We start from the raw sequence: 57671 nt of genomic DNA, 5'->3' as shown, positions 1-57671 counted from the left end.
CCATGTACTCCGGAACAATCGCATCGAACACCGTTTCACTGTCAGGCTCATACAAAATCAGATCCTTTGCTTTACCATCTTCTTGTATATCTTCAGATCTAAGATCTGAAAGAGGAAGAAGTGATGAAGCGGTAGGTACCTGAGAGAGCATGGACACGAAGTTCGTGTAACACAGGAAAACGTGTCCGAATCCGTCGCCGCCATATGATCCGCAGATCAGCTTAGCTATCTGGAAACAGTCTGAAATATTAACCTTTGCAACTTCGGCAAACTCCTCTGTGAGAATAGGCACATTTCTATGCTTAAAGAACTCAACAGATTTTTTACCGATAGGAAGAACTGTAACATTCTCCTTGCCCTTAATCTCTGCCTCTACAAACTTAAACAGGTTTGAGTTGTATCCGCCTGCAAGACCTCTGTCTCCGGCAATTACAACGTAGAGCCATTTGCCATTCTCAGTGCTTTTAGTATATATTGACTGGAAATCATTATTTCCATTGGCAATATCTGTAAGTGTAGCAAGAATCGTCTCAAGGTAAGGTTTTGAATTATCAGCTTTTTCCTTGGCCTTACGAAGCTTGGAAGCTGCGACCAGCTGCATGGCTTTCGTAATCTGCATTGTACTCTGGACGCTTTTTATTCGGAGTTTAACAGCTTTCATTGATCCAGCCATTTTGTTGTCCTCCTAATTATTTTTTCTTTAAGAAATTATCTGTATAAGCGTTCAGTGCCTCTTTAAGCTTTTCTTCTGTTTCAGCTTCGAGCTTACCGCTCTCGCGGATTTCACGCATTGCTGCAATTCCGGTAGGATCGCTGTCAAGGAACTCATAAAGTCCTGCTTCATACTCTGCAACATCAGATGCAGCAACCTTAATAAGGATATTGTTGATAACTGCATAAAGGATAGCTACCTGCTTTTCTACAGGAACAGGCTGATTTTTATCCTGCTTAAGAACTTCAACGATACGTTCACCTTGTGCAAGACGAGCCTTTGTATCCTCATCAAGATCCGAACCAAACTGAGCAAAGCTCTGAAGTTCACGATACTGTGAATAAACAAGTTTCAGTGTACCGGCAACCTTCTTCATAGCCTTGATCTGAGCATTACCACCAACTCGGGATACTGAAATACCGGGGTTAACCGCCGGCATAATTCCTGAGTGGAAAAGCTCTGTCTCAAGGAATATCTGACCATCAGTGATGGAGATAACGTTTGTAGGAATGTATGCTGATACGTCACCTGCCTGTGTCTCGATGATAGGAAGGGCTGTAAGTGAACCGCCTCCGTTTTCATCTGAGAGCTTGGCAGCTCTTTCAAGAAGTCTTGAATGGAGATAGAAAACGTCTCCGGGATATGCTTCACGTCCCGGTGGTCTTCTGATCAGCAGGGAAAGTGCACGGTAAGCTACGGCGTGCTTGGACAAATCGTCGTAGATACAAAGCACATGTTTTCCTTTATACATGAAGTACTCACCCATAGCACAGCCTGTGTATGGTGAAATATACTGAAGTGGGCTGGGCTCAGAAGCTGTAGCTGCTACAACGATTGTGTAGTCCATAGCTCCACCCTTTTTCAAATCTTCAACAAGAGCTGTTACTGTTGAACGTTTCTGTCCAATAGCAACATAGATACAGATAACATCTTTCCCCTTCTGGTTAAGAATTGTATCTATTGCAATTGTTGTCTTACCGGTCTGTCTGTCACCGATAATAAGCTCACGCTGACCTCTTCCGATAGGGATCATGGAGTCTATAGCCTTAATTCCGGTCTGGAGAGGCTCCTTAACCGGCTGTCTGGCAATGATACCGGGAGCCGGTGACTCTACCGGTCTGTACTCTGTTGTTTCGATCGGGCCTGCACCATCGATTGGCTGACCAATGGCGTTAACAACACGTCCAATCATCTTTTCGCCTACAGGAACAGATACAACTCTTCCTGTACGCTTAACGGTCTGTCCTTCGCTGATTCCTACATCCTCGCCGAACAAAACCGCGGATACTACTGTTTCTTCGAGGTTTTGAGCCATTCCGAATGTACCATTCTCAAACTCCAAAAGCTCACCGGACATACAGTTCAAAAGTCCGCTTACACGTGCGATACCATCGCCGACTGTAAGAACTGTTCCTGTCTCGTTCTGGATAATTGCATTCTGATAATTCTTTATCTGGCTTCGAATGACCTCGGATATTTTTTCTGGTTTTAGTTCCATATTTTCCTCCGACCATTTTTATTTTTTGATAACACCCCGAATTGCTCCGTTGCATGCAACTTTCGCAATTCTTCATACATTCGGAATCCGTGCTATTGCACTACTTCCTCATGTATTTGCATGTCGCAAGTACTCAATGCTCATTGTGCAAGCACACTCGCATTTATTACTGCGACATTTGTGTTATCAAATTACCGTTTCGTCGACTCGTTTACGAAGCTCGGATAACCTGCCCTTTACTGTTCCGTCAAAGAGCTGTCCCTCAAGATCCACTCTCACGCCACCAAGAACGCCGCTGTCAACCTTCTGTTTCAGCTGCACTTTCTTGCCGCTTATTGTCTCAAGTTTTGACTTAAGAAGTGAAAGCTGAGAATCATCTAAGGCTACTGCCGTAGTAACAAGGGCATCTGCGATACCGTGTTCTAAGTTGTAGCATCTTCTGTATCTCTTGCGACATGCAGAAAACTCCCTTAGTATTCCCTTCTCAATGAGAATCTTGATGAAGTTTAAAAGGTACTCCTGGCAACCATCACCAAGTGCCTGGTCAACCAACTGAAGTCTTTCTTTCTTTGGGACTGAGGGTTCCGAGAGGAGTGTTACATAGTCAGGATTCTCTTTAAAGATTCCGTCTATTACCTCCATTTCGCCCAATATTTCATCCGATAGGTTTGATTCCGCTGCCAGATCATATAGGCTCTGCCCATAAAGATCTCCAGCTTTACTCATAGTTTCTCCTTATTACGCCCTAAATAGCAAGTGCTTCCGGGGTGTTTATTTATTCTTTCTTTATGCACCAACTTTATTGATGAAATCATCAATAAGTTTCTTGTGATCGGCTTCGTTTATTTCTTTCTCAACAACCTTGCCTGCAATATCCATTGCAAGTGAACCAATCTCATCTTTGGCCTCGTTGACCGCCTTTTTCTTTTCCTGCTCAATATCAGCAGCTGCTCTGGCTTTAATGCCTGCAGCCTCTTCCTGTGCTTCTTTTACAAGAGCATCAGCTTTATTCTGCGCTTCTTTCTGAGCATCAGATACAATCTGTGCAGCCTCAGCATGTGCGCTGGTCAGGCTATCTTCGTATTGATCTTTAAGAGAATCGGCTTCTTCCTTGGCCTCTCTAGCTTCCCTGATTGTTTTATCAGCAAGATTTTTTCTCTTTTCAAGAATTTCGTTAATTGGCTTGAAAAGAAATCTCTTAATCAGATACATCTGTATAAACAGGTTTATGATCTGTGCGATAAATGTCCAGGGTACCAATGTAACCAGCTCCTGCGTATTTGTCTCCGCAGTAAGCATCATTAGAGCCTGTAATTGCATATATATTCTCCTTTTTATAATCTATGCAATAATACGGATTGCTCCGTTTCGTTATCGCATTCCTTATTAGTTAAGGTATCCCATGAACATTCCGGGTGCTACGAAGATAAGAAGAAGACCTGTAACGAAACCGTAAATACCTGTTGTCTCTGCAACGGCACAACCAAGAAGCATAGTACTTGTTACATCACCCTTACATTCAGGCTGACGACCAATAGCTTCAAGAGCCTTAGAAACTGCAGTTCCTTCACCAATACCAGGTCCGATACCGGCGATCAGTGCACATCCTGCACCAATTCCGCATCCTGCAAGTGCAATACCTTTTGCTAAAATCTGAAAATCACCCATGTTTTTTGCCTCCTAAAATATGGTTTATTATTTTTTCTCTTATTAAGTTTTTAATTATCTTATCCTTCCTCTGCAGCATTGGCGATGTACATGACTGTCAGCATACAGAAAATAAATGCCTGCATACATCCTGAGAACCAGTCAAAATATACGCCTGTAACAGCAGGAATACCAACGCCAAGAATCGGTATATTGGAAAGGAATTTTCCAACCGCTCCCGGGATAAGTCCCAAAAGCGCCGCTGACGCAAGTCCCAATGCCCAGTAGATAAGTCCGTCGATTACTACGCCTGAAAGGATATTTCCAAAGTGACGGCATGCCATACTAACCGGCGTCGCAAGCTCTGACAGAATATTGAATGGTGTCATAACTGCAATTGGTGTGGTGAATCCTTTTAAGTATCCGCCAACTCCATTTGTCTTTATCTTGGTAGCTGTTATCATGATGAATACAACTACTGCCCATGCGGCTTCTGTCGACAAGTCTGCTGTAGGACTACGCAGTCCCACAAGGCTGATAAGATTTGATAATACGCTTGTGGCAAAAAGAGCTGACACAAAAGGTATCAATTTATCAAACTTATTGCCTCCAGTATTGTTACGGACAAAATTATTGCCCATTTCAACAAGCATTTCTGCAAACGCCTGCCGTTTTGAAATATTCTCAATGCGTAGGTCTCTTGTGAGGAAGATACACAATCCTGTGAGAATAATCATTACGATCCAGCTGACAACCAGTGTCTCTGTAATGTTAATATCTCCAAGAACCGGAATTCCTGTATGGATCGTATAATATATCTTCGGTCCAACGACTGAGAAATCATTACTCATATCTTCGCCTTCAACCTCCTTTCCCCGCAGACAAGATCCCGCGTAGTTTAATTATTATGCTCGGTATGAAGAGCGGTACAATTCCCGAAACAAGATTAAATATCGGCAAAACAATTGCCAGTATAACCCACAGGAACTGGAGCATGGTCCTATATCTGTAGCTTACGCCCATGGTTCTCCTTGCTCTCTCCTCATCCGATATAGATGCTACTTTTTGCACAGATACAGCCATCCAGAAGAAGTTCCCGACAGCTACAATAAAGCCGCCTATTCCTCCCAGAATAACTTTTATATCAAATGGTGCCCAATTTGGAACTACCATGTGCAAAACAAAAAATACCGCATATACTACAAGAACCCCGATTGCTGTTCCTGCTGCAATGATCCCCGTTTCCTTCTTTACAGCATCCTGTAATTTCATACTCTTCTAGTCTCCTGTTTTAATGATCAGATGTGTCTGTTAAAAGAAACTTCTGATTTAGCTTTTTCTTTTTTCTTTTTCTCTTCCCTGTGAATTACTGCCAAATAGACTTTATAAGCAGTTGTCATAGATCCCCCCAGGCCCATAACGAACCCCGGTATATACACCCATGCACCTACCGATAATCTGGTGCACAGAAGATAGCAGACGAATAAACACATTAAAAGCGGCATAAGGAGTGACAAACCAAGTTGTCCAACCATGGCAAACTGACTAAATATTTCTGACATTCGTTTTGCCTGCATTTTGGATATTGCTCCTTTCGTCGTTGTCGTAAAACCGTATATTGTACATAAAATGAACAATACAACAAGTTAATAATACACTTTTTGCCCACTTTTCTCAACCTTGTTCGACAAATTGCATGTGTTTTGGACTATTATCCAAAAAAAGCCGAAGTCCGCTTGAATTCTATGAATTCCGGGACTTCGGCTATAATATTTATAAATATTTTATCAAAATTTCGGTTATTGTTCCTTAAATCTTAAATTTACTGATAAGTTCTTCTATCGCATCAGAAGAATTAGAAACAGCTGCTGCACTGTTGTCTACACCCTTGGAATTAATTGCTACCTGTTCTGCACTTGTTGCCAGAGTTGTTGCTGTAGCACTAACTTCCTGTGTACTTGCCGACTGTTCTTCTGAAATAGCTGCCATAGATGTTGCTATTTCATCTACGCTTCCTACCTTGGCAATCATCTCACCAACAATGTCACTTGCCTCATCAAGACTCCTGAATATTTCCTCAAATGTCGATCCTGCTGTTGTAACAGCCTCCATGTTGGAGCTGATCTCTTCCATATTTGTCTTGGACTTATCTGACAGATCCTGAATCTGAGATGTAATATCCTTAATGATTTCTGCAATCTGTGTTGTTGATTCTGCACTGTTATTGGCAAGCTGTCCAATCTCTGTAGCAACAACAGCAAATCCTTTTCCTGCCTCTCCTGCTCTTGCTGCCTCAATGGAAGCATTAAGTGAGAGAAGGTTTGTCTGCTCAGCAATAGAACTAATCATTTCGATAATTGAATTAATCTTGTTAGCAGATTCTCCTACATCTCCTACAACTCTATTCATATCCTCCATAGAAGAAGATATGCTCGTCATTCCGGTCTGAACAGCCTCCATGTCACGCTGTCCTTCTTTTGCCTTTGTAACAAGACTATCCATTGTATCCTGTGTCTGGTGACTCTTATCAGTAAGATTACTTACCTCCTGAGCAAGGGTTGTAGCCTGATTAGCAAGCTCTGTTACGGCATCAGCCATATCGTCCATGGCTCCCTGAATCTGCTGCATAGCTTTACTCTGTTCATCCGCCTGCTCATTAAGATCGCTGGATGCATTCTTACTGTTTCCGGCTTCATCTGCAAGTTTATTTGTAACATTCTTAAGTTCAGCAAGGGTTTCTCTCATCTGATTGACATAATCAAACATGTTGTTGTTCATTACGCCAATTTCATTTTCATTCTCTCCACCCTTCTTAATATCAACTGTAAAGTCGCCCTTTGCAATTCTTGTAATATTATCTGTAAGACTGCTTACAGGCTTTGTAACCATACGTCCGATAATAACAGCCATGATTACCGCCATTACAACTATCATTATCAGCGCTATAATAACACTTATGACAATAAATTTATACAATGATGCTAAAACGTCAGATACTTTTGTAAAGGAAACAAGATACCAGTTTGTTCCTTCAACATTATTGAAGGCTACATAATAATCTGCGCCATCTGTTCCATGGATTGTTTTAACTTCGCTTGTTCCGCCTGCTGATACAATCTTTGCCACTTCCTGTATAAATCCATCATTAGGATACTCCGATACATCTTTTCCTATCTGATCTTCTGAAGGAGAAGCAACCATAGTTGTTCCGGAGAGCATCATGGAAGAACCGGTTCCAAGAGGTTTATAGGCACTTGCTGTAGCCGATATATCGTTAAGGAACACATCAGCTGACATAACACCTGTTCTGCCGTCTTTCAATGTTATCTTTCTTGATATAGCAGCAACCATCTCTCCTGTACTCATGTCTACAGATGGAGGATTCATATTCATGGTACTCTGGCTGCTACCATTTATATACCAAGGTCTTGAGGTAGGATCATATCCCGCATCGGGAACCCAACCTGAAATATCAATATAGTCTTTATTGGATAAGCCGATATAAAAACCTGTTCCCGTCTCTGCAAACTGCGACATTGTAAACTGATAGTCGCTTATAATCTCCTGGTCGCTTGTGTAGTTCGTATTTTCTATGGCATTACAGATACCATCAAAATAAACCTTTATGCTCTCAATTTTTCCGCCAATTTCAGCTGCATTTGCCCTTGCTTCCTGTGCAAGTCCGTTTGTAGCCTGCTGCTCAATAACCCCTCTTGCCTGGATAGCTATGAAAATTGTTACAATAGCAATTGCAGCAATAACCATTGGAACCAGAACGATCAAGAGCTGAGCACTGATTCTTTTACCCTGCTTTGTACCCTTTTTACCATTGTCCGACATAATACCCTCCTTAAGAAAGAAAACGTTACGATAATAGTATACAAAGAAAAAGTTAACGAAATATAAATTAAATGTATATTTAATATTAAATGTTGTCAAAAAGAAAAAAGCGCCAAGCCATGCGGCTTTGACGCTTGTATTATTATTCATAGATATATACTTTATAGGGACCAAAATCATGCTCCGTAAATCCCAATTCAAGAAGCGTTTTTTTCTCGCTTTCCTCTGGTAAATACATGATGTAATTGCAAGAACTGTCATAGGGTTCCGGTGCCCAGAAACTGTATTTTTTTCCATCTCCGTTATTGCCATATTTGTTGTGATCATACTCATAGGGAGAGATTTCTTTTGCCCAAAGATAGTAAATATAGGCCTCATTGGCTCCTCCTACATATGTAAGCCTTGATTTTACATTTTCCGGTTGACTGTCGAGGTAATTATACACATCTGTCGGGTCTTCTGCAAAAAGTCTCTGGGGGTAAACAGTGTCTGCATATTTATTAAAATAAAAATCAAGAAACATTACTCCATTTACAAAGTATGCAAAAATCAGTATTACTCCGACTGCACAGTAAACTTTACCATAATGATTCCTTGTAAAAAAGAATTCAATGGCCGCCACAATAAAATAAGCAAGTCCAAAGAATGCACTGTTTATCCTGTATGTCGTAACTCCCTGAATAAAGAGCCCAAAAAGAAGCACTGAAAAAGCGTAGAGCAGTATCACGCTTTCAAAATTTATCTTTTTCTCTTTTATGCTCTTGCATAGTTTTATAAATACCAGTACTCCTCCGAATATAATTACCGGAAGTGAAAACATATACAGCGCGCCAAACTGAGGAAAAGAATCAAAGTCTGTATTGTCAGCTCTAAAAAGACTGTCAAAGGTCCAACGCAGGTTTGGTTTTATCTGGTCAAATACTATATCGTCAAGTCTGTAATTGAGCACTACAGGAATAGTCATAGGCCCTATGTGGATTGCAGGAAGTCCATATATGTTCACAACCTGAAGAAGTATCTGCGGAATAGCAAATATCAAAACCGGAACAGCAAAAGAAATAATTGACCCTATTGCAACCTTTTTTCTACAGGTCAAAAGATAAATCACCAGAAAAAGATAAAAAAGCGGAAGTACCACATCGCTTAACGCATAGGAATAAAATGTTATTCCGGTGACTGTGCCAAGCATTACAAAGCAAAGTCTTTTCCCATAATTGTCATCTCTAAGGCAGTATTCCAAAATATTAAGCATCAAAACGCTGAGCCCCAGCATAAGATTGCAGTCAAGGGCAATTCGTCCTGCCTGGGTAAAGTAGGGAATTATCAGATAGACAAACAAGAAGACAATACCGGCTCTTTTACCTGCAACTATACGAACGAGACGCCATCCAAAGACTCCTGCTATCATGGAAAAAATTACAGACGGCAGCCTTAGCATCAGTGGCGTAAAACCTCCCAGCAATATAAAAGGAACCGTAAGATAGCAATATAATGCGCTCTGCCCTCCACCGTAGTTACTAAGGTACATTGGAAAGCTGTTTAAATATCTGTCCACTCCAAAATGGGCTATGCTCCACGAATCATATCCCATGCCTATCTCATCTACATGAAGCCCCCTTGGAATGTCACTTAACCTGTATAAACGAAGCGCCAATGCTGCAAAAAGCATCAGCGCTACGACTACATCATATATGTAATTAGATTTTAGTTTATTACGTAGATTATTCATCTTCTGTCTTGGTAACTGCGATGTGAAGTTCCTCAAGCTGCTTATCTGTTACATATCCCGGAGCTCCCATCATAATATCCTGTGCATTCTTGTTCATAGGGAAAGGAATAATCTCGCGGATAGAATCCTCACCTGCAAGAAGCATTACCATACGGTCTACACCGGGAGCAATACCTGCATGTGGCGGTGCACCATAGCAGAATGCGTTGTACATAGCCGGGAACTTGGCTTTAACATCATCCTCACCAAGTCTTACCATCTCGAATGCCTTGATCATAATCTCAGGATCATGGTTACGAACAGCGCCTGATGAAAGCTCTACACCGTTACATACAAGGTCATACTGATCTGCAGTAATTGACAGAGGATCGATTTCGCCTCTCTCTGCCTTAAGAAGTGTCTCAAGTCCGCCTGATGGCATTGAGAATGGATTGTGACAGAACTCAAGCTCGCCTGACTCCTCACCAATCTCATACATAGGGAAGTCTACAATCCAGCAGAATGCATACTGTTCTTTGTCCATATGTCCCGGAACTGCAGCACCGAATGTCTTAACGATAACACCGGCTGTCTTCTGAGCTGCGCCAAGCTTACCGCTTGAAAGAACAACAAGATCACCTGCTTTAAGTGAAAGTGCTGAAACTACAGACTCCTTAATAGGAGCAACAAACTTGGAGATTCCTCCGACAAGCTCTCCGTTTTCATCCATTCTGAACCAATATGCTTTGTTTCCTGACTGAACCTCTACATCTGAGATTGTCTTGTCTATGAACTTTCTGCTTTCCTTGAAATCAGAAATAACAACTGCCTTGATTCTTACGTTTGTATCAGATCCATCCTCAGCCTTTGTTGCAAATGGTCCGAAGCCGCAATCAGCAAGTACATTTGTTACATCATCTACTGTAAGGTCAATACGAAGATCCGGCTTGTCTGAACCATATTTATCCATAGCCTCAAGATAAGGTATTCTCATGAATGGAGCACCGGATGCTCTGTTGTATGTTCCATATTTTGCAAAAATAGGAGGAAGAACATCCTCAAGTACAGCAAATACGTCTTCCTGTGTGGCAAATGCCATCTCCATATCAAGCTGGTAGAACTCTCCCGGGCTTCTGTCTCCTCTTGCATCCTCATCTCTAAAGCAAGGAGCAATCTGGAAATAGCGGTCAAATCCTGCTGTCATAAGAAGCTGCTTGAACTGCTGGGGTGCCTGAGGAAGAGCATAGAACTTACCGGGGTGCTTTCTGGCCGGTACAAGGTAGTCTCTTGCGCCTTCAGGAGATGATGCTGTAAGGATAGGAGTTGTTATCTCCAAAAATCCGTGTTCTGTCATTGCCTGACGAAGAGCAGCTACAACATTGCATCTTAAAATAATATTCTTTTTAACCTCAGGATTTCTAAGGTCGAGATATCTGTATTTAAGTCTTGCTGTTTCATCAGCTTCTCTTGAATGATTGATCTCAAAAGGAAGCTCATTGTAACGGCAGCGTCCAAGAACTGTAATACTCTCAGGAACAACCTCGATATCACCTGTTTCCTGCTTAGGGTTTTTAGAACTTCTCTCTCTTACTACACCCTTAACTGAAATTGTTGATTCTTTGTTGATGGCTTTAGCAGTTTTAACCATCTCCTCTGTCTCAAGGACTATCTGTGTTGTGCCGTAGAAGTCTCTTAATACTACAAATCCAAGTCCGCTTCCAACTTCTCGCATGTTCTCAAGCCAGCCTACAAGAGTAACACTCTCGCCTACATTTTCCATGCGCAGCTCACCACAGTTATGTGTACGTGATTGCATCATACTTAAATACTCCGTTTCTATTAAAAATCACCACAAAAATGTGCGTAGCTTTGTTAAAACCCAATACTACGCACAACATTTTAGACTATCATCGTTAATGTTTCAAGAACTTTTATTTTACCTTGTTACCGCCCCACTCAACTACCGTAAAACCACTTCTGTCGGCACCCTCAATATACTGAGGATTGATTTTCACAAATTTATCTGTAGGATACCACGCCATAAATACTCTTATAACCGAATCAGGTTCAGGCGATACTGAAAGTCTTGCTCCATTTGTATAAGAATCTGTCTGGAAACTTATCATGTTATATGGGTTATCCTGCATCATTGGAAGCCAGAATTCCATGAATTCCTCTGTCTCTGTGTCATTTAGCCCAAGAGCGTGAAGCTTCTCATCAAGGAAGGCTTCCGTATCCTGACCGGCAACGCAGAAACCCGAGAAGAAATCATATGAGAAATCCGGATCTCCTTCCCAGAACAGGTAGTCATATTCCTGACCTTCAAAGGTTATCCTGCCATCAGTATTTGCTGTCACATTCCAAGTGTTTTCTGCATTAAATTCAGGAATAAGCTCCACAAGATTTCCATCATAATCAAGAGATACTGATATTTCTGTATTATCCTCTGTCGGATAAAGATAAATTACCGGTTTGAGGTCACGACCGGTAGCATCATGATCAACATGATCACATTCCTCATAGTTAAAAGCATAATCATCGGTCGCATTGCCTGCAAAAGCACCCAATCCTACAAACAACGATAAAGTTCCGACAAGTACTACACCCACAATACCCTTCTTACCCATAAAACAGTACCTCCTATACATATTTATATTATATGCCATTTTCACAAAAATTCAAATGCTAAAACGCAGATTTTTAGCAAATTTTTATAATGTTTCATCATTATTTCCCATAAAAAAATCAAAACACAATATATTCACCTGAAACTTATTCATCCCACAAAATATAGCAGAAAATTAATATCGTTATTTCGCTTATTTTTTGAATATTTATTGCCGATACAATTATTGAATGCACGGACGCATCATATTGCATGGAAGCTAACCACAAATGCTAAATTAAGGAGAGACTTTTACATGGTAATCCAGCACAATATGACTGCGTTGAATTCCAACAGGCAGCTTGGAATAATGCACAACAACAAAGCCAGGTCTTCAGAAAAACTGACTTCCGGATACAAAATAAATCGTGCGGCAGATGATGCAGCAGGTCTTGCTATCAGTGAAAAAATGAGGCGGCAGATACGCGGTCTTACACAGGCTTCTGAAAATGTGCAGGACGGGATTTCCTACGTACAAGTAGCTGATAGTGCGCTTGCTGAAATAGATCTCATGCTTGCCCGTATGACGCAGCTATGTGTTCAGGCTGCAACGGATACTCTCACTGTTGATGACAGAAACGCAATTGATAAAGAAATCCAACAGATAAAAATGGAATGTAACCGAATTTTCCATGTTACAAGTTTTAACGATAGACCAATTTGGGACGAAAATAATATGAGTCCTATAGTAATAGGCACAGAAAGACGTCCTATTTTTACATCAAGCGTAAATGGTGTGGGCCAAATAACTGAAAAAAACAGGGCAGCCTGGCCCAATGATAATAATTTCCATTTCGAAACAACTAGCGATGGCGTGAAAATAAAGTGGAAAGGCTTTGACGGAACTGAATATGAAAGCAAGGAAATCAAATGGCCTTCTGAGAATGAATTACGTCAAGGTTTTACCGTAAAAGTAGATGAAACCAGTATGGACTATTCTGTGTATCCGGATGCCAGCAACATAAATCCCAGTTACACTTTTAAGCTTGACAGAGATGCCACTCTGGACATGCTAATCAACAACCTGAATGAAAAATCAGCATATGTTTCATCAAGCTACTCTGTAAGAGGTACTGTTAAAGGCGATACCGGATCATCATCCGTCAGCGGAACATGGCAATACTTATCCGGATTACTGTATCGCAATAATGCTCTAGGTGCTGAAGATAACATGGTCCCCGAAAACGGAGGTAATAACCGACAACAAACCAATGTCGCTGATAAATTATCTTTTTCTTTTACCTTCGGAAAAAATGACAATACCAGGCCAAATCCTCCCGACAGCTTTTCTGCCGAAGTAAAATCTACCGGTTCAGTATCTGCAAACAGTTATTCCAAAGATGAGCGCATACGAGGAATCTGGTGGAATTATAATACCAATAGCTCTCTCACTCATTTGATCAGTCAATCTTCAACAGATAGTAACAATCTTGAAAACGCAGTAAGAACAGCATTTGGCCCACATGAGAATCCATATACACATGAAAAATATGATTTAACTGCTTTTGGAGGAAATATCTCTATTACACTGGAAACATCCTCTCTTGAAACACTGACTTACGGTACAAATGGCTCACAAATCCCGAATGGAAATAATGGTATTGGAACCTTGACACTATCCATGAGTGTTAAGGTTGGAGAAACTGCAGATGATATCATAAAAAGAATAAAGGGAATCACAGGAATCGATCTGACACAAACTACCAATAATGGCTTAAGCCGCGGAAACGTTCCTGTTACTTATTTTGATGGAAACATCTATGGTGGCACAATGATGCTTAAAATACAGGCAGGTTCTGAAAGCACCCCGGATGATGTCATTCCTCTTATTTATGACGTGCTAAGTACCTATTCTCTCGGAATTGATAACCTCAACACCTTAAATACTTCTGGTGCCAAGAATGGTATAGAGCAGATAAAAAGAGCCGGGCAGATTGTTGATGAACAACGCTCTGTCTTTGGTGCATATCAGAACCAAATGGAACATGCCTATAAAAATCTTAAAAATACGGTTGAAAATACTACAAGTTCAGAATCCCTAATACGCGATACTGACATGTCTGCTGAACTAGTAAAGTTTTCCAATAGTATGATTCTTGCCCATGCAGGAGACGCAATACTTGCTCAGGCAAATCAAACAAATCAGGGGGTTCTAAGTCTATTACAGTAATTAGTCGATGATGCTTTTCACATCATCTTCTTGATCTCATCATGAACAAACTGTACCTTTGGTCCTACAATTACCTGAACAGTTGACTTTGATGGACGAACAACTCCGGCAACACCGGCTTTCTTGATAATCTTTTCATCAACCTGAGTATAATCGTTAACTTCCACACGAACTCTCGTTGCACAATAATCAAGTTCCTTGATATTCTCTTTTCCGCCAAGTCCTTCTAATACAAACTTGGCCATTGTTGTAAAGTCATCACCGGCAAGTTCAATGTTATTCTCATCTTCTTCATCATCTTCGCGCCCCGGTGTCTTTAGATCAAACTTAATGATAACAAAGCGGAATACAAAGTAGTAAATAACTGCAAATACAAGTCCTACAGGAATAAGGAGCCATGGATTAACTGCCATAGGCGCTTTAAAACTCAGGAACCAGTCTACAAAACCCGCTGAGAAATTGAAGCCCAGTCTAAGCGGAAGAAGCGCACATACGATTGCAGAAATACCTGTAAGAGCTGCATGTACAAGATAAAGTCCCGGAGCCATGAACATGAATGCAAACTCAAGTGGTTCAGTAATTCCTGTAAAGAATGATGCCAGAGCACCTGCAAGAAGGAGAGAAGCTGCTGCTTTCTTCTTGCTGTCTTTTGCTGTGTGATACATAGCAAGAGCTCCGGCAGGAAGACCAAACATCATAACCGGGAAGAATCCTGTCATGTACTGGCCTGTAACGCCTTTAACCGCTCCGTCTGCTCCTGACCAGAAAAGACCAAGGTCATTGATTCCTGCTGTATCAAACCAGAACACCGCATTAAGAGCATGGTGGAGACCAAGAGGAATAAGTGCACGGTTAAGCATGGCATAGATGCCTGCTCCTATAGGGCCAAGTCCCAAAATAGCTGTTCCAAAAGCTACAAGAGCAGCATAAATAAGTGGCCATATGAAATACAGGATAACAGAGCAAACTATTGATGCACCTGCTGTAACAATAGCAACGCATCTCTTTCCACTAAAGAAAGCAAGCCAATCAGGAAGTTTGGTGTCTTTGTATCTGTTGTAGCAGCTTGATCCGATAATACCTGCAAGAATACCGATGAATGCGTTACTGATCTTACCAAAAGCTGCAGGAACTTCAGATGGATCAACACCTTTGTACATTGCAACAGCTCCCGTGCTTAAAAGAGTAGTGATCATCAGAAACGAAACCAGACCGGAAAGAGCACTTGTTCCATCGTGATCTTTTGCCATTCCAACAGATACACCAATGGCAAACAAAATAGGAATCTGGTCGATGATCGCAGATGCTGCTTTGATAAAATAAGCTGCAACCAGACTGTTTGCTCCCCAACCGGAAGGATCAATCCAATAGCCAATACCGTACAAAATACCTGCTGCCGGCAAAACGGCCACCGGAAGCATCAGGGATTTCCCGATCTTCTGTAAATACTTCATCATACTTTTTTCCTCCTTATTAAATTGTAATTTACATTACAATGATTAACGAGTTAAAAGAACTACTGTATCACCAGCGCTAACACTTCCGCTTTTCTTTTCAAATTTGGAAAATTTTCCGGAATTAGAAATAATGACCGGCGTAATCACCTCAAAACCGGCTTTTTTTACGCCTTCAAGATCTACTTCGACGATCAGATCGCCTTTTTTCACATCATCGCCCTGTTTGGCCTTGACAGTATAGTACTGTCCATTAAGTTTGACAGTATCAATGCCGATATGAACCAGAACTTCTGCTCCATCAACAGTTGTCATGGCATAGGCGTGACCTGTCGGAAAAAGAGCTACCAGTTTGCCGTCTGCAGGGGCATAGAACTTGCCGTCTACAGGCTCTATAGCAACACCTTTACCTATCATCTCCTGGGCAAAAGTCGGATCGCTAACATTTTCTATTGGTACAAGTTCACCATTGACAGGTGACGAAATATCGATTTTATTCCCCTTGAATAACTTGTCAAAAATCCCCATTTTTGCACCTCCAACTATAATATTACTATAACGCTAAACTGATCATTTTTCCATTTAAATTGTTTATTTATTTTTGAGAGAAATTGTGTTACATTAAACACGGTACAAAATCTCGTATGAAAGGTGGTGGTTTTAATGAAGTCAGATTCACATATATGCAGTAGTGATCCTGCTCCTGGTCGAAGTACCAATTTAACCACCAACAACAAATTCATAGGAGATTATTATCATGGAATTACAAGAAGAAAAGACAGTCGCTGAAATCTTACAAGAGCTTCTTGAATCCAGACAGTACACCAAGCTTCGCCAGACCATCTCTGAGATGAACACAGTAGATATCGCTACTGCTATGGGTGAGATGGAAAACGAGGATTCTCTTAAAATGTTCAGAATCCTTCCCAAGGACATGGCTGCTGATGTTTTCGCTGATCTGGAATTGGATGCACAGCAATATATCATCCGTTCTCTATCTGATCGGGAAGCTTCCAACATTATTGACAATCTGATGGCCGATGATGCAACTGACCTCTTGGAGGAAATGCCTGCAAGCGTTGTTAAGCGCATTCTGGCCAATGCAAGCCCTGAAACAAGAGCTGATATAAATCACCTTCTCCAGTATCCTGAGGATTCTGCCGGAAGCATTATGACTGTGGAGTATGTTGACCTCAGGGAAGACATGACAGTTTCGGATGCAATTGACAGGATCAGGAAAAAGGGTGTAGATTCCGAGACCATTAACATCTGTTACGTTGTAACAAGACAAAAAGTGCTGGTTGGAACTGTTGCTCTAAGGTATCTTCTCATTATGAAACCGGATGAGATTATCGGCGACATAATGAATACCAATGTCATCAGTATCAATACCATGACTGACCAGGAGGAAGCTGCCAGAGCCTTCCAAAAATACGGATTTACAGCAATGCCTGTAGTAGATAACGAAAGCCGTATGGTCGGTATCATCACAATTGATGACGTAGTAGACATTCTCGAAGAAGAGGCAACAGAGGATATCGAAAAGATGGCAGCTATCGTGCCATCAGATAAGCCTTATCCGAAGGTAGGCATTTTTGAGACATATAAGAGCAGAATACCATGGCTATTATTCCTGATGATTAGCGCTACTTTTACAGGTGCCATCATCACAGGCTTCGAGGATGCTCTTTCAGCATATGTAATCCTCACTGCATATATCCCAATGCTTATGGATACCGGTGGTAATGCAGGTTCTCAGGCCAGTGTATCAATTATCCGTGGACTTTCTCTTAAAGAGATTGAATTTGAAGATATCTTCAAAATAATCTGGAAAGAGATCAGAGTCGCTGTTTTATGTGGTCTGACTCTTGCTGCTGCTAACTTTTTAAAACTGATATTCTTTGACAGACTTTCAATTACAGTTGCAGCTGTTATTTGCCTTACACTGCTTATTGTGGTTCTCATAGCCAAGCTTGTCGGTTGTTGCCTTCCTATGCTGGCATCACGCCTTGGCTTTGACCCGGCGGTAATGGCAAGTCCATTTATTACAACTATTGTGGATGCTCTTTCACTGCTGGTTTATTTCAACATTGCAACAAGAGCTCTTCATCTGGTCATATAAATGAGATATGAATGTAAATAAATATGCCTGCTAAAAACGGCATCCCGCAATAATTATGCAGGATGCCGTCTTTTTATCTGTTTATATTAAATTCATATGCGGTATTATATGTAGCAACATAGAGGGTATCACCCACAACTTCAAACTGCTCGGCAGCTGAATTAACAGGAATGGTCTCTACTCTTTCCCCTGTATTTTTATCAAGAAGATAAATATAATCCGGTTCTTCGGTAAATCCATAGCCACATACTATTGTGTCGTCTATGATGCAGAAATTTGCGGCATTTGCTGTAAGAGGTTCTGTCTTAAACAGTAACTTGTCCGTATCGATATCTATAGCAGCAATGTAGGCTGATTTTTGCTCCTCTTTAGCATATCCCTGATGGCTGATTTCAACATAAAGAATATTGTCAATCAACTTTGCAAATCTGATGTACTGAGTCACATTTGAATACTTATGTTCCTCATCATCTTCTCCATTACACAAAAGAGACAGATCATAATTGCAAAAAGATCTGGTTATATTTTTATCGTATACCTCAATCGCATTATACATGTAGTCATATTCTACAGGATTAAATGGAAGATAATAGTAGTCGTCATCACTATACTCAGGGCTGGCATAATCAAATCCATGTTCATCAGCCCAGTTCTCCGTATTTAACCAATCTGTCTTTTCTTCTTTTGACATGGTCAAAGAGATGTGATGATCTGAAGGCTGCCCTGCTTCATCAGAAACATATCTGTCCCATGTCGGATTATCAAGAATAACTCCGTTATCTTCGGTACTGCCAAATCCTTCCTCAATAGCCTCAACTTCAAAGCTTTCCCCATCTTTTGTTTCAACTATTTTTTCCATATCCTGAGGCTGACTTAAAATGTATTCGCTTTTAATCAGGTCAGGATACTTATCAGGAGAAAGAGTTATCTCCATGTAGCCAGCTGCATAACTTGCTATATCATATGGTGAGAAAAAGATATAGAGCCCGTCTCCATTAACAGAGAAATTATACGTTCCATCGATATACTTCTGCTTGAAAACATCGCTGTCATCGCCTTCACCCTGATAGTAGTAGCTGTCAAATTCTTCAGCCTGATCCGGATACTCTTTTGTAAGCTCATCTCTTATTATTGATGCAATGTTTTCATCATTATCAAGTACCTGACTCAAGCTAAGTTCAGCACCTGTTGACGGATCGATATTGAAAGAAGTTGTTCCGTGATTGGGATGAGCTCCGCCGGATTCATCATAGAAACTTATAAGAATCGTAAAGAGCTTGTCGTCTGCCCTGTCTATACTTATGGTAATATCACTTTCAAATACCGCATCAGGCAAATAATCCTGTGCATCAACAGCAAATCTCGCATACTCTGAAACATTCTGCTTGATTGATTTCTCCCAGCCCTCGTTTATCTCGCCAATACACGTAGCAAGTTCCGGGTATCTGGTCTTATAATCATCGGAAAGAACTATTCCCGGGTACTCGCCTATTGCTCTCTCTTTTCCATCAACGCTGCAGGTAACTTTATGCTTTACTACAGTAATATCCTTTTGCTCACTTACTGAATCACTATCTGCATCTTCCTTATCAGTGCTTACAGCTTCACCGGAAATATCCTCTGTCTGTACGCTTTCCTCCGCAGCATCTTCATTCCCACAAGCACAAACAAGCATTGCGGCTGCCACGACAGCTGTAAATGCCCTCACACTTTTCCTTTTCATAACTCACATCACTCCTAAAACCTTTTTTAGCTTCCCTAACTATAGCACATTTTAACGCCTGCAAAAACATCCCGGCAGGTGCAGCCCATGCCGGGATGTTCTTATAGGTTGGTGTAGCCCATCAGGTACTCGTCAACTTCTTTGGCGCAGGCTCTGCCTTCGGCGATGGCCCATACTACCAGGGATTGGCCACGGTGCATATCTCCTGCCGAAAAGATTTTGGTGTTTGGGATGTGGTAACTGTCCTGTTCAGTTACTATGGTGCCACGGGGACTTCTCTTTAGAGAGAAGACATCTGCCGAATAATCTTCACAGCCGATAAAACCTGCTGCTATCAGCAAGATATCGCACTTTAGTGTCTTCTCTGAGCCGGGGACTTCTGTTAGTTTTCCGTCTTTGAAAGAAACTTTTACAGTTTCAAGCTGCTTGATATTGCCTTTTTTATCGGTAACTACATTCTTTACAGTAGTTTCAAAAACTCTTGGATCGCTGCCATATACATAGATTGCTTCTTCATGTCCGTAGTCAGTCTTTAGAGTTTTGGGCCATTCAGGCCATGGGTTATTCGCTGCCCTTTCAACCGGAGGCTTGGGCATCATTTCCAGTGCTGTTACGGATTTTGCTCCCATTCTTACAACTGTTCCTATGCAGTCATTGCCTGTATCACCTCCGCCGACTATGACCACATTCTTTCCGTGAGCATCAATATAACCGCCTTGCTTTGTGAGGGATTCTACAGTTCTGTCTTCACTCTTCAAAAGAGCTTTTGTTGTCCTTGTTAGGAAATCCACTGCATAATATACGCCCTTTATACTGTCGGGGTCAGCAACAGCAAGCGGCCTTGGCTTTTTTGCACCACAGCACATGACAACCGCATCAAAGCTATCCAAAATATCTTTTGATAATAATTCATTATCCACATTTTCACCCGGTTTAGTCGAATTATCCACAGCACCAGACCCGATATTTACCCCTGTGTGGAAAATTACGCCTTCCTCTTCCATAAGCTTTCTTCTGCGCTTTATTACGCTTTTATCCAGCTTCATGTTAGGTATTCCGTACATGAGAAGACCTCCCACTTCATCTTCTCTCTCAAATACTTCTACCACATGCCCTCTGTGATTAAGCTCATCTGCTACTGCAAGACCTGACGGTCCGGCTCCTACAACTGCCACCCTTTTACCGCTTCTGATTGCAGGAACAACCGGTTTTATATACCCTTTTGAATAAGCTGTTTCAATAAGGTATAGCTCGTTATCATGAACTGTAACTGAATCACCGTTTTGTCCGCACATGCAGGCTTTTTCACAAAGAGCCGGGCAAACACGTCCTGTAAATTCCGGAAAATTGCTTGTCTTATAGAGCCTGTCAAATGCATGTTTTTCATGTCCCTTATATATTTCATCATTCCATTCAGGAATCAGGTTATGAAGGGGACACCCCGTAACCATTCCTCCAAGGTTCATTGCTGACTGACAGAAAGGCACTCCGCAATTCATACATCTGGCAGCCTGTTCCCTTCTTGACTGTGTATCAAGAGGAGTATGAAATTCTTCAAAATTCTTTATTCTTTCTTCCGGCGGTACATCACCGTTATTAGTTCTTTTATATTCAAGAAATCCCGTATCTTTTCCCATATTCCTTATTCACCTCTGAAAACAATATTTTATCTGCGCTCCTGTTAAAACTATTCCTTAGTCACGCAAGTTCCTTAAATGCTTCAAGAACAGCATGTTCATGGTCTATTCCCTGTTCCTCAAATCTACCGATTGCTGTTATCATTTTCTGATAGTCATTTGGAACGATTTTTTTGAAGTCAGGAATATAGTTTTCAAAGTTATTCAATATTTCTCCGGCAAATTCGGAATCGGTCTCTTTTACGTAGTCTTCTAAAATTGCCTTGAGCTCAGCAATATCATATTTTTCTGTCACTTCGTAAAGAGATGCCATATCCTTGTTCATTCGAAGATAAAGAGTATGCTCTCTGTCAAGGACATAAGCTATTCCGCCGCTCATTCCCGCTGCAAAATTTTTACCTGTCATACCAAGAATCACGGCTCTGCCGCCTGTCATATATTCAAGTCCATGATCGCCGCAGCCCTCTGCTACAGCTACTGCGCCGGAGTTCCTTACGCAGAATCTTTCGCCTGCAACACCGCATACATATGCTTTACCTGCAGTAGCTCCGTAAAGAGCAACATTTCCTATGATGATATTTTCGTGAGCCTTGTACGTCGCTTTTTCGGAAGGTCTTACAATAACTTTACCTCCTGATAAACCTTTGCCAAATCCGTCATTGGCATCGCCATAAAGCTTTAATGTGACTCCCTTTGGAACAAAGGCACCAAAAGACTGTCCGCCTCCGCCTATAGCTTCAACGTATACCGAATCATCATCAAGTGTCATTCCAAAATCTCTTGTTACCCTGCTGCCGAGAAGCGTTCCAAAGCTTCTGTCTGTACTTGATATTTCCACCTTCATTTTTATTTGTGATGTAGCTTTAGACTTTTCAAGGTTCTTCTTGCTCTTTTCATACTCAGGAATAAGTACCCTTGAGTCCAGAGTTTTCTCAAGTTCAAAGTTATAGATATCCCTTGGGTTAAAGTGGTTGTCACTTCTCCCCACATAAGCTTTATCAAGTATCCTGCCAAGATCCGCTGCCTCTTTTTTCCTCTTGATTGCAGGATCTTTACCTTCGTAGCTCCTGACCTTAAGGCAATCTGTCCTTCCAACCATCTCTTCTATGGTTCTAAATCCAAGAGTGCTCATGATCTCTCGCAGCTGCCTTGCCACAAAGAGCATAAAGTTCATGACATGTTCGGGCTTACCTTTAAATCTTTTTCTCAATTCTTCATTTTGTGTTGCTATTCCCACAGGGCATGTATCTTTTGAGCATACTCTCATCATCATGCATCCCATGCATACAAGCGGAGCTGTGGCAAAACCAAATTCCTCTGCACCAAGAAGTGCTGCGATTGCAACATCTCTTCCTGTCATGAGCTTTCCGTCGGTCTCAAGCACTACTCTACTTCTTAAGCCATTGGCCAAAAGAGACTGATGTGCTTCGCTTACTCCAAGCTCCCACGGAAGTCCTGCGTGATGGACAGAAGATGAAGGAGCTGCGCCTGTTCCCCCGTCATAGCCGGATACCAGAATTACCTGTGCTCCTGCCTTGGCAACGCCGGAAGCAATAGTTCCAACGCCTGCTTCTGATACAAGCTTTACAGAAATCCTTGCTTTGTCATTGGCATTTTTAAGGTCATAGATAAGTTGTGCCAAGTCTTCGATAGAGTAAATATCATGATGTGGCGGCGGAGAAATAAGTGCTACACCCGGTGTTGAAAATCTTGTGGCTGCAACCCATGGGTAGACCTTTTTTCCGGGAAGATGTCCACCTTCTCCCGGCTTTGCCCCCTGTGCCATTTTTATCTGGATTTCTTTTGCGCTTAAAAGATACTGACTTGTAACGCCGAATCTTCCCGAAGCCACCTGCTTAACAGCACTGTTTTTCTCTGTTCCAAATCGCCTTTCATCCTCTCCGCCTTCTCCGGTATTGGACTTTCCACCAAGCCTGTTCATGGCTGTTGCCAAGGTTTCATGGGCTTCCTTTGAAAGTGAGCCGTATGACATAGCACCTGTCTGGAACCTTTTTACTATCTGCTCTTCGCTCTCAACTTCATCAAGTGGCACAGGCTCTTTTGCCGGAACAAATGAAAGAAGAGCCCTTAAAGTATGAGGTCTGTCCTCGTCGTCGACCATCTGAGTGTATTCCTTAAAGCGCTCGTAATCTCCCTCTCTTACTGCTCTCTGGAGTGTTACGATGGTCTTTGGGCTATACATGTGGTCTTCTTTGTCTTCACCACTTCTAAGGGAGTGGAAGCCTATAGAATCAAGTGTCGTATCGCTCGGAAGTCCCAGCGGATCGAAGGCTTTATTGTGCCTTGATTCTACATCCTCGCCAATTTCTGCGATTCCAATGCCGCCAACACGGCTTGTTGTTCCGGTAAAATACTTATCAACAAACTCCTTCGACAGTCCTATAGCCTCAAATATTCTTGCAGACTGATATGACTGGAGTGTTGAGATTCCCATCTTTGCAGCGATCTTCACAACGCCACCAAGGAGGGCTTTATTATAATCTGCAATAGCAGTGTGATAGTCTTTATCAAGTATTCCAATATCAATGAGCTCAGCTATGCACTCCTGGGCAAGGTAAGGATGGATAGCTCTCGCACCAAAGCCAAGGAGAGTCGCAATCTGATGAACATCTCTTGGTTCTCCGCTCTCAAGTATGAGAGAAACCGCTGTGCGCTGCTTGGTCCTTACAAGGTGCTGCTCCACTGATGAAACAGCAAGAAGTGATGGAATTGGCATATGGTTTTCATCTACGCCTCTGTCTGAGAGAATGATGATGTTAACGCCATCTGCCACAGCTCTGTCCACTGAGACATCAAGCTGCTCAAGAGCTCTTTCCATTGGTGTGTTCTTATAGTACAAAAGAGATATCTTTTTTACCTTAAATCCTGGCTGATCAAGGGCCTCGATCTTCATGAGGTCAACACCTGTCAGGATCGGATTATTGACTTCAAGGACTCTGCAGTTATCACTTTTTTCTTTTAACAGATTTCCATCAGAACCAATATAAACCGTAGTATCTGTTACCACTTTTTCCCTAAGTGAATCGATAGGCGGATTGGTTACCTGGGCAAAGAGCTGCTTAAAATAGCAAAAAAGCGGCTGGTGGTGCTGGGAAAGCATAGCCAGCGGGATATCTGTTCCCATTGAAACTGTTGGCTCTATGCCATTCATGGCCATTGGCATGATCTGATTTTTTACATCTTCATAGGAATAACCGAACACCTTATAAAGCTTATCTCTCATCACCTGGGAGTGGGTCGGGATCTTTCTGTTGGGAATCGATAGTTTACCCAGATGAAGCAGGTGGCGGTCAAGCCACTCGCCGTAGGGTTTTGCCTTTGAGTATTTATCTTTGCACTCTTCATCAGAGATGATGCGCCCGGCCTTGGTATCGACGAGAAGCATATGCCCGGGGGACAGGCGTGATTTTTTCACAATGCTCTCTTCAGGGATGTCGAGCACTCCCACTTCTGATGAGAGGATAAGCCTATTGTCATTTGTCACATAGTATCTTGATGGACGAAGTCCGTTTCTGTCGAGGGTTGCACCGAACACCTCTCCATCGGTGAAAAGAACTGCTGCAGGGCCATCCCATGGTTCCATCATTGTTGCATAGTAATGGTAAAAGTCTTTTCTGTCCTGAGCCATAAAGTCGTTGTGCTTCCAGGGTTCAGGGATTGTGAGCATCATCGCAAGGGGAAGGTCCATACCGTTCATGTACAAAAATTCAAGGGTATTATCGAGCATGGCAGAATCTGATCCTGAGGAAGCGATAACAGGATATACTTTTCCAAGCTCTTCGCCAAACATATCGGAAGACATGGTCTCCTCACGGGCCAGCATTCTGTCGCTGTTACCTCTGATAGTATTGATCTCACCATTATGTGCGATCATCCTGTATGGATGGGCACGCTGCCAGGAAGGAGTTGTATTAGTAGAGAAGCGGCTGTGAACCATAGCAATTGCTGTAACGTATTCAGATGATAAAAGGTCTTCGTAGAAATTGCGCAACTGCCCTACCAAAAACATTCCTTTATACACAATGGTTCTGGACGAAAAAGAACAAATATAGGTATCCTCAGACGATTTCTCATACTCTCTTCTAAGGCAATAGAGCTTTCTATCGAAGGGAATTCCGGCTTCTACATCCGAGGGTCTTTCAATAAAGCACTGCTCAATATGTGGCATGCAGTTTATTGCAACTTCTCCCAGGATTTCAGGGTGGACAGGTACTTCTCTCCATCCGATAACCCTAAGATTTTCCTTCTGGGCAATAACTTCAAGCATGCGCTTTGCAAACATACGCTTCATTGAATCCTGTGGAAGAAAGAACATTCCTATTCCATAATCTCCGGCATTTTTAAGTGTTATTCCCTGCTTCTTTGCTTCTTTTGAAAAGAACTTGTGGGAAATCTGAAGAAGTATTCCAACGCCATCGCCTACTTTACCTGTGGCGTCTTTTCCCGCTCTGTGCTCAAGTTTTTCAACGATGCTAAGTGCATCGTCCAAAACTTTATTATCAGGTTTTCCATCTATATTTATTACGGCGCCTATACCACAGGCGTCTCTTTCATTCATCCATGGTTCCATGTGGGCTTCCTTCCTTTTTTGATATAAGGACGGCATTTTAAATTACACAATCATTTCAGGGACGCTCCCGCTTCGTCAAAAACGTAGCAGTACTAATGTCCGAAAATACCGGACATAAGTACTGGCGTTTCTAAAGACCCTGAAATTGCTTGTGCAACATAAAATGCCTGTCTTTGTATAGCGAAAAATAAATGAAAATACATCTTATTTTTCAGGTACTATTTTGTGAGTTACTTCATCTTAATGAGAAAAGCATCTGTCCGTATGTTGGATAGCTGAGGTATTTGTCAGGGATAAGAGCCTCGGCCTGGTCTGCGTATTTTCTGAGCTCATCCATATCCGCAAGAACTGTACTCTGATAAAATGCTGCAGTATCAAGGGCATCTGTCTTTTCCTCAGCAATTGTTGTGTCTTCTGCCAGTTTCTCAAGTGCCTTGCTCATTTCAAAGCTTGCATCATCAAGCTTCTTTAAAAGAGAAATTTCAAGAGTTGCAGCCTTGTCTCCAAGAAGACTCTTTTTCTGCATTGCCTCTTTTCCAAGATCCTTTTCGTAAGCAACGATGCCTTCTGTAAGGTCTTTTCTTACCATCTCCTGCATGGTGAGAGACTCGATGTGAACTGACTTTGAATAATTCTCAAGAAGGATCTCGTATCTTGAATGGATCTCTTCTTTTGTGAAGATGCCGTGCTTTGTGAAAAGCTCAATTGACTCATCTGAAATCCAGTATGGCATTGCATCAGGAAGGGACTTAAGGTTTGGAAGTCCTCTTTTTGCTGCTTCCTCTACCCACTCATCTGTATATCCGTTTCCGTTGAAAAGAACTCTCTTGTGAGCTACAAGTGTCTCTTTGAGAACTTCTGCTATCTTTGCTTTAAGTTCTTCGCCCTTGAAAGGAGCAAGCTTTTCATAAAGCTTTGCAACTTCTTCTGCAACTGCTGTGTTGAGGACGATGTTGGCATTTGCTACAGAAACTGATGAACCGGGCATACGGAACTCAAACTTGTTTCCTGTGAAAGCAAATGGTGATGTTCTGTTTCTGTCTGTGTTATCTTTTGTAAAGTGTGGAAGGACTGTTGCCCCCATTGCCATCTGAACTTTGCCTGCACTCTGGTATGCACTTCCTTCTTCTACTGCCTTAAGTACTTCTGCCAGCTCATCACCAACGAAGATTGAGATGATTGCTGGTGGTGCCTCATTTCCGCCAAGTCTGTGATCGTTTCCTGCAGATGCAACTGACAGACGAAGAATTGGTGCATACTCATCAACTGCTGCAATTACAGCCATAAGGAATACAAGGAAAGGAGTGTTCTCTCCCGGATTTTTGCCCGGATCAAGAAGGTTCATTCCGGTATCTGTGCATACAGACCAGTTATTGTGCTTACCTGATCCATTGATTCCTTCAAATGGCTTCTCATGCAAAAGACAAGCGTAATTGTGCTTGTCAGCAACTTTTTTCATAACTTCCATTGTGAGCTGGTTGTGATCAACAGCGATGTTTGCTGTTTCAAATACAGGAGCAAGCTCATGCTGTGATGGAGCAACCTCATTGTGCTTGGTCTTGGCAGGGATTCCTAGTTTCCAAAGCTCTTCATCAAGGTCATGCATGTATGCTGATACCTTGGGCTTTATAACGCCAAAGTAATGGTCCTCCATTTCCTGTCCCTTAGTAGCAGGGGCTCCGATAAGTGTTCTTCCTGTGAAAAGAAGGTCTTTTCTCTTTTTGTAATATTCTTTATCAATAAGGAAATACTCCTGTTCTGAACCGATTGTTGTATTTACTCTGTTCACATCCTCATATCCGAGAAGATGAAGGAGTTTTACTGCTTCATTTGAAAGAGCCTCCATTGACCTTAAAAGAGGTGTCTTTTTATCAAGAGCTTCACCGCCATATGAACAGAATGCTGTTGGAATATAGAGTGATCCATCCTTGATAAATGCCGGTGATGAAGGATCCCATGCTGTATAACCCCTTGCCTCAAATGTTGCACGAAGTCCTCCTGATGGGAAGCTTGATGCATCAGGTTCGCCCTTTACAAGCTCTTTTCCTGAAAATTCCATAATGACTCTTCCGTCATCTGTAGGTGAAATAAAGCTGTCATGCTTCTCTGCTGTGAGACCTGTCATAGGCTGGAACCAATGTGTAAAATGAGTTGCTCCGTTCTCAACAGCCCATTCCTTCATGGTTGCAGCTACGCAGTTGGCAACCTCGAGCTCTAAGTGTGTTCCTTTCTCAATCGTCTTATGAACTGCCTTATAAATGTCTTTTGGAAGACGCTCTCTCATTACTTTGTCATTAAATACAAGGCTTCCGAATTCTTCTGTTAATTTGCTTGCTTCTATCATCTTTTTCTCCTCCGTATGTTTATTTACCTGAAGCTCCATAGTTGGAAAGGACTCTTGCTGATGGATCGTTGACATTACAGCCTTCCCAGTTCTTATTTGGCATCCAGAAATCTATGATCGTATCCGACTGTCCCGGATAGTATTTTTCAAATATCTCTCTATAAAGAAGTGATTCCTTTGTGAAGGGCTTTGCGTGAGTATATTTTTTCCTTAGGCCCTCATATTCCGCGTAGGTGTACTTCTCATCTGCATATTCCATGAGGTCGTCCCTAAGGGAATGACCCACAGCATCCGAGAAAGCTGCTTTTTCTCTCATTAGGATTGAATGGGGTATCACTTCGTCCTTTTCAAAGGCCTTTCGCAAAAGAAATTTTCCAATGCCATAAGTATTGAGTTTTTTCTGTGGATCAATGCTCATGACATAATCCACAAAATCCATATCTCCGAAAGGAACTCTTGCTTCGAGTGAATTTACGCTTATGCATCTGTCTGCTCGCAGGACGTCATACATGTGGATTTCTCTGATTCTTTTGGCTGCTTCTTCCTGAAAAGCTTCCGCACTTGGCGCAAAGTCTGTGTACTTGTAGCCAAAGAGTTCATCCGATATCTCGCCGGTAAGGACCACCTTGATATCAGTGTTTTCATGAATCCACTTGCACAGAAGATACATTCCTATTGAAGCTCTTATGGTAGTGATGTCGTAAGTTCCAAGAGCATGTATAACAGGTTCTATGGCCTTAATGACATCTTCTTTTGTAATGATTACTTCATGGTGATTGCTGTGGATGTAATCTGCTACTTCTCTGGCATATTTCAGGTCAATGGCATCTATATCCATGCCGATTGCAAATGTCTCAAGTGGCTTATCTGAAAGGCTTGCTGCCACACCGCATACAAGTGATGAATCAAGACCTCCGGACAAAAGAAATCCCACAGGAGCATCAGCATCCAGTCGCTTTTTAATTCCATTAAGGAGTTTGTCGTGGATCTTCTCGGTTACGACTTCGAGACTGTCTGTTGATATTTCTTTTACCTTAGTCAGATCCCTATAGCAGACAAACTCTCCGTCTTCATAGTAATGCCCCGGTGGGAAAGGCATTATCTTATCTGTAACTCCCACCAGGTTCTTAGGTTCTGATGCAAAAATGATGTATCCTTCGCTGTCATAGCCGTAGTAAAGCGGTCTGATCCCGATTGGATCTCTGGCTGCTATGAATTTCTTTTTCTCCCCGTCATAGATAACGCATGCAAATTCGGCATCAAGAAGACCAAACATTTTTGTGCCAAGTTTTTCATACAAAGGAAGCAGTATCTCGCAATCGCTTTCGCTTTTAAAGCTGTATCCAAGAGATGTAAGATACTTTTTTAAATCTTTGAAGCCGTAGAGCTCTCCATTGCAGATAACGGTATTTTTTCCATGATTAAACGGCTGCATGCCTTCCTCTGAAAGGCCCATGATTGAAAGGCGATTAAAGCCCATCCATCCGCCTTTTACCTTTTGTTTTCTGGTCATGTCAGGTCCACGAGATGCCGTTTTTTCCAGCATTTCTTCAAAGAATTCTTCGCTTACCGATTCTCTTGCGTATGTAAGAATTGCGCACATACTGTTTCCTCCTGGGTGGTTAGTTATATATATTTGAGTGATATACGCATGACTCCGTTTCGCTCTCGTCATGCTACATACATTCGGAAATCGCACTTCGTGCTTTTTTCCTCCTGCTTAATCACTCTGGGATTCTCACTAAGCTCGACAGAACCTCGCTAAGTGTTCACCCATGGTTCGCACTAGGCTCGACAATACCTCGCCAAGTGCTCTACTCAACGTCAGCTAAAGCCGCAGCACCTTCTTCTCCAGTGCGGATCTTGACTACATTGTCGAGGCTGTAAACAAAGATCTTGCCGTCTCCAATGTGGCCTGTATAAAGAGTTTTCTTTGCTGCCTCTATAACGTCTTCAACCGGAATCTTGCTCACAACAACTTCCAGTTTAATTTTAGGAAGGAGTGTGGCATCCATTTCGACGCCACGATACATGTCGCCGGAACCCTTCTGGACGCCACAACCCATGACTTGAGTAACAGTCATTCCGGTTACGCCAAGGTCGTTCATAGCGCGTCTAAGCTTGTCGTAACGGGATAACTTTGCGATAATAACAACTTTATGTATTCCAGACTCTGTATGTACAGGCGCTGTAACCACCGGTACTGAAGCTTTTTTCTGGAACTCTGAAGCCTCTTCGTAATCACTTACTCCAAGGTCGGTATTTTCATTAACTGCCATATTCAAAGTATTTGATACATCCATGATTGCAAATCCTGAATATGCTGATGCAAGTCCATGCTCTGTAGAATCAAGTCCAAGGATCTCCTCTTCTTCTGAAACACGAAGTCCAAGAACTGCCTTGATGGCAAGGAATGTGATGCTGATTGTAACTGCAGTCCATGCTGCTGTAGAAAACATTCCAAGAAGCTGAATTCCAAGAAGCTTAAATCCGCCACCGTAGAAAAGGCCGACCATTTCGTTTCCTGCGGCATCAGCTATTGAATAGCCGGGAGCTGAATTAGTTGCAAAAAGACCTACTGCAATTGTTCCCCAAATACCATTGAGGCAGTGTACTGCAACTGCACCAACAGGATCATCAACGTGAAGCTTGTAATCAAGCAGCCATACACCGAAGCAAACAAGAAGTCCTGCTACGATACCAATCACGATTGCACCAAAAGCATCTGTTACATCACATGGAGCTGTAATAGCTACAAGTCCTGCAAGTGAAGCATTGAGACACATTGAAACATCAGGCTTTCCATATTTGAGCCAAGTGAAGATCATGCATGTAACTGTTGCAAGTGCAGGAGCAATTGTTGTTGTAACAAATACGCTGCCGAGCTGATCAACTGATGTACAAGCTGCTCCGTTAAATCCGTACCAGCCAAGCCAAAGGATGAATACACCAAGGGCTGCTGCTACAAGATTGTGACCAGGGAAAGCATTTACCTTTGTAACTTTTCCTGATTTATCTCTTTCGAACTTACCAATACGAGGTCCAAGGAATGCTGCTCCGATAAGAGCTGAAATACCACCAACCATATGGATGCAGTTAGATCCTGCAAAATCGTGGAAACCAATCTGTGACAGCCATCCACCGCCCCATGTCCAGTGAGCCTCAATAGGATAAATGATTGCTGAGATAACTGCCGAGTACACACAATATGAAATGAATTTTGTTCTCTCAGCCATTGATCCTGAAACGATTGTTGCTGTAGTAGCACAGAAAACAAGGTTAAATACGAAGTTTGACCAGTCAAAACCAGCATAATTTGTAAAAATATCAAATCCCGGTTTTCCGATTATTCCGGCTAAATCCTCCCCAAGAAATAATCCGAAACCGATAAGAATAAATACTACTGTTCCAATACAGAAATCCATAAGGTTTTTCATTATGATATTTCCTGTATTTTTGGCTCTTGTAAAGCCAGCCTCACACATTGCAAATCCAGCTTGCATCCAGAAAACCAATGCTGCACCTATAAGAAACCAAACACCAAAAACACTGCTGTCTATTGCGCTTAAGATTTCCTCGCTCATACTTTTTCTCCTCTCTCCCGGGAAAATCATAAAATTCAAACCCTCACAGATCTCCCGGTAAAAAAAGCGATGCAACGGCACACTACGTTTTTGTAGTATGATGCCCCATTGCATCGCTTAGTCTTAATCTTTATGCTGTATTATTTTTAGTTTTTATGGAATACATGTATACACATTAGTGTATAGTCCGCGGATCATGCACCCATATATGCAAAAAGCGCCTTAGAGAGTACTCTCTAAGACGCCTTTGTCTTTATGAATATGAAGTTTACTCCTGTATAAAAAACATGTCAAGAGATTTTGTATACAATTTTTTATCTCTTTTTATACACAACGAGTTCTGGATTGGCCCCTTTTTGTCAGTTTACCTGCATTTATTCTATTATTTTCCAATTTACCATATCATCTCAGTCCCCATCAATAGTACATCTCATACCATCTTTATCACTGCTGTTTCCGCATATGTAATCGGGTCAGAATGCATAAAGAACAGCGTACCTCTTCTTGGCGCGTACAATGTTTCCATTACTGAACCATCATAGGGATTTATGATCTCAGCAAGAGGAGTCCCCTCATCCACACTGTCTCCCACTTTTACAAGCGGTTCAAATATGCCTGATTTGGCAGTTCTGACACTAATCAGCTCCTTATCACTTATAACTATTGACGGGTGATCACCATTTTCCTGGTATTTTACAAATCCAACGCTTTTGCAGAATCTAAGAATAGACAGCACTGCCTGACCGGCACTCTTTTTATCAATCCTGCTTGTTGTAGATGTATAGAGGCTGTATGCTTTTGTGTTCCACACCTGCCAGTTATAGTTCAGCGTTGCCGTATCATACGGTCTGACAGTTCTTTTTACAACGTAAGGCATTCCAAACTTCATTGCCGTTATAACATCAGAATATCCTTCATCCATTAGTCTCACATGTGGTATAAACTCACCCGGCATGTAAAATGATGTAAACTGAATCCCATACTCGTAATCTTTTATCTGAGAAAAAATGCCGTCGGCAATTCTCTGGGTAGTCTCCCCTAGGTCATACCCTGGGAACATTCTGTTTATGTCAGTATTATCAATAGTCCAGAATCGCTTCTGCGTATTAATCGAATATGGGTTACAGCAGGGTATAATCAGAATTTTGACATCCGGACGGATTCGTCTTTCTTCCTCAAGCTGCCTGAATTTTTTTACAAGCTGGGAACAACAGTATAACTGCTGAACTTCATTTCCCCGCATGCTTCCGACAATGCATAGAGACTTTTTGCCCTTTCCAAATTCAAAACCTGTTATTCTGAAACTGTCTCTGTACAGCCCTTTGATCTCATAAATAATCTTCTTTTTCATACAGCCATGACTTCCTTTTTAAGCAGTCTGCCAATGAGCGATCCTTCATCAACAATCGGATATTCTCTTATGGTAAAAAGAATTCCGTCTACAGGACTTTCAACATTTTGTAAAACCTGCCCGGAAAGCGGATCAATAATCCTCCCAATCCTGTCGCCCTTGCAAAGCTTCTCCCAGTGCTTCACATCAGGGATAAAAAGCCCACCTGATGCCGCATTGAGAAAACAGACATCTTCAGCATTCTCAGAAACAATAGGCTTTCTTGGTGTTTTCGTTTCTCCGGTCCACATTCCCATATAATGCATTAGCCCCAGTATCCCATCCACAAGCTGGTCACCGTACTCTTTTGTTATACGCATCCCAACGCCCATCTCAACAACAAGGCATGGTGTTCCCGCATGGTTTAGGCTGTATGCAAACGTAGACTCAAGAACAGTACTTGCTTCATGTATCCAGACAAAATCAACATTGCAGTGCTTTGCAAGTGGGACAAGTTCTTCTTTATGGAGTCTGTTGATTCTTATCTGCGGAATCTCAGTAAGATAAATATTACTTGCATGTATATCCAGCACCACAGCGGATCCTGATACATCCTTTAAAATATTTGCAGCAAGTAATTCTGTCATATTGCCTTCTGTATTTCCCGGAAATATCCTGTTCATATCAAGGTCAAAAGCTGGTATCCCTCGGGTCACCGAGTCTATCCCAAGTGGATTCATGGCAGGGTAGATGTCAACTATTCCCTTAAGGCACTTTTTGTTTTCCTCTATCTGCCTTGCAAGCTCAAAGCATACATACTGCCCTTCAAGCTCATCTCCGTGTATTCCTGTAACAATGCTTATTCGCTTCGGAACACTTTCAGAGCCATCCGGCAATATGCGTCTTTTTTTTATTCTTAAAACTTCATCAACTGGTAGTGCTACCTCTGCTACAGTTTTTATCATCAGAACAATGCTCCTCTGCTTATGATGCTCTGTCCGGGGCTTATCTCAGATACATTCACATATATATCCTGTGTCTGCTCTCCTCCCCCATGCATAATCCCCCTATTAATCTGGCACTCAGTTGCATCCCTGCCACAGCCTATTTTTATGTGTGAGTCTTGCACCAGAATATTATTTGTCGGGTCAAGGCCATACCATTTTCCATCATCTACAACTTCCACCCATGCATGAGATTCACCCTCTCCTATGATGAGTCCGGTTACGTATCTGGCTGAACATCCTGACATATTAAGGAGTGAGATCATGATATGGGAATAATCCTGGCATACTCCCCTTCCAATAGAAAAAGCTTCCTCAGCCCCTGTGCCTATGCCGGTGCAGCCTTTTTCATAAACAAGGTAACCATGCAGTCTTTCCATTATCTGCTTTGCCTTATCAAGTGATCTCAAATCATCAAAAGAAGGCATAGAAGCCCTTATGGATTCCATATACTCCCTAAGCCTTTCTCCAGGATCAGTAATTCCATGACTATGCCTGTATATCATCTCTTCAGTTTCAGTCGCAACAGATTCATGCGTCGCACATCCGCATTCTGCATCACCCTTAATGTGATATTTAAAATATGAATGCGGTATCTCATTGCTGCCATATATGTATCTGTTTCCGTGGGAATCGGTAGCCCATTCTGCTTTTGTTTCTGGTATCATATCGATCTTTATATTCGATATTTTCTGTCTGTCACTATCCTTTGGGATACACTTTATAGTGTAGCAGCACCATGAAACATCAGCAGAATAGCGGATTTCCATGCAATAATCAAAATGAAGTTTTTTCATGACATCACATCCTTAAACCTTAGGTGATCAATGTTTCTACCATTCTTATCACACCGTAATAATCTACTTCCTGTTCTTCCACAGCCTTGCGGATTTCCTCGAGTCTGTCTTTTTTTATGTCCATACCGCTCTTTTCAATCCTTGGAATCATTCTGTTTGCCTCTCTTACCAGCACCTCTCTTCCAAGGCCAAGTCTTGCATAAAGATCAAATCGTTCAATCCTTTTTCCTGACTTGATTATGTTCCTTACGTGATCATCATCCAGCTTGTCATCTATCATTCCCCAAAACGCGAGAATATCATCTATCACAAACTGCAGCTCAATAAGAGGTGCATCGCTGAGCTTTGCCTTGTTCATCTCATAAATTGCAAGCTGTATGTATGAAAGAGACTCTGAGCCAATGCTTTCTCTCAGCACGATTGCATTATCATAAGCCTTAATGAGATTACTGATTATTGAATCAGGATTGTTCTCATCAAAGGGATAAGATTTCATAAAGTCCTGCTTGTCCTTGTAAATGTCCGGTATATCAATCATCTGGCAAAAATCATGATAGCTTTCACGGATTTCATCAATCATGGTGTCATAGCTTTTGAAATAACATCTAACCAACGTGTACACCCGCTCTGCATATCTTCCCAGCCAGTATAATCTGTTTGTCTGTTCTACTGAGATAATACCCATGTATCCTTAAACCCTCCTCCCTGTGAAGAATTTACAATGAATGAGTCAGGATTCCTTGAAAAACGCGTAAGACCACTTTTCCATACAAGTGGCTCATCTGCCATCAGTACAAATGCCCTGAGGTCTGCTTTTCTTGGAACCATATCATCGCCTTCAAGAATATCCAGATCCTGGAAGTCGATGACTTCCTGTGCGATAAACCTTCTTGGCTCTGCCTTGAGAAGTTTTATAAAGCTCTCCTTCTGTTCCATTGTCATTGAACTGCCAAACACCACTCCATAGCCACCCGCTTCTGCCACATCCTTGAGTACCAAACTGTCAAACTTATCAAGCACATATTTCATATCTTCTTCATAGAAGGGCAGATATGTCGGTGCATTCTGGAGTATTGGCTCTTCGCCCAGATAATAGCTGATCATTTTGGGGACGAAATAGTAAATGCCTTTATCATCAGCAATACCATTGCCCGGTGCGTTTATCAGGGCAACGTTGCCTTTCCTGAAAACATCATAGATATGCGGAATTCCTATGACAGACTCGGGGTTGAAATTCATAGGATCAAGGTATTCATCAGAGATTCTTCTGTAAACAGCCCCGACTCTCTCATGCTTTCCATCAGCAGTTATAAAGTATAGCTTGTCATTTTCCACGATCAGCTCAGAACCGTTGGCAAGATGTGCTCCCGTCTGCTCAGCAAGATAAGAATGTTCAAAATATGCAGCATTATATCTTCCGGGTGTTAGGATAACTGTGTGTCCCCCGACATTAACATTATCCATAGTCCGCCTTAGGAGCTTTGCATAATTTCGGTTGTCTTCAAGCCTGACATCATTGAATGTTCCGGGTGAACTCCTTCTACAGAGCTCCCTGGCTATCATGGGATACGAAGCTCCTGAAGGAACACGCAGGTTGTCCTCCAATATATACCACTGCCCGTCTTTACCTTTTACAAGGTCGATTCCTGATATGTGGGAATAAATTCCTTTTACCGGGCAAACTCCCTCGCACTCGACCATATAGCCGCTTGACGCAAAGATAAAATCCTCCGGCACAACGCCGTCCCTGACTATCTTCTTATCACTGTATATGTCCTTAAGAAAAAGATTTAATGCAGTAACTCGCTGTTTTAGCCCTTTTTCAAGGTATACAAATTCATCATGTTCTATGATCCTTGGTATGGCATCAAAAGGAAAAAGCTGTTCCTTAAACTCGTTATTCTTATAGATTCCGAATTTCACTCCATACCTTGCCAGCAGAGCATTGACATCATCTGTGTGCTTTAGCAGATTTACATTGTTCATAAGCCGATTCCCTTCTTCTGAAATAAAACAGATGGTGTAATTCTTCCTAAATTAATAAATGACGTTCCGGTATCGATCCGAAACGCCATTGTCTCATTGCACTTATATAGGATTAGTTATAATGAAAAAGAATAAAAGAAAAGGCGCTCTGAAACACTGTGTGAATCAAAACGCCTTTGTTTATCTACTAGTATACAGATTGCAACCGGTTTGGCAAGATATTTTTTTAAAAAATTTTTTCATCCAAAAGCAGCAGCGTACGGTACAAGGCTCTGACACCTTTTTCAGCGTCTTCCCATTTTGTATACTCCTCCTTACAATGACTTAATCCGTTAACACTTGGTACAAATATCATTCCTATTGGCATTTTACTGCCAAAGGCATTACCGTCATGCCCTGCGCCGCTTTGGATTGCTGTATAGGTTAAATCCTCTATATCACAGGCTTCTCTTATGGCATCTCCAAAATCTGTATCACAATAAACTGACGGCTTCTCTATTATTATCCGAATATCTATATCAAATCCTTCAAGCTGATCACAAAAGCCCTTTACCTTCTCCATAAACGCATCTATTGAAGCCTTTTCCATATCCCTTACTTCAAGCAGCATCTGTACTTCACCGGGAATAACCGCTATCGCAGAAGGCAATATTTCCATACGTGCTACAGTTGCGACAAGATTATCTTTTCTTCCCTTTGCCTGATCATCTATAAATGTAAGAACCTTGGCTGCACAGATAAGGGCATCTTTTCGCATCCTCATAGGCGTTGTGCCTGCATGGTTACATTCCCCTTTTATTGTTATCATATACCTTGAAATTCCGACTATTCCTGTTACTATTCCTATGGAAATGTTGCCGGTTTCAAGTATTTTTCCCTGCTCTATATGTAGCTCCATATACCCTTTAATATCACCGGTATCTATTTTGGCTTTTTCTATATCATCTTTTGTGATGCCATAGCTTCTGAGAACTTTCTCATATTCTTCATCAATAGAAATAAGTCCCATCATGGAACGACTGCCAAAAGTACCACCAAGCGGGCTTCCTTCTTCCGCCTGCAATCCGCTTATCAAAAGGTCATGCTTCAATTTTATATTGTTTTCCTTTAAAAGCTTTATACACATAATGGCTGAAGCAACCCCCAGCGCTCCGTCATATAGGCCGCCCTCCTTGACGGAATCAAGGTGCGAACCTATCATGATCTTTCCTCTTTCGGGATTCGTTCCTTTTAAGGTACCTATAACATTCCCTACAGTATCTATGTGTACATCAAGATCTTCTTTTTCCAATATATCTGCGGTAATCTGGACTGATAAAAAATATTCCTCAGAAAAAGGTAACCTTGAATAGGATCCATCTTCATTAAGTCCGGGGTTGGCAATAGTACAGGTAAGTTCCTTAAGTTCGTTTTCAATATTCATATATGCCTCTTTTCTGATAAAACCAATTTGAATTGACAGTACCGGCATGGCGTGTTTTAATGATTGTATTCACGCGCGACGGCAAATGAATGATTTTATCATAATTTTTACATCGGGGTTCTTAATATGAGAAAAAATAAAAAAACATCTCCTATCAGTTACGAAGAAATGATGGACAGGGTATCATCCCTTGCATTATCTTCCTCTACTTACAAAAAGTTCGGTTTATACATAGAAAAACACTATATGGATCTTGGATTTATGTCAGCAGAAGAAGTTGCAGACGCTGTTGGAATAAGTCAGGGAAGCGTTTCAAGATTTTGTAAGGATTTAGGTTTCCTTGGATACTCCGATTTTATAAAAAATCTTCACAGCACATTTTGTGATAATATAACTGCCCCCGACAGAATCCAAAGAAACGCTGATAAAAAAGGAAACATTCATAAAGAAATCATTGATGAAGAATGCGCTAATCTGCAAAAGCTTTTATCTGTCACAGAATCTGATGAATACAGTAAACTCGTCAAATTCATTTCAGAATCTCAGAGCATACATCTCGTATCTTCCAGATATACTTCGACCATTCTTCCTTATGCAACATACATGCTAAGTAAGATGCGAGATAATGTTTATATGGAAACTCCCGGTTCCATTGAATTTCAAAACCTCATTTTTAAAAATAAAAAAGAAACCGGAATTCTGGTATTTTCATTCCCACGTTATGCAAATGATCTGATTGATATGATAAAACAGGTTAAAGCATCAGGCATTAAATACCATCTGATAACTGACAGCCGTATGTGTCCGATGTATGCAGATGCTGAAAACACTGTTATTTTGCCGATAACAACATCATCTGTATTTAATAATTATGGGGTTCCGATTACATTTACCAATCTTTTAATGAATGATGTTGCAAAAGCACTTCCTAATGTCAAAAAGCGCATCTCAAAAATTGAAGCCTTTGAAAAGGAAAACCAAATATATTACGATAAGTAACTAATTTACCAGATTTTCAGGTGTTTCATTTTTAATAAGCTTTGTGACAAGCTGCTCAAGTGCTATTTTTCTGCATTCCTGCATGGATTCTTCGGATAAAAAAGCGGTGTGTGGAGTTATGATCACATTGCTTAGCGAAAAGAGCTTTGAATTATGACTTTTTTCGTCTTCCAAAACATCCAGGCCTGCCATACTGATCTTTCCGGTAAGAAGTGCCTCGTATAAAGCATCCTCATCTATAAGAGCACCTCTTGCCGTATTTATCAAAATGGCATTTTCTTTGCAGGCGTTTAAAAGTTCCTTATCAATCATATGATAGGTCTTGCTGTTTAAAGGCGAATGAAGAGATATGATATCGCTTTTGGAAACAAGTTCTTTTGGATCATCTACCTTTTCTACTCCATGATCCTTCATAAAATCACCACTTTTTGAAGGATCATATGCTATTACTCTCACACCGAAAGCTTTAAGCATATTTGCAAAGGTCATGGCAATCCTTCCAAATGAAAAAAGACCTGCCGTCATACCCTTCAAGTTATGCATAGTGTTTCCTTCAAAGGGATCCCACTTTCCTTCATGCGTTGCTTTGTCATAAAAAGCTATTTTCCTTACAAGACTAAGAAGTAGCGCCATAGCATGTGTAGCAACTTCATCCGTACAGTATCCGGGCGAGTTTGTAACGTCTATATTGCACCTTCTTGCACCGGCTATATCTATTTCATCAAACCCCACACTCTGCAAAGCTATTATTTTAAGCTCCGGAAGTTGTCTTAGTGTATTTTCATCCAAAATAGTATATTCAGTTACAAGTCCGTCATAGCCCTGAAGATTATTTACAATATCATCTCCTTTGACTGTTTTCGGAATGAGTTCCTTTATATTCCATTCATCAAGCAGATGCTTTTCGTAACTGATGTCCCCGGGCATGTTATAATATGCTACTTTTGCCATAGTCTTATCCTGCTCGCAATTATTTATAATTTTTGTAGATAAGGATTTTTTTCGACCTCTTCTTCGTATGCCCCTGATAACCTAATAATATCAAGTTCTGCCGTGTTTTTTATTTCAAGTATCCTGGGATTTTTCTTATCTATATCTCTGCAACAATGAAGTGCCATCCTGACAGCTTCATCTCTGTCCCGTGCAATTACAGGTATTCTGGCATCCTCAGGACATTTAACAGCAAGCGCATTAACATATACTGTTTCTTTATCCATGCTATCGACAACATTTTTTGTCACAAAATCAAACTGCCCTATTCCAATCGCATTTCCGTGGGATTTTTTCGTGACATCGAGAAGAATCATTCGCTTAAATTTGGGAACATGTAGCCTCCTGGCCTTTAACATGCTGCTTCGTCCAAGTATATTGGGATCGTATCCCGCTCCGGATATCTCCTTTCCAATCTCATCAACAATTAGAACATCCGCTTCTTCTATCCTTATAAAGGGCATAAGGCTTGCACAATCCTTTACCAGATTCTTTTCCCGTTCTATGATTTTTTCTCCCGGTATAGCTTCTATGAGACAGGTATGATCATAAGCATTTTCCATCACAGCTATCCCAAATCCCACAGGCATTTTGGAAAGGATCAATCCGGCTGCATCCTCAAGACCGGTTGCGAATTCTTCAGGTTCTGTCTCGTGCATAATGGAACAGCCCTTTTGATTTCCAAGTCCTATGACAAGCATTTTGCAAAGCCCGCTCTGAAGCGGTCCATCAAAATCCGTATGCAGTTTTATTCTGTTTATTGGAATAATCAAATCTGCTTCTGATGCAGCCCTGTCAAAATAAACGGGAGTGCCATTTTCTCTGTGACCACACAATATTGTGTCCACTGTAGTTATAACCGGTACCGACAGATTCTCCTCACTCACCCCGTATTCGGCAAGTACCTGTCTTTGTCCTTCTTCAGTCCCGCCGCCATGACTTCCCATGGCAGAAACGATATAGGGCTTACAGCCGTTTTCAATCAAAAAATCCACACAGGTTTTGACTATAGTAAAAATATTTGCGATTCCCCTGCTTCCGACTGCAACAGCAACCTTCATTCCGGGACGTAACTTTTCCGATATTTCTTTTTTTCCAAGCTCCTGTAGCACGCTTCCTTCAATATCCTGCAATGCTTCATCTTTAAATATCTGCCTCACCGGAAACATCTCCGGTAATTCATATTCATATTCTTCTTTTAAAAGTACTGCCATATTTTCGCCTGCCTGCGTTTACGACGCTGTCTGGATAAGTTTCATGCTTTCCTGCCTTATAAGCTCCGAGCATCGTTCTCTGTATTTCAGGAATTCTTCTGTATTTCTTATTTTCCAGTTTCTTGGTCTTTCAAGATTTACATCAATAATCTCCTTGATATTGCCGGGTCTTGATGTCATTACAACCACTCTGTCCGCAAGAAGAATTGCCTCGTCTATATCGTGAGTCACCATAACAATGGTCTTGGGAGATCTCTGCCATACATTAAGTAAAAGTTCCTGCATGACTTCCCTCGTCTGCATATCAAGTGCCCCAAAGGGTTCATCAAGTAAAAGTACGGACGGATCGGTTGCAAGTGCTCTGGCAATGGCAACCCTTTGTTTCATACCGCCTGACAGATTCTTGGGATATTTCTTTTCAAAGCCCTTAAGGCCCACCAGTTCTGTATACTCATGTACAATATCATTGATCTCACTTGGTGTATGCTTCTTAAGCTGTCGTAACCCAAATGCAATATTATCGTGAACATTAAGCCAGGGAAACAATGTATAGGACTGGAATACCATGCCAATATATGCACTGGGCCTGTGGATTTCCTTTTTATGAAACATCACGCTTCCTGTTGTGGGCTGATCAAATCCTCCTATCATACGAAGAAGAGTGGATTTACCGCACCCGGAAGTACCGAGAATAGCTACAAATTCCTTATCACGAATATGCAGGCTTACAGGATTGAGAGCCTGTACCATTCCGTCCTTTGTTTCAAACTGTTTTGTCACGTTAATAATGTCCACGCCGTTATGTAATTTGTAGTAATTACCTTTATCGTCTACATAATAGTCAACTTCTTTGGGTGAATCTATATGATCATATCCTGCCATATCATTGTCCTCTTTTAATCTTCATTCCATGGAAACAGTATTTTCTTAAAAAACATACACATCATATCAAGAGCAAGTCCGATGATACCGATAGTGATAATTCCGACAAATATCTTTGAAATCATGAACTGACGTCCTGCCTGGGTTATCATGAATCCAACACCTTCTGAAGCTCCGACCATCTCTGCGACGATGATATATGTCCACGCCCATCCAAGAACCATTCTGAGTGTATCAACGATATCCGGCATACATTTCGGAAGAAGAACTTTCCAAAATACGGATCCTCTTGTTACTCCCAAAGTATAGGAAACCTCCACAAGTGAGATACTTACATTTCTTACATTAGTTGCAACCATAAGGATTATCTGTGCAAGACTCCCTACAATAATAATTGCAACCTTTGAAGATTCGCCGATTCCAATCCATAAAATAAACAGCTGAATAAATGCAGACGCCGGAAGATACCTGAAAAAGGAAAACAGCGGTTCAAGAAAGGCAGCAACCGGTGCGTAAGTTCCGATAAGCAGTCCAAGCGGAATACCAACAACCGCGGAAATAGCAAAGCCAAGCAGTACTCTTTGAACAGACATCCAAATATCAAAAAGAAAGTTTTCTTTCAAAAACATATGCTTTGCAGATTCGAAGGTACTCGCAACAGATGGAAGAAACATGGAGTTTACACCACCCAGATTACATTCATACCACCATACCAAAAAGATAAGCAAAAATGATACAACGGATATAGTAATGTAAGACCTGCTTTTAATAGTTCCTTTTGGTGTAAATGCATCCGACAGGTATTTCCTTTTTTGGCTTTCCTGAATGACGTTTACTTCTTCATTTACTCTTTTTTTGTTTGCCACAATCGCCATACTCTCCATAAAATACCTCTTTTTCTTGCCGGAACCTCTTAGCAGGGTCCCGGCAACAATTATTCTTTATTCAAGACCATCAATAAAACTGCCATTTATCATTGAATCCATATCCGGAGCACTCTCGATAAGTCCTGTTTCAACCCAGAGGTCTGCAGCCATGCCTGCTATTTTCTGGATATCTCCTCCGAAATATGCTTTATTACCATCTCTGTCATAGAATGTAACTCCTTCAAGTTCACCCTCAAGAGCTTCTACTGTCTCATCGCCTGTAAAGTTCATCATGATAGGATAAGCCTCATCGGGATTTGTCTTAATAAGATCAACAGCATCATACCAGGCTTCGATGATTCCCTTTACAGTATCGGGATACTGTTCTGCAAACTTGGTATCCATTGCAAGTGCATCAACGATGATACCCGGTGTTGCAGATGAATCAACAAGTACTGCTCCTCCTTCTGCTTCCTTTGCCCTTGAAAGCCATGGCTCCCAGGTTACTGCTGCATCTACTTCTCCTGCAACGAAAGCAGCTCCTGCATCACCGGAACTCATATTCACAGCTTCAACATCATCCAAAGTCATATCATTTTCCTTGAGAAGATACTGGAACCAGAAATAGGAAGCACCGCCTGAAGTATCAAGTGCTACGGTATGTCCTTTAAGTGATGGAATATCAGTAAACTCACTCTTTGCTGAAAGTCCGTCACCACCGTCCGATGTGTCTTCAGCAAGAACTATCTGAATATCAAGTCCCTGAGCTGCACTCATAACCTGAGTATCAACCGTTGTTGACATACCCTGTATTCTGCCTGCAGCAAGAGCAGCTCTTGAATCTGATTTAGATTCAAATGACTGGATGTCTACATCTACTCCATGCTTTTCAAATAATCCCAACTCATCTGCTACATTAAGCGGTGCATATCCGATCCAGGAAGAATGACCAAGTATTACTTTTCCATCGTATAAACCACCTTCTGCATCATCCGTCTTCTCTTCTGAAGCAGTATCTTCAGATGCAGGTTCAACGGAATCCTCTTCTGAGCTTGTGCTTTCAGCTGTATCAGCTGTAGTTTTAACAGATGCATCTGATGCTCCGCACCCTGTAATTGTCATTAGTGTCATAGCCATCGTTGTTGCAGTAACTAAAAACTTCTTTCTCATAATTTCCTCCTCCGGGCTCCTCACCCTTGTTATATTTGAAACATTCATATTTCAAAAAGAGTGCTCTTTTTAAAATATAAAACGAGCAGCAATGGAACCTTTTAGCACCATTGCCACTCGTTAATGTTTTCATCAATATTTTATTTATGATGATTTATATCATCAATTCGATGTCATGTCAACTCTTTTTATCAAATTATTTCAATATATCCTTCGTCCGCGTTGACAATAATCTCATCCCCGCTCTTTATATCCTCATAAAATGCGGGATCAACCTTATCAACCATCGGTATATCCATAATAATTGCACTCGATACCAGCACCGTTTCCGGATACTGTATGATCATTGCCTTTGGCATATTACCGTTTTTATTTAGCTGAAACAGCCCGTCTGCCTGAACCACACTTGAACCTTTTCCGCTTGGAAATATCAATATTTTTTGAGCCATACTTTTTCCGTACAGATCGTGCGAAGGCTCAATAACCACACCGGTTTCAGGCTTTATAAGATAAAACATAATATCATCTAAAGACACAAGGGCTTCACCGTCTGCCTTACCCTCAGATATCTTATGACATGAGTAGCGCTTGCCCATTTAGATCACCTCCCCTTTTATTGCTGCTTCAATACAAGTATCAAGATCTCTTATCACAAATTCGATTCCCCTTCTTTTTGGATAATAAGCGCATTTTGGTGATTCCGTTACTCCCACCTTCCCATTAAGCCAGTTCCAGCAGGGCTGGTCTGGACATGTATCCGGGATAATATTTCCTCCCGCATCCTCGATAATCTGTGTAATGCCCATGCGATCCGCAAGCTCCTTTACGTGATAAGAAGTCAATATCCACAACGGCACGCTGAGTTTTTTCCCCTCAACTTTTGATGCTATATGCTTTGCCTGATTCAATGTAAAATGAGGACATCCGAACATGGCAAAGTCAATCTTTCTGTTACCTGAATAAGATATCTGTTCCAGAATGTCCTCCAGGTCTTTGTTTGTAATATTTACTACGCGCTCCGGCTTTTTACCGCCAAAAGCTTCCTCCATCGTTCTTGCTTCCGGGGTAAACCCAACAATATGGTACATTCCGTAAGCTCCCGAGGTATTAAGCTGAGCTCCGAGATTAGTAAGTGATTCGGGGCTTATATGTGAAGGAAGTCCTGTGAAAACAGGGATCCCCGGGCCTATTTTTTTGCCGCAATATCCCAGAAGATGGTACTCAAAATCCGATTTCATATCAGCTTCTATGTTGACAAGAATATTACCTTTCCTATTCTCATCGAGTAAAAGTCCATACTCCGGAACGAATCCGGTAATAGCTGCACATAAAGCACTGTTGGCACCCTCACGGTTTGATCTTGCACCCCAAACGGAATTTACGTAAGGTGTTGCACTCGACTCGGAAAAAGCACATATCTCGCCGTAATTCGGGATATTCGTTGCTACATAAGGCGTACAGTTATATGTAAGTGTAGCCCCAAGTCCCTTATATGCATTATGAGTGCGCATCATCATTTCGGCATCTTCATCTTTTACAAGTCCTCTTTCTTTAAAAAATGATACGCAAAATCCCGGATTAACCGTAGGTGATACCCTGCAATGCGCACCCTTTTCAAGCATTTTTTCCGCAAACCAGAGATCCGCATCCTGGTTACTGAGTGCCACATGTGCCCGTGTAATCGGAACCATTCTTTCTGCATCAAAAGATTCTCCGATTGCAACTTCTATTTTCATGGCATATGCAGCCCCTTCGCCATATTCTCCCTCCAGCATGGCTTTTTGTTCATCAGTCAGTTTCATACATAGCTCCTCCCTTGAAACGCACTATCAGAATTTTAGAACCCATTTAGTTCTACAATTACAAATACGCTTTCCTCCTGCGCTTTTATTGAGTATTTATCAGATTCAATAAAAGCAGCATTACCTTTATCAATATTTATTCCATCTTTTATGTCACTGAGCTCCACTTCCCCTTTATGTACAAAAATCACATCTCCGCATTTTGCGGCTACTTTTTCAATAACTTCTTTTGCATTAACTTTAAAACCTGTAACAGACCCCTTATAGCCGTTTCTCAGCATCAGATTGAAGTCCCGCCCCTGCCCCAGGCATCTTATGTTATCGCTTCCTTCAAACTCGTTTTTTTCAAGCGGGCTAAGATCAGCCAGCAGTTTATCATCGGTATAAAGTGCCATTTTTCCATCAAGAACCATTAATGTTCTATGAACGCCATCCAGCTTAGTAAAATCACTTTTTGCGACATCAACTGTGGCTGAACTTATTCTTACATCAAATGTCCTTTCCTTATAGGATGAGTCCTGGGGAAGAATCATTATTTCCGTAGTTGTTCCCCCCGACCACCCAACTGTTTTCATTTCCTCTTTACGAATTGTTTTGATCATATTTATTCCATCTCCCGGCCCTCACCGGCAACAATATCGCCATTCTTTATTACGGTATCTACTGTGTTTGCAGCAGTGTTATAGATCAGGAATCTATAGTCCTCATATTTCAAAATATTAAGATCTGCCTTCTTGCCTATTTCTATTGAACCAATTCTGTCAGCCCTATTAATCGCTGCTGCGCCGTTCAGAGTAAGCGCACACAAAACTTCCTGTGGTGTCATCTTCATCTGGATTGCTCCTAATGCGGCAAAAAGCGGAATTGACTGAGTAAAACAGCTTCCGGGATTAAAGTCACTTGCAAGTGCCACCGCACAACCGGCGTCGATCATTTTTCTTGCATTTGCATAAGGTTTTCCCAGGCAGAATGCAGTACATGGAAGTAAAGTAGCAACCGTATCTGATTTAGAGAGCATTTCAATTCCGGTATCAGAAGCTGCAAGGAGATGATCCGCAGATGTGCATCCAAGGTTAGCCGCAAGTTCTGCTCCGCCTATAGGTACAATTTCATCTGCATGCATCTTGAGATGAAATCCCATCTTTCCTGCTGCTTCTAAAAGTCTTTTTGTCTGATCCAAATCGAAGCCCCCATCCTCACAGAAGGCATCAACGAATTCTATTGCTTTATTGTCTTTAAGCACCGGAAGCACTTCAGCTATCATAAAGTCAATGTATGAGTCCGCATCTCCTTTATACTCTTCAGCAACCGCATGGGCTCCGAGATATGTAATACTGATGTCTATCTTAGTGTCTCTGTTTAGATCTTCCATAACCTCAAGCATTCTGTTTTCTGTATCAAAATCCAGACCGTAACCACTTTTTCCCTCGATTGTGGTTATTCCCTGGCTTAGCATATCCTGTATTCTGCTCTTCCCAAGATCATAGAGATGCTCCTTATCGGCGTTTCTGGTAGCTTTTACAGTACTGCTTATACCGCCACCCATATTCATAATTTCCATGTAGGATGTGCCCTGCAAACGGCGTACAAATTCATCCGGTCGGTAACCTGCAAAGATAAAATGTGTATGTGAATCTACAAAGCCCGGTATCACACATTTTCTGCCCGCATCTATTGTCCTTATTTCATCTGTGCCTTCTGTATTTCCGTCTTTTGTATGCCTGTTGTTTGGGCATACTCTCTGTAATACCTCTCCCTCAGTTCCAAGATCCTTTATTATTCCATCTTCAATATAGATGGCTGCATGTTCTATTATTTTTATTTTGTTCATTTCACTGCCGTGAAGTGCTGTCTTGCCCTCAGGTGTGGCTATTTGCGAAATGTTTTTAATTATTGTTTTATTCATGTGATTCATAGGTCTTTCTGACTGCAGTCTTTACCATATCTTCATCAGCGAGATAAGGCAGTGTTATCTGACTTTCACCAAAGTAACTTGAGTTATATTCCTTTACAACTTCTATGGCATTGGAATTCCTTGCCCAGCTTCTTCTTGCAACACCTCCCATTACATCCCACAAAATCGCGCTTTTAATGACTTCATCAATTCTCTTGCTGCCATCCAGTACCAGTCCAAATCCACCATTAATGGATTTGCCGATTCCAACGCCCCCGCCATTATGAAGGGCTACAAGGCTCATTCCTCTTGCTGCATTACCCACATAGCACTGAACAGCCATATCTGCCATGACATTGGAACCATCCTTAATATTGGATGTTTCTCTAAATGGTGAATCCGTTCCCGAAACATCATGATGGTCTCTTCCTATCATTACAGGACCGATTTCGCCTCTCCTTACAAGCTCATTGAATTTGAGCGCTATGTTCACTCGACCTATTGCATCCTGATAGAGAATTCTGGCTTGTGTGCCGACTACAAGTTTGTTTTTCTTTGCATCACGTATCCAGTTGTAATTGTCGAGATCCTGATACCTGCGCTCTTTATCTATTGCCTCCATAGCAGCTGTATCTGTTTTTTCAAGGTCATCCTCTTTACCTGAGAGACATACCCATCTGAAAGGACCATATCCAAAATCAAAAAGCTTAGGCCCCATAATATCCTCAACGTATGAAGGGAATACAAATCCGTCCTTATCATCAATTCCATTCTTTGAAACAGTCTTTTCTCCAGCATCATATACTGCTTTAAGGAACGAGTTACCATAATCGAAGAAATACGTGCCGTCCTCATGGCATTTGCGGATAAGCTCAAAATGATGACGTAAAGTGATATTGACGAGCTCGATAAATTTATCTCTGTCATCAGAAAGAAGTTTTGTTCTTTCCTCAAATGTGATTCCCTGCGGGCAATAGCCTCCGTCGTACTGGGCATGACATGATGTCTGATCCGAAAGCAGATCAATGTGGATGTGATTACTGATTGCATATTCCAGAAGATCTACTATATTTCCGTGATAAGCAATGGAATATGGTACCTTTTCATCCATTTTTTCTTTTGCATGTTTAAATACTGTCTCCAGATCGTCTGAGCTTTCTCTTATCCACCCCTGGTCAAGTCTTGTCTGTATGCGGGAATAATCAACCTCAGCAATAATTGCGACTGCTCCTGCTATTTCGGCAGCCTTTGGCTGAGCACCGCTCATTCCGCCAAGTCCGGAGCTTACAAACAAATGCCCTCTGAGATCCCCATCCACCGGGATTCCCAGTTCACTTCTTCCTGCATTAAGTAATGTGTTATATGTTCCATGGACAATACCCTGCGGACCTATATACATCCAACCGCCGGCAGTCATCTGACCGTAGTTGGCAACTCCCATTTCTTCAGCAATTTCCCAGTCCTTCTGATTATCAAATTCACCGATCATAAGAGCGTTTGTTATAGTAACTCTGGGAGCTTCCGGTCTTGATTTGAATAGTCCCAGCGGATGACCCGATTCGATTACCAGTGTCGTATCTTCTGTAAGATTTTCGAGGTATTTCTTAATGAGTCTGTACTGCATCCAATTCTGACACACACTTCCGGTTTCACCGTAGGTAACAAGCTCGTAGGGATATAAGGCAACTTCAAAATCAAGATTATTGTCAATCATGACCTGAAAGGCTTTTCCCTCAAGGCTTTTCCCTTTGTATTCATCGATAGGCTTTCCGTAAATTCTCCCTTCAGGTCTGAATCTGTAACCGTAGATACGGCCTTTTGTGTAAAGCTCATCTAGAAATTCAGGTATAAGTTCTTCATGATATTTGGGATTGATATAGCGAAGCGCATTTTTAAGAGCAGTGACAGTCTGTTCATATGTAAGATGAAAGCCTCGTGAAGGTGCTCTTCTTATACCTTCAACAAACGCAGGCATCTTTGGTAGTTCATCATCCAGTGTAATCTTCATACATTCTTCCATAACGCTCTCCTCCTTAAAAATAAAAAGAGGCAACAACACATATCTCAGCGTCGTTGCCTCTAATAATTCGTATTCTTTTTATAAATACTTGTATTACAATTGATGATATCATTAAAATAATTATTGTCAATAATAATTTCATTTATTTTGCATTAAGTGCCTTCATGGTGTCACGTACTTTTTCAACAAGCTCTTCTTCGCTTATTCCGCATATTATGCCATCATGTACTGTATCTTTTCCGTTAATCACGACATTTTTTACTGCCGTAGGTTCCAGGGAATAAACTATATTTGCAAGCATCTGCTCAAGATTTTCAGATATTGGCAGCATTGACAGATCATCAAGATCAATGCCTGCAAAATCCGCTCTCATTCCTTCTTTTATATCTCCAACAGGCAGCCCTAGTAACTTTCCGCCGTTTATTGTCCCCATATCAAAAGCCTGTTTGTAGTTTACGCACATTGCGTCACAGGTAGCCGCCTTTTGAAGAATAGATACCATTCTCATTTCCTCAAACACACTATTTCTATTATTTCCGCAGGCACCGTCGGTTCCAAGTCCGATAAGTACATCATTTTGTATCATATCTGGAATATTCGTAATTCCATCAGCCAGGAACATATTACTTGAAGGACAGTAAGCAAGACCCACTCCTCTCTCACCCATAAGCTTAATTTCCTCAGGCTTTAGATAAACGCCATGAATGATCATCATATGTTCATCTACAACCCCAAGCTTATCCAGATATTCGATGGTACTTAGCCCGTTATGCTCACGCATCACCTGCTCAACCTCAAATTTTTCTTCCGCAACGTGAATATGGAATCTGGTTCCAAGCTCCTTTGCCAGCTCATGTCCCGCAACTATCATATCCGGAGAAGCGGCATGCAGGGAATGTGGCGAAGGAAGGACTGTTATCATATCCTTGGTTTTGCCGTTAAACTCATCTGCAAGCATCTTTGTACTTTTGACTGCCCTGTCAATCGTTTCCACATATTCGGAGGGAGCGCCATCCCAGTCATACATGGTTCTTGAAAGAACCAGTCTCATTCCTAGATCCTTTGCAGCGCGAATAATTTCATAATCTGAATCTGTGCCAAAATTATGCAGGTAAAAGAAGTCACTGACGCACGTAACACCTCTTTTCATCATCTCTGCAAAGCAGAACAATGCGCCCACATAAATATCTTCTTTTGTCATAAGTGGTGAATAATGATAAAGTGACTTATCTCTCCATTCAAGGAAAGGTCTGTCTGCCGCTATTCCACGAAGTAATATCTGAAAAGAATGATTATGGACATTCACCCCTCCCGGAACCATAACCATATTTTTCCAGGTTTCAACTTCCGCCTGAGGATATTTTGCTTTTAATTCCTGAAAATCACAGATTTTCCTTATGATGCCATCATCATCAACAAGAATTCCGGCATCGTTTAAAAACTCGTTTGAAGTATATACATATTTCGGATTAAAAATTTTCATAACTCCTCCCAACAAAAATCACTGAAGTTTAAGCAGGTTTACATCGTTCACAGCCGATTCCCTTCTTTTGAAATAAAACAGACGATGCAGTTTTCTCACTATCCGGTCGCACTCTGTATAACAGAAATCCGTTTTGTTCCTTTTGTTATCACCAAATGTCAGTGTTTCTTCCGAACCGGTAATGCTCTTCAGGTAATCTGCCATGTTCTGTACAGAGGCATTTTTATTATAGATTTTTATATATGAGTATCCTTCATAATCATCAGAGGGATATGTAAGGATCTTGAGTTCATCGTAGATATCGCTTTTCTTTATTGCTCTTACCAGCTGCTCTATCTTTTCGATCTCATCAATACACATCATGTATACAACCGGATGATCCTTGGGTCGTTCTTTGTTCAGGTAGTTGCGGTAAGGAGATTTGTGCATTTTTCCATAGATGTCTTTTTCTGCCGTATTCTTCAACTCGTCGTAATATATTATGAGTACATCCTCAAGGATTACCGTTGTAAAAATGTTAAATCCCCTGTTTCGGATAAAGTTCTCAATGTTTCCGGCATGTTCTGCGGATATCACATAAACCTTTGGATATTTGTTCTCGTTTATGTCATAGAGGATTGCACCATCCATTGCTATGATCGGGAGCTTAGGTTTTATATCAGGCATTCCCTCTAAAAATCCCGCCGGTGTCCGCAGAGTCATGAATGTAAGAAGCATTCCTTTTTCAAGCATGTTCTTTATCATGATCTGACTGTACGGCGTTAAACCTGCAGAAAGGCCGTCCATAGCTCTGTCCACATCTGCTATAAAAAGTGTTTGTCTGTCATATTCACCATGGATACTTACTGAATTCAGAACAAGACCAACAAATATACCAATAAGAGTATCCAGCGTTCTGTTTGCCACGAATATGTATGGGTTTTCATCCATAAGATGGTTTACAACAATGCTTAGAAAAACCACACATGAAAAATACGATGCTTTTTTCTGTTTTATAACAACAGTCGTGTAGATTATGGGAATCAGTGCCAGCGCAATAATGCAGTAATGAAAGAAGCTGTCACCAAGTACTAAAATCTTCTGCTTAATAAGGATATGGGCAAGCCCGTACGCTGCACCTATACCGGTCCCTACAGTCCTCTGTAGTGCATTTCCCACCGTGTTCTTTGTCTGATTCTGTATGCACCATAAAACTGCCAGTGCCGAATAGAACGGTGTTCCCTGCTTGCCCCTCATGAAATAAATTGCAAAACAGATAAGCACCCCAAGTGCTGATTTTATAATCCGCATACCTATATGCGGAAAGTACACCACCTTTTTCTCATGTATCAGTTCTCAACACTCCCTTCCTTAATGCAAAAAGATGGCGCTCCGGTATCAAGCCGAAACGCCATTGTCTCATTGCACTTATATAGGATTAGTTATAATGAAAAAGAATAAAAGAAAAGGCGCTCCGAAACACAGTGTGAATCAAAACGCCTTTGTTTGTATACAAGTATACGGTTTGTATTTATTTTGACAATTGCTATTTTATACAAAAATTTTGCGACAACAACTGAGTCTTGTCATTATTTTTGCTAAATCATAGGTTCTGACAATGTTTTACGAACTCCCCAAATATCATCTTGCTGTTTTCATCAGTCTTATAAAAAAACTCCGGATGCCACTGCACAGCCCACACAAACCTCTTTTCTGGTAGTTCCACTGCTTCCACCAGTCCATCTTCTGATACTGCCATGACTTTCAATTCATCAGCAACATCTTTTACTGCCTGATGATGATAGCTGTTTACGCTTATGACATATTCCCGAAGAAGTCTGTAAAGTCCTGAATCCTGTATAATCTTCACTTCATGGATTGGAACATCATAGGGAGGTTTCTGATGATGTTCTGTTTCTGATGGGTGCTGCTTTCCTAAGTCCTGGTAAAGAGTTCCACCAAGAAAAGCATTTATAAACTGTATTCCCCTGCATATTCCCAAAATAGGGATGTCTTTTTCAAGAGCCTGTCTAAGCAGTTCTTTTTCCATACTATCTCTGGCCTCGTTACAGACAACTAAATCTTCAAGCTTCTCTTCTCCGTATATATCCGGCGACACATCGTGTCCACCTGTCATTATGATTCCATCCACTGTATCAAGAAGTTGATCAATAGTAGCCTTTTCCGAAGTTAATGGCAGCATTATTGGTATTCCACCAGCATCCACAATTCCATCCATATATCCCGGAAGCATCCACAAGCTGTCTTTTTCGTCATCAAATAACGGAACAAGTCCAATAATAGGTTTTTTCATAGGTTATCAAGTTCCTCCAGCCATGTATTCACGCATGCATCGGATGGCATCCTTAGATCACCTCTAGGCGATACAGCCACAGATCCGACTTTTGGACCATCAGGAAGGCAACTCCGCTTAAACTGCTGCGCAAAGAATCTTCTGTAAAATGTCTTTTCCCATCTCGAAATTACATCATCTGTGTACTCGTCGCAAAAAGCAAGTTTAGCCAATCTATAGATTTTGGACGGGCTTTGCACAAGCCTCAGCATATGATAGAGAAAAAAGTCATGAAGCTCGTATGGTCCCACTAAATCCTCTGTTTTCTGCGAAATCTCTTTTCCATCCGGTGGCAACAACTCAGGTGAAACAGGTGTATCCAAAATATCATATAGAGTAGCCTTCAATTCCTGGCTATCCGTTGTATCAGCATAGTACTGCACCAAATAACGCACTAGTGTCTTAGGGACAGACGAATTCACTGCATACATTGACATGTGATCGCCATTGTATGTAGCCCATCCAAGTGCAAGTTCAGACAAATCCCCTGTTCCAACAATAATTCCATTTTCTTTATTAGCAATATCCATAAGTATCTGGGTTCTTTCCCGAGCCTGACTATTTTCATACGTAACATCATGAACATTTTCATCATGACAAATATCTGAAAAATGCTGCTTTACGGCCTTACTTATATTTACTTCCCTGAATGATGCACCAATTTCCTTTATGAGCCTTACTGCATTTTCATAAGTTCTGTCTGTAGTTCCAAATCCGGGCATTGTGACCGCTATAATCCCATTTCTCTCAAGTTTTAGATAATCAAAAGCTTTTGCGACAACCAAAAGTGCCAATGTTGAGTCCAGACCACCTGATATACCAATAACTACCGTTTTGCAGTCGATATGCTCCAATCTTTTTCTGAGCCCCATCGCCTGTATGGTAAGGATCTCATTGCACCTCATATCGCGTTCCTGAGTCAATGCAGGCACAAAAGGTTTTGAATCAATATATCTTGTCAGTTCTGCCTGTTCCTTATTCAGTGAGAATCCCACGTGGGTATACTTGACGTTGGAATTTGCCTCATATGTTGTCATATGTCTTCTTTCAGCTTCAAGATATTCCAGATCAATCTCTGATACGATCATATTTTCAGAGAAACGCCCCGATTCACACAGTACATTTCCATTTTCTGCTATTATATTATGCCCGGAGTATACAACATCCTGAGTGGATTCACCAGGACCTGCGGATGCATACAGATACGCACAGACCAGCTTTGCAGACTGGGTGCTAACAAGATTTCTGCGATATCTGCTCTTGCCAATTATCTCATTGGAAGCAGAAAGATTTACAATTACTGTAGCTCCAGCCAAGCAGTGTACAGTACTTGGAGGATTCGGAACCCAAAGATCTTCACAAAGTTCCGCAGCGACCCTAAGTGACGGCATTTTCTTACACACAAACAGAATATCTCTGCTTACCCTTGCATCTTTCCCACCAATATGTATGACAGTATCAAGCTCTTTTCCTGAATAGAAGTGCCTTGCTTCATAGAACTCGTTATAATTTGGCAAGAATGTCTTTGGCACAATTCCCAGTATTTCTCCGTTACATAAAGCAGCTGCAACATTGTATAGTTTCGCATCAACCGAGAGTGGCAATCCCACAAAAATCAGTGCATCCACGCCCTGACTATGCTTAGCTATTTTGAGCAGAGCTTCCTCTGCTGATTCCAATAATCTGTCCTGAAAGAACAAATCCTGGCAGGTATAGCCCGTTATACACAGTTCCGGAAATACCATCAGCTTTACTTTTTTCCCAATAGCTTCATCTATGCATTTGCATATTTCATTACAGTTAAACTCTACATCTGCAACCCTTACATTTGGAGTAATAGCTGCAACTTTTAAATATCCGTCTATCATTTACCTATCTTCCTTATATTCTTAGCTGTTTTTGAAAACAAATTGCCCCTTCCAATTTGTCATATGGAGGGTAATTAGGCATTCTGGTATATCCAAGCCTGTCATACAATCCAACAGCATCCTTCATGGAATCTCTTGTCTGGAGTATTGCAAAGTCGTATCCATCCATTATCGCCTTATGCTCTATAAGATGCATCATTTCTTCTGCTATACGCCTTCTGCGATGACTTTCTTCGACCCATACACGCTTTATTTCAACAGCAACAGATGAATACCTTTTAAGTCCGGCACATCCAACTGGAATCCCGTTGTCAAAGGCAATTATGACCGTTTCAATCTTGCCAGACGCATTATATGGCACAAATGCTGTTCTGTTTGCAAGTCCACCGGCAATCTGATTATAGTACTCTTCAGTTTTTATGTAGAATCGATAAAAGTCTTCATCATTCCCATCTGTCCACCTGTATACTATGTCACCCACTTAATATCCTCGATCCATCTGCAAATTTTAGACAACCATGAATTGTTCTATTTCCTTAATCAGTGCGTTAGTAGCATCTTCATCACCATATATCCTTAATATGGCTGGAGAATTAGACACAATAGATAACGCACCAAATAATGATTTAGCACCTACGTGTCTGCTTCCCTGACTTAGATCCGCATCTACCTCACTTTTTTCAATGATATCTACAAAGCTTCTTATTTTTTTCAACACTATCCAGCAAAACACTTACCTTTTTCATTACTATAATTCCTTCATATTTAATCTATAATGTCATTCTGAAACCTTGACAGATGCTCATATGGCAAGATAAGCCTTCCCCTGTATAATCCACATCCGTCATTTACAAGTTGATTGTTTACCGCCCCAAACATATTTACATCAACCTTGGCCAGATCAAGCCCCTGCAACAGAATTCCCCTCTCATAAGCCTCGTCAAAATACGTGCATTCCCCTGAAGGTACAGCATCCCTGCGACTCCTTTCTTTGTCCTGTCTCTTTTCATATCCCAGATGATGTGCAGGTCCAATTTCAGCGTAATCGTCCATCTGCTTGGTACGCATCTGGACTTCAAGATACGATCTGGACTGGTTGTCGTAAAACGTGATGTGAAGGGACTGATATCCATAGGGACTAGGATTCTTTATATAGTCCCTGTAATATGGTCTTAACGATTCTGTTATCATCTCGGAAGGTTCTTTCTCCGGTATTCCATAAATCTCTGCTGTAAAGCCTTTCTCTTCCAGAAATCCGGGGATCGCATTGGCAATCTCATAGAGGTACTTAAGTTCTATCTCTTCACGATTTTCTCCATCCTTCAGATGACAGGCAGGCATGGATATAACTATTCGGTATGCAATCAGATCCCTTATGGCTCCCATCTGTTGTTTCAACTCAGTAATGTTGGGAAAAGAGCTGTTTTTCCCATAATAGTCATACACATGCTCTACTATGTTCCCGTTGAACTTCTGCTCTGCCCTTATCAGGGATTTTATCCTCCCCTTGAAGGTAAAAGCAAGAAACGGATACTCGGCAGACATATATTTATAAAACTCCCTCAGCCGCTGTGACTGAGATGTAAGGAAGTCATTATGCTCCAGTAATTCCATGAGCTGCAGAAGAAAATTGCAGTGTATTATGTCTACTCCATTTTCAGTGTGCTTTGCATCTTCCTTAAGATCGTTTTGAAACCTCTGAATAATCTTAAGAACTGTATCGCCTGAATATAAATAATCATTGAGCGTTACCATTCCCATCCCCCATTTCTTCATATAGGCTCTCGGAATCTCTAGCCCAGATTCCAAGGGCTTTTTCTTTTTTTCTTTTTTCCAAATCCCCCCAATTTCCCATAAAATTTTAAAAATAGGGGTTGACAAACCCTCCAAAATCTGCGGCCGCTTCGCGGCCTATT

At 41.4% G+C, this 57671-nt stretch carries 46 protein-coding genes (1 of these 46 running past the window's edge); 3 read left to right on the top strand and 43 right to left on the bottom strand.

What is annotated here, in order from left to right:
- The 12 genes from atpG to J6O61_RS10425 all read right to left on the bottom strand — a co-directional run.
- Window positions 1–673 carry the 5' portion of an ATP synthase F1 subunit gamma gene (atpG, locus tag J6O61_RS10480; protein ID WP_292212792.1) on the bottom strand. 188 nt of this gene lie to the left of the window's left edge, so only the first 673 of its 861 coding nucleotides appear in the window; it begins with the start codon at window positions 671–673; its stop codon lies beyond the left edge, outside the window.
- Window positions 674–689: 16 nt separating this feature from the next.
- On the bottom strand, window positions 690–2210 hold the full coding sequence (gene atpA, locus J6O61_RS10475; protein WP_292212790.1) for a F0F1 ATP synthase subunit alpha: 1521 nt from the start codon (window positions 2208–2210) through the stop codon (window positions 690–692).
- A 186-nt stretch (window positions 2211–2396) separates the two neighbouring features.
- Window positions 2397–2936 carry an ATP synthase F1 subunit delta gene (gene atpH / locus J6O61_RS10470; protein ID WP_292212787.1) on the bottom strand — a complete coding sequence of 180 codons (540 nt, stop codon included), beginning with the start codon at window positions 2934–2936 and terminating at the stop codon, window positions 2397–2399.
- A gap of 60 nt (window positions 2937–2996) precedes the next feature.
- Window positions 2997–3530, bottom strand: a complete 534-nt coding sequence (gene atpF, locus J6O61_RS10465; RefSeq protein WP_292212785.1) for a F0F1 ATP synthase subunit B — start codon at window positions 3528–3530, stop codon at window positions 2997–2999.
- A 66-nt stretch (window positions 3531–3596) separates the two neighbouring features.
- A complete protein-coding gene (atpE, locus tag J6O61_RS10460) occupies window positions 3597–3878 on the bottom strand; it encodes an ATP synthase F0 subunit C (protein WP_022772487.1) in 282 nt (93 codons plus the stop codon).
- 59 nt (window positions 3879–3937) lie between these two features.
- Entirely contained in the window at window positions 3938–4708 is a 771-nt protein-coding gene (locus J6O61_RS10455) for a F0F1 ATP synthase subunit A (RefSeq protein WP_292212780.1), read from the bottom strand.
- A 10-nt stretch (window positions 4709–4718) separates the two neighbouring features.
- Window positions 4719–5129 carry an ATP synthase subunit I gene (locus J6O61_RS10450; RefSeq protein WP_292212778.1) on the bottom strand — a complete coding sequence of 137 codons (411 nt, stop codon included), beginning with the start codon at window positions 5127–5129 and terminating at the stop codon, window positions 4719–4721.
- A 26-nt stretch (window positions 5130–5155) separates the two neighbouring features.
- On the bottom strand, window positions 5156–5419 hold the full coding sequence (locus J6O61_RS10445) for an AtpZ/AtpI family protein (RefSeq protein WP_292212776.1): 264 nt from the start codon (window positions 5417–5419) through the stop codon (window positions 5156–5158).
- A gap of 247 nt (window positions 5420–5666) precedes the next feature.
- Entirely contained in the window at window positions 5667–7697 is a 2031-nt protein-coding gene (locus tag J6O61_RS10440) for a methyl-accepting chemotaxis protein (RefSeq protein WP_292212774.1), read from the bottom strand.
- Between the two features lie 142 nt (window positions 7698–7839).
- Entirely contained in the window at window positions 7840–9426 is a 1587-nt protein-coding gene (locus J6O61_RS10435; protein ID WP_292212771.1) for an ArnT family glycosyltransferase, read from the bottom strand.
- Window positions 9419–11224 carry an aspartate--tRNA ligase gene (gene aspS / locus J6O61_RS10430; RefSeq protein WP_292212770.1) on the bottom strand — a complete coding sequence of 602 codons (1806 nt, stop codon included), beginning with the start codon at window positions 11222–11224 and terminating at the stop codon, window positions 9419–9421. The genes J6O61_RS10435 and aspS overlap by 8 nt, the downstream gene beginning before the upstream one ends.
- 112 nt (window positions 11225–11336) lie before the next feature.
- A complete protein-coding gene (locus J6O61_RS10425) occupies window positions 11337–12032 on the bottom strand; it encodes a hypothetical protein (RefSeq protein WP_292212768.1) in 696 nt (231 codons plus the stop codon).
- Window positions 12033–12326: 294 nt separating this feature from the next.
- Between J6O61_RS10425 and J6O61_RS10420 the strand changes: the two genes are divergently transcribed.
- On the top strand, window positions 12327–14240 hold the full coding sequence (locus J6O61_RS10420; protein ID WP_292212765.1) for a flagellin: 1914 nt from the start codon (window positions 12327–12329) through the stop codon (window positions 14238–14240).
- Between the two features lie 17 nt (window positions 14241–14257).
- Here the strand turns inward: J6O61_RS10420 and nagE are convergent, their stop codons facing one another.
- Window positions 14258–15697 (bottom strand): N-acetylglucosamine-specific PTS transporter subunit IIBC, encoded by a 1440-nt coding sequence (gene nagE, locus J6O61_RS10415; RefSeq protein ID WP_292212762.1) that lies wholly within the window; start codon window positions 15695–15697, stop codon window positions 14258–14260.
- 42 nt (window positions 15698–15739) lie between these two features.
- A complete protein-coding gene (locus J6O61_RS10410; RefSeq protein ID WP_292212759.1) occupies window positions 15740–16222 on the bottom strand; it encodes a PTS sugar transporter subunit IIA in 483 nt (160 codons plus the stop codon).
- A gap of 229 nt (window positions 16223–16451) precedes the next feature.
- Between J6O61_RS10410 and mgtE the strand changes: the two genes are divergently transcribed.
- On the top strand, window positions 16452–17816 hold the full coding sequence (mgtE, locus tag J6O61_RS10405) for a magnesium transporter (RefSeq protein ID WP_292212757.1): 1365 nt from the start codon (window positions 16452–16454) through the stop codon (window positions 17814–17816).
- A 73-nt stretch (window positions 17817–17889) separates the two neighbouring features.
- Here mgtE and J6O61_RS10400 read toward each other — a convergent pair whose 3' ends face one another.
- The 12 genes from J6O61_RS10400 to J6O61_RS10345 all read right to left on the bottom strand — a co-directional run bounded on the left by J6O61_RS10400 (window position 17890) and on the right by J6O61_RS10345 (window position 38235).
- Window positions 17890–19539, bottom strand: coding sequence for an RsiV family protein (locus tag J6O61_RS10400; protein WP_292212755.1), 1650 nt, complete (start codon window positions 19537–19539; stop codon window positions 17890–17892).
- 101 nt (window positions 19540–19640) lie between these two features.
- Window positions 19641–21176 carry a glutamate synthase subunit beta gene (locus tag J6O61_RS10395; RefSeq protein ID WP_292212752.1) on the bottom strand — a complete coding sequence of 512 codons (1536 nt, stop codon included), beginning with the start codon at window positions 21174–21176 and terminating at the stop codon, window positions 19641–19643.
- A gap of 61 nt (window positions 21177–21237) precedes the next feature.
- Complete coding sequence (gene gltB / locus J6O61_RS10390; protein ID WP_292212749.1) at window positions 21238–25767, bottom strand: glutamate synthase large subunit; 4530 nt, start codon at window positions 25765–25767, stop codon at window positions 21238–21240.
- 235 nt (window positions 25768–26002) lie between these two features.
- Window positions 26003–28111 (bottom strand): glutamine synthetase III family protein, encoded by a 2109-nt coding sequence (locus J6O61_RS10385; RefSeq protein ID WP_292212747.1) that lies wholly within the window; start codon window positions 28109–28111, stop codon window positions 26003–26005.
- Between the two features lie 19 nt (window positions 28112–28130).
- The gene (gene asnB, locus J6O61_RS10380; RefSeq protein ID WP_292212744.1) at window positions 28131–29714 is read right to left on the bottom strand and encodes an asparagine synthase B; all 1584 of its coding nucleotides are present in this window, start codon (window positions 29712–29714) and stop codon (window positions 28131–28133) included.
- Window positions 29715–29925: 211 nt separating this feature from the next.
- Complete coding sequence (locus J6O61_RS10375; RefSeq protein WP_292212742.1) at window positions 29926–31695, bottom strand: ammonium transporter; 1770 nt, start codon at window positions 31693–31695, stop codon at window positions 29926–29928.
- A 430-nt stretch (window positions 31696–32125) separates the two neighbouring features.
- The gene (locus tag J6O61_RS10370) at window positions 32126–33046 is read right to left on the bottom strand and encodes a M14 family metallopeptidase (protein WP_022766012.1); all 921 of its coding nucleotides are present in this window, start codon (window positions 33044–33046) and stop codon (window positions 32126–32128) included.
- A complete protein-coding gene (locus J6O61_RS10365) occupies window positions 33043–33990 on the bottom strand; it encodes a M14 family metallopeptidase (RefSeq protein ID WP_292212739.1) in 948 nt (315 codons plus the stop codon). The genes J6O61_RS10370 and J6O61_RS10365 overlap by 4 nt, the downstream gene beginning before the upstream one ends.
- Entirely contained in the window at window positions 33990–34826 is an 837-nt protein-coding gene (locus tag J6O61_RS10360; protein WP_292212737.1) for a transglutaminase-like domain-containing protein, read from the bottom strand. Before J6O61_RS10360 ends, J6O61_RS10365 begins: the two co-directional genes overlap by 1 nt.
- Window positions 34827–34845: 19 nt before the next feature.
- A complete protein-coding gene (locus tag J6O61_RS10355; RefSeq protein WP_292212735.1) occupies window positions 34846–35511 on the bottom strand; it encodes an alpha-E domain-containing protein in 666 nt (221 codons plus the stop codon).
- Window positions 35493–36812 carry a circularly permuted type 2 ATP-grasp protein gene (locus tag J6O61_RS10350; RefSeq protein WP_292212734.1) on the bottom strand — a complete coding sequence of 440 codons (1320 nt, stop codon included), beginning with the start codon at window positions 36810–36812 and terminating at the stop codon, window positions 35493–35495. The genes J6O61_RS10355 and J6O61_RS10350 overlap by 19 nt, the downstream gene beginning before the upstream one ends.
- Before the next feature lie 226 nt (window positions 36813–37038).
- A complete protein-coding gene (locus J6O61_RS10345) occupies window positions 37039–38235 on the bottom strand; it encodes a M20 family metallo-hydrolase (RefSeq protein WP_292212733.1) in 1197 nt (398 codons plus the stop codon).
- A 126-nt stretch (window positions 38236–38361) separates the two neighbouring features.
- Between J6O61_RS10345 and J6O61_RS10340 the strand changes: the two genes are divergently transcribed.
- On the top strand, window positions 38362–39234 hold the full coding sequence (locus J6O61_RS10340; protein WP_292212732.1) for a MurR/RpiR family transcriptional regulator: 873 nt from the start codon (window positions 38362–38364) through the stop codon (window positions 39232–39234).
- Here the strand turns inward: J6O61_RS10340 and J6O61_RS10335 are convergent, their stop codons facing one another.
- The 17 genes from J6O61_RS10335 to J6O61_RS10255 all read right to left on the bottom strand — a co-directional run bounded on the left by J6O61_RS10335 (window position 39235) and on the right by J6O61_RS10255 (window position 57510).
- Window positions 39235–40185: a C-terminal binding protein gene (locus J6O61_RS10335; protein WP_292212730.1), complete on the bottom strand. Its 951-nt coding sequence runs from the start codon at window positions 40183–40185 to the stop codon at window positions 39235–39237. It abuts the gene before it with no gap.
- Between the two features lie 23 nt (window positions 40186–40208).
- A complete protein-coding gene (locus tag J6O61_RS10330; RefSeq protein ID WP_292212729.1) occupies window positions 40209–41438 on the bottom strand; it encodes a lactate racemase domain-containing protein in 1230 nt (409 codons plus the stop codon).
- 18 nt (window positions 41439–41456) lie between these two features.
- On the bottom strand, window positions 41457–42320 hold the full coding sequence (locus J6O61_RS10325) for an ABC transporter ATP-binding protein (RefSeq protein ID WP_292212728.1): 864 nt from the start codon (window positions 42318–42320) through the stop codon (window positions 41457–41459).
- A 14-nt stretch (window positions 42321–42334) separates the two neighbouring features.
- Window positions 42335–43204: an ABC transporter permease gene (locus J6O61_RS10320; protein WP_292212726.1), complete on the bottom strand. Its 870-nt coding sequence runs from the start codon at window positions 43202–43204 to the stop codon at window positions 42335–42337.
- 57 nt (window positions 43205–43261) lie between these two features.
- A complete protein-coding gene (locus J6O61_RS10315; RefSeq protein ID WP_292212723.1) occupies window positions 43262–44356 on the bottom strand; it encodes an ABC transporter substrate-binding protein in 1095 nt (364 codons plus the stop codon).
- Between the two features lie 191 nt (window positions 44357–44547).
- Complete coding sequence (locus J6O61_RS10310) at window positions 44548–44952, bottom strand: aconitase X swivel domain-containing protein (protein ID WP_292212722.1); 405 nt, start codon at window positions 44950–44952, stop codon at window positions 44548–44550.
- Window positions 44953–46158, bottom strand: a complete 1206-nt coding sequence (locus tag J6O61_RS10305; protein ID WP_292212721.1) for an aconitase X catalytic domain-containing protein — start codon at window positions 46156–46158, stop codon at window positions 44953–44955.
- 35 nt (window positions 46159–46193) lie between these two features.
- A complete protein-coding gene (locus J6O61_RS10300) occupies window positions 46194–46760 on the bottom strand; it encodes a HutD family protein (RefSeq protein WP_292212720.1) in 567 nt (188 codons plus the stop codon).
- A 2-nt stretch (window positions 46761–46762) separates the two neighbouring features.
- On the bottom strand, window positions 46763–48064 hold the full coding sequence (gene hutI, locus J6O61_RS10295) for an imidazolonepropionase (protein WP_292212717.1): 1302 nt from the start codon (window positions 48062–48064) through the stop codon (window positions 46763–46765).
- On the bottom strand, window positions 48057–50072 hold the full coding sequence (locus J6O61_RS10290) for a urocanate hydratase (protein ID WP_292212715.1): 2016 nt from the start codon (window positions 50070–50072) through the stop codon (window positions 48057–48059). Before J6O61_RS10290 ends, hutI begins: the two co-directional genes overlap by 8 nt.
- 142 nt (window positions 50073–50214) lie before the next feature.
- Window positions 50215–51555 carry an amidohydrolase family protein gene (locus tag J6O61_RS10285; protein ID WP_292212712.1) on the bottom strand — a complete coding sequence of 447 codons (1341 nt, stop codon included), beginning with the start codon at window positions 51553–51555 and terminating at the stop codon, window positions 50215–50217.
- Window positions 51556–51573: 18 nt separating this feature from the next.
- On the bottom strand, window positions 51574–52845 hold the full coding sequence (locus tag J6O61_RS10280; protein ID WP_292212709.1) for an FUSC family protein: 1272 nt from the start codon (window positions 52843–52845) through the stop codon (window positions 51574–51576).
- Window positions 52846–53137: 292 nt separating this feature from the next.
- On the bottom strand, window positions 53138–53848 hold the full coding sequence (locus tag J6O61_RS10275; RefSeq protein WP_292212707.1) for a gamma-glutamyl-gamma-aminobutyrate hydrolase family protein: 711 nt from the start codon (window positions 53846–53848) through the stop codon (window positions 53138–53140).
- A complete protein-coding gene (locus J6O61_RS10270) occupies window positions 53845–55755 on the bottom strand; it encodes an NAD(+) synthase (protein WP_292212704.1) in 1911 nt (636 codons plus the stop codon). Before J6O61_RS10270 ends, J6O61_RS10275 begins: the two co-directional genes overlap by 4 nt.
- 13 nt (window positions 55756–55768) lie before the next feature.
- Entirely contained in the window at window positions 55769–56236 is a 468-nt protein-coding gene (locus J6O61_RS10265; protein WP_292212701.1) for a GNAT family N-acetyltransferase, read from the bottom strand.
- A gap of 27 nt (window positions 56237–56263) precedes the next feature.
- Window positions 56264–56470 carry a hypothetical protein gene (locus J6O61_RS10260; RefSeq protein ID WP_292212699.1) on the bottom strand — a complete coding sequence of 69 codons (207 nt, stop codon included), beginning with the start codon at window positions 56468–56470 and terminating at the stop codon, window positions 56264–56266.
- A gap of 50 nt (window positions 56471–56520) precedes the next feature.
- Window positions 56521–57510 (bottom strand): guanosine polyphosphate pyrophosphohydrolase, encoded by a 990-nt coding sequence (locus tag J6O61_RS10255; protein ID WP_292198212.1) that lies wholly within the window; start codon window positions 57508–57510, stop codon window positions 56521–56523.
- Window positions 57511–57671 lie beyond the last annotated feature (161 nt).

The organism is Butyrivibrio sp. (assembly GCF_017635265.1).
Lineage (GTDB): Bacteria > Bacillota > Clostridia > Lachnospirales > Lachnospiraceae > Butyrivibrio.
Note: the sequence above shows the minus strand (reverse complement) of the source record. Positions and strands in the feature narration are given on the sequence as shown.

Excerpts from the sequence above, each read along its gene's own strand:
- J6O61_RS10385 (WP_292212747.1), bottom strand. The coding sequence starts at position 28,111 with ATGATAGAAGCAAGCAAATTAACAGAAGAATTCGGAAGCCTTGTATTT.
- J6O61_RS10410 (WP_292212759.1), bottom strand. The coding sequence starts at position 16,222 with ATGGGGATTTTTGACAAGTTATTCAAGGGGAATAAAATCGATATTTCG.
- J6O61_RS10315 (WP_292212723.1), bottom strand. The coding sequence starts at position 44,356 with ATGAGAAAGAAGTTTTTAGTTACTGCAACAACGATGGCTATGACACTA.
- J6O61_RS10395 (WP_292212752.1), bottom strand. The coding sequence starts at position 21,176 with ATGGGAAAAGATACGGGATTTCTTGAATATAAAAGAACTAATAACGGT.
- J6O61_RS10435 (WP_292212771.1), bottom strand. The coding sequence starts at position 9,426 with ATGAATAATCTACGTAATAAACTAAAATCTAATTACATATATGATGTA.
- J6O61_RS10425 (WP_292212768.1), bottom strand. The coding sequence starts at position 12,032 with ATGGGTAAGAAGGGTATTGTGGGTGTAGTACTTGTCGGAACTTTATCG.
- J6O61_RS10275 (WP_292212707.1), bottom strand. The coding sequence starts at position 53,848 with ATGAAAAAACCTATTATTGGACTTGTTCCGTTATTTGATGACGAAAAA.
- asnB (WP_292212744.1), bottom strand. The coding sequence starts at position 29,714 with ATGTGCGCAATTCTTACATACGCAAGAGAATCGGTAAGCGAAGAATTC.
- hutI (WP_292212717.1), bottom strand. The coding sequence starts at position 48,064 with ATGAATAAAACAATAATTAAAAACATTTCGCAAATAGCCACACCTGAG.
- nagE (WP_292212762.1), bottom strand. The coding sequence starts at position 15,697 with ATGATGAAGTATTTACAGAAGATCGGGAAATCCCTGATGCTTCCGGTG.
- J6O61_RS10305 (WP_292212721.1), bottom strand. The coding sequence starts at position 46,158 with ATGAAACTGACTGATGAACAAAAAGCCATGCTGGAGGGAGAATATGGC.
- J6O61_RS10310 (WP_292212722.1), bottom strand. The coding sequence starts at position 44,952 with ATGGGCAAGCGCTACTCATGTCATAAGATATCTGAGGGTAAGGCAGAC.
- atpA (WP_292212790.1), bottom strand. The coding sequence starts at position 2,210 with ATGGAACTAAAACCAGAAAAAATATCCGAGGTCATTCGAAGCCAGATA.
- J6O61_RS10400 (WP_292212755.1), bottom strand. The coding sequence starts at position 19,539 with ATGAAAAGGAAAAGTGTGAGGGCATTTACAGCTGTCGTGGCAGCCGCA.
- aspS (WP_292212770.1), bottom strand. The coding sequence starts at position 11,224 with ATGATGCAATCACGTACACATAACTGTGGTGAGCTGCGCATGGAAAAT.
- J6O61_RS10330 (WP_292212729.1), bottom strand. The coding sequence starts at position 41,438 with ATGGCAGTACTTTTAAAAGAAGAATATGAATATGAATTACCGGAGATG.
- J6O61_RS10280 (WP_292212709.1), bottom strand. The coding sequence starts at position 52,845 with ATGCGGATTATAAAATCAGCACTTGGGGTGCTTATCTGTTTTGCAATT.
- J6O61_RS10455 (WP_292212780.1), bottom strand. The coding sequence starts at position 4,708 with ATGAGTAATGATTTCTCAGTCGTTGGACCGAAGATATATTATACGATC.
- J6O61_RS10420 (WP_292212765.1), top strand. The coding sequence starts at position 12,327 with ATGGTAATCCAGCACAATATGACTGCGTTGAATTCCAACAGGCAGCTT.
- J6O61_RS10365 (WP_292212739.1), bottom strand. The coding sequence starts at position 33,990 with ATGATAAAAACTGTAGCAGAGGTAGCACTACCAGTTGATGAAGTTTTA.
- J6O61_RS10290 (WP_292212715.1), bottom strand. The coding sequence starts at position 50,072 with ATGGAAGAATGTATGAAGATTACACTGGATGATGAACTACCAAAGATG.
- atpH (WP_292212787.1), bottom strand. The coding sequence starts at position 2,936 with ATGAGTAAAGCTGGAGATCTTTATGGGCAGAGCCTATATGATCTGGCA.
- gltB (WP_292212749.1), bottom strand. The coding sequence starts at position 25,767 with ATGGAACCATGGATGAATGAAAGAGACGCCTGTGGTATAGGCGCCGTA.
- J6O61_RS10345 (WP_292212733.1), bottom strand. The coding sequence starts at position 38,235 with ATGAATATTGAAAACGAACTTAAGGAACTTACCTGTACTATTGCCAAC.
- J6O61_RS10440 (WP_292212774.1), bottom strand. The coding sequence starts at position 7,697 with ATGTCGGACAATGGTAAAAAGGGTACAAAGCAGGGTAAAAGAATCAGT.
- J6O61_RS10450 (WP_292212778.1), bottom strand. The coding sequence starts at position 5,129 with ATGAAATTACAGGATGCTGTAAAGAAGGAAACGGGGATCATTGCAGCA.
- atpE (WP_022772487.1), bottom strand. The coding sequence starts at position 3,878 with ATGGGTGATTTTCAGATTTTAGCAAAAGGTATTGCACTTGCAGGATGC.
- J6O61_RS10360 (WP_292212737.1), bottom strand. The coding sequence starts at position 34,826 with ATGAAAAAACTTCATTTTGATTATTGCATGGAAATCCGCTATTCTGCT.
- J6O61_RS10300 (WP_292212720.1), bottom strand. The coding sequence starts at position 46,760 with ATGATCAAAACAATTCGTAAAGAGGAAATGAAAACAGTTGGGTGGTCG.
- J6O61_RS10270 (WP_292212704.1), bottom strand. The coding sequence starts at position 55,755 with ATGATAGACGGATATTTAAAAGTTGCAGCTATTACTCCAAATGTAAGG.
- J6O61_RS10320 (WP_292212726.1), bottom strand. The coding sequence starts at position 43,204 with ATGGAGAGTATGGCGATTGTGGCAAACAAAAAAAGAGTAAATGAAGAA.
- J6O61_RS10285 (WP_292212712.1), bottom strand. The coding sequence starts at position 51,555 with ATGAAAATTTTTAATCCGAAATATGTATATACTTCAAACGAGTTTTTA.
- J6O61_RS10370 (WP_022766012.1), bottom strand. The coding sequence starts at position 33,046 with ATGAAAAAGAAGATTATTTATGAGATCAAAGGGCTGTACAGAGACAGT.
- mgtE (WP_292212757.1), top strand. The coding sequence starts at position 16,452 with ATGGAATTACAAGAAGAAAAGACAGTCGCTGAAATCTTACAAGAGCTT.
- J6O61_RS10325 (WP_292212728.1), bottom strand. The coding sequence starts at position 42,320 with ATGGCAGGATATGATCATATAGATTCACCCAAAGAAGTTGACTATTAT.
- atpF (WP_292212785.1), bottom strand. The coding sequence starts at position 3,530 with ATGCAATTACAGGCTCTAATGATGCTTACTGCGGAGACAAATACGCAG.
- J6O61_RS10445 (WP_292212776.1), bottom strand. The coding sequence starts at position 5,419 with ATGTCAGAAATATTTAGTCAGTTTGCCATGGTTGGACAACTTGGTTTG.
- J6O61_RS10255 (WP_292198212.1), bottom strand. The coding sequence starts at position 57,510 with ATGGTAACGCTCAATGATTATTTATATTCAGGCGATACAGTTCTTAAG.
- J6O61_RS10350 (WP_292212734.1), bottom strand. The coding sequence starts at position 36,812 with ATGAACAATGTAAATCTGCTAAAGCACACAGATGATGTCAATGCTCTG.
- J6O61_RS10340 (WP_292212732.1), top strand. The coding sequence starts at position 38,362 with ATGAGAAAAAATAAAAAAACATCTCCTATCAGTTACGAAGAAATGATG.
- J6O61_RS10335 (WP_292212730.1), bottom strand. The coding sequence starts at position 40,185 with ATGGCAAAAGTAGCATATTATAACATGCCCGGGGACATCAGTTACGAA.
- J6O61_RS10375 (WP_292212742.1), bottom strand. The coding sequence starts at position 31,695 with ATGAGCGAGGAAATCTTAAGCGCAATAGACAGCAGTGTTTTTGGTGTT.
- J6O61_RS10355 (WP_292212735.1), bottom strand. The coding sequence starts at position 35,511 with ATGGGTATTATCTCAGTAGAACAGACAAACAGATTATACTGGCTGGGA.